38 protein-coding genes, 2 pseudogenes and 1 other annotated feature (1 of these 41 running past the window's edge) are annotated in these 57671 nt (G+C 45.5%); of the genes and pseudogenes, 5 read left to right on the top strand and 35 right to left on the bottom strand.

All coding sequences use genetic code 11. From position 1 onward, the window contains the following. Window positions 1-127: 127 nt before the first annotated feature. Window positions 128-1012, bottom strand: a sequence feature (16S ribosomal RNA rRNA prediction is too short). Between the two features lie 610 nt (window positions 1013-1622). The 19 genes and pseudogenes from BFJ94_RS16615 to BFJ94_RS16710 form a co-directional block, all read right to left on the bottom strand. Continuing rightward, on the bottom strand, window positions 1623-3056 hold the full coding sequence (locus BFJ94_RS16615) for an ABC transporter substrate-binding protein (protein ID WP_120463655.1): 1434 nt from the start codon (window positions 3054-3056) through the stop codon (window positions 1623-1625). Between the two features lie 202 nt (window positions 3057-3258). Then, entirely contained in the window at window positions 3259-4725 is a 1467-nt protein-coding gene (locus BFJ94_RS16620; RefSeq protein WP_120463656.1) for an ABC transporter substrate-binding protein, read from the bottom strand. A 72-nt stretch (window positions 4726-4797) separates the two neighbouring features. Beyond that, window positions 4798-6243, bottom strand: a complete 1446-nt coding sequence (locus BFJ94_RS16625; RefSeq protein ID WP_120463657.1) for an ABC transporter substrate-binding protein — start codon at window positions 6241-6243, stop codon at window positions 4798-4800. Window positions 6244-6412: 169 nt separating this feature from the next. Continuing rightward, complete coding sequence (locus BFJ94_RS16630) at window positions 6413-7789, bottom strand: ABC transporter substrate-binding protein (protein WP_120463658.1); 1377 nt, start codon at window positions 7787-7789, stop codon at window positions 6413-6415. A 127-nt stretch (window positions 7790-7916) separates the two neighbouring features. Further along, on the bottom strand, window positions 7917-9944 hold the full coding sequence (gene ligA, locus BFJ94_RS16635; protein WP_120463659.1) for an NAD-dependent DNA ligase LigA: 2028 nt from the start codon (window positions 9942-9944) through the stop codon (window positions 7917-7919). 1442 nt (window positions 9945-11386) lie between these two features. Continuing rightward, window positions 11387-13750 (bottom strand): DNA helicase PcrA, encoded by a 2364-nt coding sequence (pcrA, locus tag BFJ94_RS16645; protein ID WP_120463661.1) that lies wholly within the window; start codon window positions 13748-13750, stop codon window positions 11387-11389. Window positions 13751-13820: 70 nt separating this feature from the next. Then, a complete protein-coding gene (gene pcrB, locus BFJ94_RS16650; RefSeq protein ID WP_120463662.1) occupies window positions 13821-14522 on the bottom strand; it encodes a heptaprenylglyceryl phosphate synthase in 702 nt (233 codons plus the stop codon). Between the two features lie 298 nt (window positions 14523-14820). Continuing rightward, the gene (locus tag BFJ94_RS16655; RefSeq protein WP_120463663.1) at window positions 14821-15714 is read right to left on the bottom strand and encodes a phosphatidylinositol-specific phospholipase C/glycerophosphodiester phosphodiesterase family protein; all 894 of its coding nucleotides are present in this window, start codon (window positions 15712-15714) and stop codon (window positions 14821-14823) included. Window positions 15715-15735: 21 nt separating this feature from the next. Then, the gene (locus BFJ94_RS16660) at window positions 15736-17142 is read right to left on the bottom strand and encodes an undecaprenyl-phosphate glucose phosphotransferase (protein WP_120463664.1); all 1407 of its coding nucleotides are present in this window, start codon (window positions 17140-17142) and stop codon (window positions 15736-15738) included. Next, window positions 17139-18083, bottom strand: a complete 945-nt coding sequence (locus tag BFJ94_RS16665; protein ID WP_120463665.1) for a glycosyltransferase family 2 protein — start codon at window positions 18081-18083, stop codon at window positions 17139-17141. The genes BFJ94_RS16660 and BFJ94_RS16665 overlap by 4 nt, the downstream gene beginning before the upstream one ends. A gap of 147 nt (window positions 18084-18230) precedes the next feature. Further along, window positions 18231-19160 carry a glycosyltransferase family 2 protein gene (locus tag BFJ94_RS16670; RefSeq protein ID WP_120463666.1) on the bottom strand — a complete coding sequence of 310 codons (930 nt, stop codon included), beginning with the start codon at window positions 19158-19160 and terminating at the stop codon, window positions 18231-18233. A 127-nt stretch (window positions 19161-19287) separates the two neighbouring features. Next, window positions 19288-20160 (bottom strand): annotated as a pseudogene (gene rfbD / locus BFJ94_RS16675) (dTDP-4-dehydrorhamnose reductase). After that, window positions 20157-21179 (bottom strand): dTDP-glucose 4,6-dehydratase, encoded by a 1023-nt coding sequence (gene rfbB / locus BFJ94_RS16680; protein ID WP_120463667.1) that lies wholly within the window; start codon window positions 21177-21179, stop codon window positions 20157-20159. The pseudogene rfbD and the gene rfbB overlap by 4 nt, the downstream one beginning before the upstream one ends. Before the next feature lie 12 nt (window positions 21180-21191). Next, window positions 21192-21740 carry a dTDP-4-dehydrorhamnose 3,5-epimerase gene (rfbC, locus tag BFJ94_RS16685; RefSeq protein ID WP_120463668.1) on the bottom strand — a complete coding sequence of 183 codons (549 nt, stop codon included), beginning with the start codon at window positions 21738-21740 and terminating at the stop codon, window positions 21192-21194. A 20-nt stretch (window positions 21741-21760) separates the two neighbouring features. After that, window positions 21761-22504: a sugar phosphate nucleotidyltransferase gene (locus tag BFJ94_RS16690; protein ID WP_120463669.1), complete on the bottom strand. Its 744-nt coding sequence runs from the start codon at window positions 22502-22504 to the stop codon at window positions 21761-21763. 67 nt (window positions 22505-22571) lie between these two features. After that, window positions 22572-23009, bottom strand: a complete 438-nt coding sequence (locus BFJ94_RS16695) for a GtrA family protein (protein WP_229717230.1) — start codon at window positions 23007-23009, stop codon at window positions 22572-22574. Continuing rightward, window positions 22957-23334 (bottom strand): DUF2304 domain-containing protein, encoded by a 378-nt coding sequence (locus BFJ94_RS26220; protein ID WP_120463671.1) that lies wholly within the window; start codon window positions 23332-23334, stop codon window positions 22957-22959. The genes BFJ94_RS16695 and BFJ94_RS26220 overlap by 53 nt, the downstream gene beginning before the upstream one ends. Further along, the gene (locus BFJ94_RS16705; protein WP_120463672.1) at window positions 23331-24041 is read right to left on the bottom strand and encodes a glycosyltransferase family 2 protein; all 711 of its coding nucleotides are present in this window, start codon (window positions 24039-24041) and stop codon (window positions 23331-23333) included. The genes BFJ94_RS26220 and BFJ94_RS16705 overlap by 4 nt, the downstream gene beginning before the upstream one ends. A gap of 47 nt (window positions 24042-24088) precedes the next feature. Beyond that, window positions 24089-25333, bottom strand: coding sequence for a DUF7657 domain-containing protein (locus BFJ94_RS16710; protein ID WP_439116394.1), 1245 nt, complete (start codon window positions 25331-25333; stop codon window positions 24089-24091). A gap of 62 nt (window positions 25334-25395) precedes the next feature. Here BFJ94_RS16710 and BFJ94_RS16715 point away from each other — a divergent pair, with 62 nt between their 5' ends. Further along, window positions 25396-26589, top strand: a complete 1194-nt coding sequence (locus tag BFJ94_RS16715; protein ID WP_016311143.1) for a transposase — start codon at window positions 25396-25398, stop codon at window positions 26587-26589. Between the two features lie 93 nt (window positions 26590-26682). Here the strand turns inward: BFJ94_RS16715 and BFJ94_RS16720 are convergent, their stop codons facing one another. The 6 genes and pseudogenes from BFJ94_RS16720 to BFJ94_RS16750 all read right to left on the bottom strand — a co-directional run bounded on the left by BFJ94_RS16720 (window position 26683) and on the right by BFJ94_RS16750 (window position 35859). Beyond that, window positions 26683-27573: a DUF7657 domain-containing protein gene (locus BFJ94_RS16720; protein ID WP_120463674.1), complete on the bottom strand. Its 891-nt coding sequence runs from the start codon at window positions 27571-27573 to the stop codon at window positions 26683-26685. A 764-nt stretch (window positions 27574-28337) separates the two neighbouring features. Then, window positions 28338-28902 (bottom strand): annotated as a pseudogene (locus BFJ94_RS16730) (IS256 family transposase); the annotation flags it as partial. Window positions 28903-29310: 408 nt separating this feature from the next. Beyond that, window positions 29311-31578 (bottom strand): glycosyltransferase family 2 protein, encoded by a 2268-nt coding sequence (locus BFJ94_RS16735; RefSeq protein ID WP_229717106.1) that lies wholly within the window; start codon window positions 31576-31578, stop codon window positions 29311-29313. 34 nt (window positions 31579-31612) lie between these two features. After that, on the bottom strand, window positions 31613-33256 hold the full coding sequence (locus tag BFJ94_RS16740) for a class I SAM-dependent methyltransferase (RefSeq protein ID WP_162944310.1): 1644 nt from the start codon (window positions 33254-33256) through the stop codon (window positions 31613-31615). Continuing rightward, window positions 33253-34473, bottom strand: coding sequence for an ABC transporter ATP-binding protein (locus tag BFJ94_RS16745; protein ID WP_120463679.1), 1221 nt, complete (start codon window positions 34471-34473; stop codon window positions 33253-33255). Before BFJ94_RS16745 ends, BFJ94_RS16740 begins: the two co-directional genes overlap by 4 nt. 21 nt (window positions 34474-34494) lie before the next feature. Then, the gene (locus BFJ94_RS16750; RefSeq protein WP_120463680.1) at window positions 34495-35859 is read right to left on the bottom strand and encodes an ABC transporter permease; all 1365 of its coding nucleotides are present in this window, start codon (window positions 35857-35859) and stop codon (window positions 34495-34497) included. A 150-nt stretch (window positions 35860-36009) separates the two neighbouring features. Between BFJ94_RS16750 and BFJ94_RS16755 the strand changes: the two genes are divergently transcribed. Next, complete coding sequence (locus tag BFJ94_RS16755; RefSeq protein ID WP_120463681.1) at window positions 36010-38469, top strand: O-antigen ligase family protein; 2460 nt, start codon at window positions 36010-36012, stop codon at window positions 38467-38469. Window positions 38470-38500: 31 nt separating this feature from the next. On the opposite strand, the gene galU is transcribed toward BFJ94_RS16755, so the two are convergent. From galU to uvrB, 6 genes are all read right to left on the bottom strand, one after another. After that, entirely contained in the window at window positions 38501-39385 is an 885-nt protein-coding gene (gene galU, locus BFJ94_RS16760) for a UTP--glucose-1-phosphate uridylyltransferase GalU (protein WP_120463682.1), read from the bottom strand. Between the two features lie 152 nt (window positions 39386-39537). Continuing rightward, window positions 39538-39732 (bottom strand): hypothetical protein, encoded by a 195-nt coding sequence (locus tag BFJ94_RS16765; RefSeq protein ID WP_229717109.1) that lies wholly within the window; start codon window positions 39730-39732, stop codon window positions 39538-39540. Window positions 39733-40608: 876 nt separating this feature from the next. Then, window positions 40609-43197, bottom strand: coding sequence for a U32 family peptidase (locus BFJ94_RS16770; RefSeq protein WP_120463684.1), 2589 nt, complete (start codon window positions 43195-43197; stop codon window positions 40609-40611). Between the two features lie 290 nt (window positions 43198-43487). After that, window positions 43488-43697, bottom strand: a complete 210-nt coding sequence (locus tag BFJ94_RS16775; RefSeq protein ID WP_120463685.1) for a DUF2759 family protein — start codon at window positions 43695-43697, stop codon at window positions 43488-43490. Between the two features lie 556 nt (window positions 43698-44253). Next, window positions 44254-47118 (bottom strand): excinuclease ABC subunit UvrA, encoded by a 2865-nt coding sequence (gene uvrA / locus BFJ94_RS16780; protein ID WP_120463686.1) that lies wholly within the window; start codon window positions 47116-47118, stop codon window positions 44254-44256. Window positions 47119-47158: 40 nt separating this feature from the next. Next, window positions 47159-49150, bottom strand: a complete 1992-nt coding sequence (gene uvrB / locus BFJ94_RS16785; RefSeq protein WP_120463687.1) for an excinuclease ABC subunit UvrB — start codon at window positions 49148-49150, stop codon at window positions 47159-47161. Between the two features lie 244 nt (window positions 49151-49394). On the opposite strand from uvrB, the gene BFJ94_RS16790 reads away from it, so the two are divergent. From BFJ94_RS16790 to BFJ94_RS16800, 3 genes are all read left to right on the top strand, one after another. Beyond that, window positions 49395-50186, top strand: a complete 792-nt coding sequence (locus tag BFJ94_RS16790; RefSeq protein ID WP_120463688.1) for a flagellar motor protein — start codon at window positions 49395-49397, stop codon at window positions 50184-50186. Then, complete coding sequence (locus tag BFJ94_RS16795; RefSeq protein ID WP_120463689.1) at window positions 50183-51034, top strand: flagellar motor protein MotB; 852 nt, start codon at window positions 50183-50185, stop codon at window positions 51032-51034. Before BFJ94_RS16790 ends, BFJ94_RS16795 begins: the two co-directional genes overlap by 4 nt. Window positions 51035-51611: 577 nt before the next feature. Beyond that, window positions 51612-52475, top strand: a complete 864-nt coding sequence (locus tag BFJ94_RS16800; protein ID WP_205571032.1) for a patatin-like phospholipase family protein — start codon at window positions 51612-51614, stop codon at window positions 52473-52475. 195 nt (window positions 52476-52670) lie between these two features. Here BFJ94_RS16800 and BFJ94_RS16805 read toward each other — a convergent pair whose 3' ends face one another. The 4 genes from BFJ94_RS16805 to ftsX form a co-directional block, all read right to left on the bottom strand. Then, entirely contained in the window at window positions 52671-53999 is a 1329-nt protein-coding gene (locus tag BFJ94_RS16805) for a PDZ domain-containing protein (RefSeq protein ID WP_120465269.1), read from the bottom strand. Window positions 54000-54153: 154 nt separating this feature from the next. Then, entirely contained in the window at window positions 54154-55623 is a 1470-nt protein-coding gene (locus BFJ94_RS16810; protein ID WP_120463691.1) for a S41 family peptidase, read from the bottom strand. Between the two features lie 190 nt (window positions 55624-55813). Continuing rightward, window positions 55814-57049, bottom strand: coding sequence for a murein hydrolase activator EnvC family protein (locus BFJ94_RS16815; protein WP_120465270.1), 1236 nt, complete (start codon window positions 57047-57049; stop codon window positions 55814-55816). Between the two features lie 34 nt (window positions 57050-57083). Further along, window positions 57084-57671: the 3' portion of a permease-like cell division protein FtsX gene (ftsX, locus tag BFJ94_RS16820; protein ID WP_120463692.1), read on the bottom strand. Its footprint extends 327 nt past the window's final position; the window shows 588 of its 915 coding nt (coding positions 328-915); its start codon lies beyond the right edge, outside the window; the stop codon is at window positions 57084-57086.

A 57671-nucleotide genomic window follows, 5' to 3' on the forward strand; every position in this document is an offset into this window, starting at 1 on the left:
ACCGGTCATTCAGATGTCAAGACCTGGTAAGGTTCTTCGCGTTGCTTCGAATTAAACCACATACTCCACTGCTTGTGCGGGTCCCCGTCAATTCCTTTGAGTTTCAGTCTTGCGACCGTACTCCCCAGGCGGAATGCTTAATGTGTTTACTTCGGCACCAAGGGTATCGAAACCCCTAACACCTAGCATTCATCGTTTACGGCGTGGACTACCAGGGTATCTAATCCTGTTTGCTCCCCACGCTTTCGCGCCTCAGCGTCAGTTACAGCCCAGAGAGTCGCCTTCGCCACTGGTGTTCCTCCACATCTCTACGCATTTCACCGCTACACGTGGAATTCCACTCTCCTCTTCTGCACTCAAGCTACCCAGTTTCCAATGCGACCCAAGGTTGAGCCTTGGAATTAAACACCAGACTTAAATAGCCGCCTGCGCGCGCTTTACGCCCAATAATTCCGGACAACGCTTGCCCCCTACGTATTACCGCGGCTGCTGGCACGTAGTTAGCCGGGGCTTTCTTCTCAGGTACCGTCACTCCGTTAGCAGTTACTCTAACGGACGTTCTTCCCTGGCAACAGAGCTTTACGATCCGAAAACCTTCATCACTCACGCGGCGTTGCTCCGTCAGACTTTCGTCCATTGCGGAAGATTCCCTACTGCTGCCTCCCGTAGGAGTCTGGGCCGTGTCTCAGTCCCAGTGTGGCCGTTCACCCTCTCAGGTCGGCTACGCATCGTCGCCTTGGTGAGCCATTACCCCACCAACTAGCTAATGCGCCGCAGGCCCATCCGTAAGTGACAGATTGCTCCGTCTTTCATTATCTCCTCATGCGAGAATATAAATTATCCGGTATTAGCTAACGTTTCCGCTAGTTATCCCAGTCTTACAGGCAGGTTGCCTACGTGTTACTCACCCGTCCGCCGCTAACTCTCTGGAGAGCAAGCTCTCCATCAAGTCCGCTCGACTTGCATGTATTAGGCACGCCGCCAGCGTTCGTCCTGAGCCAGGATCAAACTCTCCAATAAAGTTGTTACTCATTGAAAAGAGCGATTAGCTCATTTTGAATCTGACGATTATAATAATCGTTGATAAATTGACGCGTTCCATTTGTTCAGTTTTCAAAGAACTTATCCGTTCGTTTCAACCCATCAGGTTTTGTCGAACGCTTATCTATATTATCAAATCGTCCGATGCATGTCAACAACTTTTTTCGACATCATCGCGGCCGCTTCGACAATCACTTGTAAAAGCGACAAGAAATAATTTATCACGTTCACGAAAGAATTGCAAGACTTTTTTTCGTTTCTTTTTTTCAGTCCCCTATACTCTTGAAATAAGTCTTTATTGTAAAACACCGCATTTCCCATAAAAAGCTGGGGAGAGTCCGGATAATTCACCTCCACCGACCTCTTTTAGCATTTCGATCAACCCGGGATAAATTATCTCTAGATCACACTTATCCTTCTCCATTAATTCATCAAATGTCTCATAATGTTTCCTATTCGACATGCCGACTTACATATAAAAAAAGAGACCTCCCAGTCTCTCTATGTAAAATAGAATGCAAAGCAAACATTTTACCAGAGAGAACAAGGAGTGCCTCCTCAACATCATCTATTCACCAGAATTAATCTGTAACTACAACGCCGGAGTCAGTATCATTCGTACCAGCTCCCTCTTTCCCTTTGTTAGCCTCTTTCTCCTTCAAGCCTTTGTCCAAAGCTGTCTGGGCTTCCGACTGAATCACCTTGAGCGCCTCATCTAAAGTCTTCTTATTGTCCTTAACCAATTCAAGCTCTCGATTCAAAATCGTATTGTATTCACCCATGAAGTTATCCGGAAGCTTATCCATGTTCCGATAACGCTTGTTCATTTTCGGTTTTAGCGCATAGAACGGGTCCAGACTTTGTCCTTCAATCTCTTTTTTGAAGCCCATTCTAGTCATCAGATCTCCGCCGGATCTAGATTTCACGCGAGCGTAATCCTCGCCGTTAACGAATTTAATGAAATCCCAGGCCGCATCTTTATTCGGTGAAGCCGAATTAATCGCAAAAATATCGTTCAGATTCGAATTGTACGTCGATGTAGGGTCGGCCGGGTCAATGGGACCCGAGACAATGCCTAGCTCAAATGACTTATAATCCTTCAATCTTTCCTTCGCTTCCTTCAAGTTCTGAAGCATATATGGATAACCTACTGTAATTGCAGCTCTTCCCATCAGGAATGGCTGACTTTGATAGTAGTCCTCCATCGATCCGCCAGTGAAGCCCTCATCCCCCTTTGGATTGAAGACAACCCCGGCTTTATCTGTATCGATCGCCAGCTGGAATACCCGCTTCCACGAGTCAGTATCTACGGTTACCTTCATCGTCTCCGTATTTACATTCATCAGACCTTCTGAATTGGCAATATTACTGATCAGATTATCGATCGTAAGTGGGTAGTTGTCGCCATAGCCATAAACACGAGTCTTCTCATCGCCATCCGTCGGGAAGCGGCGAGCCAGATCGAGAATATCCTGCCAGCTCATTCCTTCATGTGGTGCTTCTACGCCATATTTATCGAACAAGTCTTTATTATAGAACACAGCATTCCCGTAAAAAGATGGAGTAAGACCATACAGCTTGCTGCCTCCTATCTCTTTCAACATGTCTATCAGGCCCGGATAAATCCCTTCCAGATTATATTTCTCCTTCTCGATATACGGATCCAGCTCGACCAGCTTGCCATCGTTAATGTAACGCTCGAAGTTATCGCTGCCAAGCATTAGTACATCCGGCTTCTCCTTCTCGATTAGATCGTCAAATGCCTCATCATAGCTCTTGCCTTCATCATTGCTATACAAGCCTTGGGTTGAAACGACCTGGAACTCAATATTCTCTCCATTCTTCATGGTGAACAGATCGCCATATTGTTGATAGAACCAGCTTTCATCATAAAAGACTACCTTTAACGTCGATTTCGTATTTTCCACCTTTTTGCCCGCTCCGCTTGAACAACCTGCCACGAGTACACAGCTGATGGCGAGCAAAGCGATCTTATGAAATATTTTCCCCCGCATGTTCTCCTCCTAGATACTATGAATTTTTTTTAATGTGACATTGATAAAACGTATTTGTGAGTTACAAAGTTACATTTCTTACTTAACCTTCGAGATTTTATGTAAATAAAAGAGACATCCTCGTCCACTTCAGGCAGAGTAGAAGGGCTAACCCCTACACTACACAAAGAAGAACAAAGGATGCCTTATTCATATCAATGACCTATTCAGTCGTCTCAGCGTCTGTAGCAGATTCTGAGGTTCCACCACCCGACGCATTGTCAGAGCTTGCTCCTTCTTCCCCAGCCTTGTCCTTCTTCGCTTCTTTCTCCTTTAAGCCTTTATCCAGAGCTGCCTGGGCTTCGGATTGAATCGTCTTGAGCGCCTCATCTAAAGTCTTCTTGTTCTCTTTAACCAGCCCGATCTCTCTCGTCATAATCATATTGTACTCACCGTAGAAATTATCAGGCATTTTATCCCAGTTGCGATAGTTCTTGCTCATCTTCGGTTTCAATGCATAGAATGGGTCCAGACTCTGACCATCGATATCCTTATTGAAGCCCATTCTAGTCATCATATTGTTTCCGGATCTAGACTTAACTCGGGCAAAATCCTCGCCATTAACGAACTTAATGAAATCCCAGGCCGCGTCTTTATTCGGCGAGTCCGCATTGATCGCAAAAATTTGTCCCAAGCTAGTGTTATATGTCGACGTAGGGTCCGCCGGATCAACCGGACCAGAGACAATGCCTAGCTCGAACGGCTTAAAATCCTTAAGTCTATCCTTCACATCCTTCAGGTTGCTAATCATATAAGGGCTGCTGACCATCAAAGCCACTCGTCCCATCAAGAATGGCTGGCTTTGGTAGTATTCCTCCATCGTTCCACCAGTGAAGCCCTCATCATCCTGCGGATTATAGACAACCCCGGATTTGTCGGCATCGATCGCTAGCTGGAATACTCGCTTCCAAGAATCGGTGTCCACTGTCACCTTCATCGTATCTGTATTAACATTCATCAAGCCTTCTGCACTGGAAATCATGCTTAGCAGCTGATCCATCGAAACCGGGTAATTATCACCGTACCCATAGATGCGAGTCTTCTCATCGCCATCCGTCGGGAAGCGGCGAGCCAGATCGAGAATATCCTGCCAGCTCATTCCTTCATGCGGCATTTCTACGCCGTATTTATTGAATAAATCTTTATTATAGAACACGGCATTCCCGTAAAAAGATGGGGAAAGACCGTATATTTTACTACCGCCAATCTCCTTCAGCATTTCAATTAGACCTGGATAAATGCCTTCAAGATTATATTTCTCCTTCTCAATATACGTATCCAGTTCCACCAGCTTGCCATCGCTAATATATTGTTCGTAACTATTGAGATCCAGCATCAATACATCCGGCTTTTCCTTATCAATCAGTTCATTGAAGGCTTCCTCGTACGTCTTATTTTCCAAATCATTGTACAAGCCTTGCGTAGATACTACCTCAAACTCAATATTCTCCCCGTTCTTCATGGTGAACAGATCACCATACTCTTGATAGAACCAGCTCTCATCACCAAATACTACCTTTAGCGTCGATTTAGTCTCTTCTTTCTTCTTACCTGCGCCACTCGAACAGCCAGCCACAAGCACACAGCTCATGAGTAGTAGCGCAACCTTTGACCATATTTTCCCCCGCATCTTTGCCCTCCCGAATTAAATTAAATTTTTTTAATTGTCTCCTTAACTTATACGTCTTTACCCATTTGAAAGTTACACCCCTTGATCTTCACTGCTGTCCGCCGAGGCTTCTTCCTTATCTTTTGGCGCCCCGTCCTTGGCTTCCTTTTCCTTGATAGCTTGGTCAAGCGCTGCCTGTCCTTCCTCTTCTATCACCTGCAGAGCCTCTTCAATCGTCTTCTTCTTACTCTCCACTAGGCCAATTTCGCGCGAGGAAATATCGTAAAATTTACTGTAAAATTCATAGGGAATCTTGTCTTCTACAGCACTGGAACTATCATCTATAGCAGGTTTTAATTTATAAAAGGCTTCCATATTAATTCCGTCAGAATCCTTAGTCATTCCCATACGCGACAAAATGCCGTCATTCATCGACCTTGATTTAATCTTGGCATACTGCTCTCCATTAATGAACTTGACCAACTCCCAAGCTGCATCTGTATTCGGAGAATTGGCCCGAATGGCCGTCACATTATTCAAATAGACATCCCGGGATATCTCAGGATTAGCAGGATCGACCGGACCAGCCACGATTCCCACCTGGAACGGCTTATAATCCTGTACTCTATTCTTAATTTCCTTCAGTTCGCGCAGATAATAGGGACCATTCACCGTCATGGCCATACGTCCCATCAGGAATAACTGACTCTCATAATAATTCCGCATCCCACCATTCTCAAAAGGATCCTCCTGAAGATTATAAAGGGCATCCGATTCGAGAGCTTCTTGGGCGAGCTTATAGACCTGCTTCCAAGCTTCTGTGTTAACCGTAACCTTCTTGGTCTCTGGATTCACGGTCTTTAATCCTAAAGGAGATGCGATGGTGTTAGCCAGGATATCCAGCGTCATACCACGGTAGTGTTCTCTACCAAATCCATATATTCGGGTATCCTTTTCCCCGTCTGTCGGGAAACGGCGAGCAGTATCGATAATATCCTGCCAGGTCATGCCATCCTGAGGCAATTCAACCCCATGTTCAGCAAACAAATCTGCATTATAGTAAATCACATTTCTGTAAAAGGTAGGCGTCAACCCATACAGCTTGCCCTCGCCCTTTTCCTTCAAAATATCAAGCAAAGCCGGATAGATTGACTCGGTATTATACTTATCGCGCTCGATAAGCGAATCTAGCTCCGTTAATTTCCCCTCTGACACCATCTGGCTATATCTTCCCACGTCCACCATCAAGACATCCGGCTGCTCCGTATCGATGAAATCCTGCAGTGCTTTATCATAGTCCTCGATTTCGCCGTCTCTGTACATTTTGTCTGTGCTTATAACTTCAATTTTGATGTCATCATTCTGAATCGTGAACAGATCACCATAAGTTTGATGGAAAGAATCCTCATTGTAATACATCACTCTTACAGTCGATGTTGTCTTCACATCTTTCTTAGCCGGACCGTTGGTACAGCCCGCCAATAACAAACCTGCCATCACCAAAAGCATAAACTTGTGAATCCATTTACTCCTCATCATAACCTCCCAATTCTATGAACCTACTATACTGAATCCATGCAAATCCCCAGAAAAGTTATATATTAGGTCTTCGCTTCCAATCATTATTACATAGGATGGCAGAATAATCTACCATAATCAGGTAAATAGGAGCCTGGATATCGTAGTTTAAGTCGAATATTGCCGATAATTATTGGTGCCTCGCTAGGTTGAGAGCCTGCTGCCCCTCCGTCTGCATTTCTTCTAATGCCTCGTCTATCGATTTTTGACCATCTAATATGAATTTGATCTCACGATCTTGGATACTCTGAAATTCTGCGAAAAATCCCTTCGGAATCTGGCTCAGTGCAGAACCTCCGTTAGGATCCAGCTTCATCCGCAAAGTATAGAAAGCACTCAGGTCTATTCCATGGTACTGCCGATTCGTCTCCATCCTTGTCTTCAGGCTGCGCGGGTTAGAGTAGCGAACTCGGGCAAACTCGGTGCTATTCACAAATTTAACAAACTCCCAGGCGGCATCTTTATTCTTCGCATTCGCATTTATCGCAAAGATCTCACCTAGCGTATTTTCTCGAGTCGTTCCCGGATCAGCGGGGTCGGCTGGACCAGCGGCCAAGCCAAGCTCAAAAGGAGTGAAATCTTTCAAGTCTGCCCTGGCCTCTACAAGCTCCGGTATAAATGCCCCTGTCTCAACGATCATGGCTGCGCGCCCCATCATAAAGGGATGAGATGTATAGTAATCGCGCTTAGTATATGACATACGTACATCCTGCTCTGCTTCCTCCAGACTGTGGATAGTGCCAGATTGGACTGTCTCCAGCGCTAGTTCGTATACCTTTTTCCAGGATTCTGTATGGACGGTGACTTGCATCGTACTCGGATCGACTATCGACAAACCTGCGGCTGCAGAATAAATCATAACCTGATACTTAAAGTTCGGCGGATACTGAGAAGCCAGACCATAAATCCGCGATTCTTCATCTCCATCCACAGGAAAGCGCTGGGCCAGATGAATGATTTCCTCCCAGGTGATGCCATCATAAGGAGGCTCCACTCCATGCTTGATGAACAAATCCTGGTTATAATACACCGCGGTTCCATAGAATTGAAAAGCAAGCCCATATAGCTTGTCCCCGCCGAACTGTCTTAGCTCATCCACAAGGCCAGGAAGAAAGGTGTCGATATCATATTTATCCCTCGCAATGAATGGATCTAGCTCAGCCAGCTTCCCATCTGCTATATATCTGTGGAATTCTGACGTATCCAGGATAAGAATATCCGGTCTTTCCCGTTCGACTACTTCGTCGTAAGCCTCTTCATAGGTCATGCCGTCACTACCTGCAAGCTGATTCACCTCTCGCGTGCTGACGATCTCAAATTCAACCTTGTCGTTCTTCATTTCATATAAATTTCCGTACAGCCGGTAAAAGGAGTCTGCGTCTGAGTGCAGTAGCTTGATTTTGAGCTGTTGCTTCTCTGTTGAAGGGGCCGGGCTGCCTGCACATCCCGCTATCAAGGAGCAAATCAGGAGTACGGAGAGCGTTCTGGAGTAGAGCCTTATTCCCATTCCAACCTCCTATATTTTGAATTATTATAACTTTCAGCCTAATATCTCAAATAACAAAAAAATCCCCAGGCAGCCCGCACACGGATTAGGAAGTAGCTAGCTGCTTGGGGATAGGTTATTGAGTTGGTTAGGAGAAGAAATTGCCTCCTTCTAGCAGACGTATGAATTCATCCTCGTCTTCGATGACAGTAATTCCTAGCGCCTGGGCTTTGGCCAGCTTGCTGCCGGCTTTCTCGCCGGCAACGACCACATCAGTCTTCTTCGACACACTGCCGGTCACTTTGGCGCCAAGAGCCTCAAGGCGAGCACCGGCTTCATCGCGGGTCAACTTATGCAGCGTCCCGGTCAGAACGACGGTTTTGCCGTTAAAGAAGGAGTCTGCAGGCGGGGCCACCTGCTCTTCAGGAGCTTTGGCTTCCACGCCGAGATCAAGCATCTTCTGTATGCCAGCCTGATTGAGCGGATCGGCAAAAAACGACACGATGCTGTCCGCCACGATATCGCCGATATCCGGTAGAGCCGTTAATTCCTCAGCACTGGCGTTCATCACAGCTTGTAAACTGCGGAAATGATCTGCTAGCACCTTGGTCGTTGATTTGCCGGTATTAGGAATGCCCAAAGCGAACAAGAAGGCTGCCAAATCACGTCCCTTGCTCTGCTCGATCGCTTCCAGCAAATTATTCGCCTTCTTCTCGCCGAAGCGTTCCAGCTTGATCAGATCTTCAAAGGATAAAGTATAGAGATCCGCCGGTTCATGAATATGCACTTCCTCATATAATTGCTCAGCCGTCTTCTCGCTAAAAGTCTCGATATCCATCGCATCCCGGGATGCAAAATGCGTGATCCTGCTTACAATTTGCGGCTTGCAATCGAGTCGGTTATTACAGAACAGATGCGCGCCGCGCTGCTCCAGCGTTGAGCCACAGGCTGGACATTCGGTCGGGAATATGATCTCTTCGCCATCCTGTTCATCGGTTACTTTGCCGAGAATTTCCGGAATGACGTCGTTAGAACGGCGGATAAAGACACGAGTGCCGAGGGCGAACTTCAAATTTTTGCGTTCAATGTCACCGATATTGTTCAGTGTGCAATTCTGCACGGTTACTCCGGCCAGTTCAACCGGCTCCACCTTGGCAATCGGGGTCACCTTCCCGGTGCGCCCGACATTCCAGCTGACCGATTCCAGTATCGTCGTCGTCTCCTCAGCCTCGAATTTGAAGGCGACAGCCCAGCGCGGGAATTTATCCGTATAACCAAGCGCTTCGCGGATACGCATATCTGTGATTTTAATGACAGCTCCATCAATTAGGTAATCCAGCGTAGACCGCCGTTCTACGATCTGATGCAGTTCCTCCATGACTTGGGCAAAATCATTATGATAGGTAATATAGGGATTGACCTTGAAGCGATTTTCCTTGAGAAAATCCATCATTTCGCGGTGATCCGCAAACTGAATGTTGTCCGAATAACCGACATTGTAGAAGAACGCGCTCAGCTTGCGCTCCGCCGTCGTCTTCGGATTCAGGTTACGCAATGCTCCTGCAGCGGCGTTACGGGCATTTTTTAACGGCTCTGCCGCCGTCTCATTGTATTTGCTCAGTACGGACAGATTCATAATCCCTTCGCCCTGAACCTCAATCGTCCCCTCACGATATGGAATCGTCAGCGGCACCGACTTGATCGTCTTCACCTGGGCCAGAATTCCCTCGCCAACGGCTCCATTGCCTCGCGTGGACGCCTGCACCAGCTTGCCGTCACTATAAGTCAAATTGAGGGTCAACCCATCGAACTTCAGCTCGACCACATAGGTCGGGTCCGGAAGCGGATGATCGGGATTCTTGCTGTTGTAGTCCGCGATCAAGCGCTGTACCCGCCCATTCCAGTTCAGAAGCTGCTCTTCATTCTGCGCCTTGTCCAAGCTCCATAACGGAGCCAGATGACGATGCGGCTTGAAGCCCTCAAGCAATTCCCCACCGACACGAATGGTCGGGGAATCCGGCAAGGTCACGCCAGTCTCCGCCTCAAGTGCCGTCAGTTCATCATATAGCGCATCATACTCCTTGTCACTGATCAACGGCTGATCCAACGTGTAATAATGATAACTGTAGTGATTCAATTGCTCCACGAGCTGTTCCATTCTTTGCCTAGCGTCCATGCAGGGACAACCCTCCTTATATAGTTCAAAGTATATATGTCAATTCACATAACCGAATTGATGTATGGTGATGATGGTGCCCACTCTATAGCTCTAACGAAACTCTATATCGTTAACGCCCTAAAAACAAGAGCAATTCGAACCTAACGAAACACCATATCGTTATTCTGGCAAAATACAGCCTTTAGCCCCCTAATTCCCCCCAATAGCGATGCCCAGTTTCGTTACAATATGGAACAGCCCTTTTCTGCGCAAATAGCGATACCAGGTTTCGTTAGAGTTTTAGCCGCCTCCCATCCTTACAGGATAGTCCAATTTAAGGAGCTTCTATAACCTCTGTCATGTCGATTCGAGGGTACTCTAGTATTCCGGAACCCGATACACATATTGGTATACATATTTAGACATGCGATGGTATGCATGGTATTGCACACGATCACGCACACGACAACGAGCATTCTAGAAACATATTTACGCATATACCAGAACACATACTTAGATACATAAATTGATATACCTAATAACAACCGTACTAGCGCATACACTTGGCGCAAATATAAATATATACTATATACACATACTAACACTGGCTAGCGCTGAAACTGATGTATTTACTGGTTGAAAATTGATACATACACTTATACACGTGAGGTTGAGGTGGTAATGCACATACTGATAAACATACTGTCATACATATCAATGCAACTTTGATGCGTGTACCGACATAAGTTTGTACCTCGTTGGTGGACATGCGAATACTTGTGCTAATGAACATACTGTTGATATGGGCGCTGATATAGATGGTGATTTGCATGATGGTATATACACCGACTTAGAACTCAACACATATACAAGTACACATATTGATACACTTGTTGATACTCTTTAGTACGAACATTCTAATGCGTGCATTGCTACATTTATCCATATACACTCTGATACACACTAACCTATATATGGTATCGCGACTAATTCACCCATCTATACGCCATAACTAAATCAATCGAGATCCTTCGCCAACTGAGGTTATGGATCTCGATTGATGTTTGTAACTAGAATGGAAAATATAAGATATAAAGTTACTTCATACCCGTGTTGCTAGTGTAAAATCCTCATTCAAGTTCCATGTAGAGGTTCTCCATGCACGCGGAGTCTCGAAACCTGCAAATATGCAGGTTTTTGGATCCAAAACCACCTGTTCGGAGGAAAAGCCTGCATATTTGCAGGCTTTTTCGCTTTTTTCTTCGAAATCAGGCTGATGTGGAGAAAATACCTGCATTTTCGCAGGAATTCTCTCTTACGGGGTGGAACTTTGGCGAAATACCTGCATATTTGCAGGCTTTTCTGGGGTATGGGTAAAAACTTGCTATTATGGGAACTTCGTGCGAATATCACTTGCTTGCCAGAATGATAGCAAGTGCATTGCGGCGCTGCGAGCCCGCTTACTCGATCACCTTGGTGATCGGAGCGAAGCTGGCGAGCAGGCGCTTCACGCCGACCGGCGCCGGAAAGGCGATCTGCAGCTCCGTGTCATTACCGGAGCCCTTGATCGACACGACGGTGCCGATGCCCCATTTGCCGTGCGATACCTTGTCGCCGGCATTGAAGCCGCCCGGGGCTGCGCCTGTGGCAGCCCCGGCGCCCGCCGCACCGGCTCCGCCCGGTGCGGGGCGCATTCCGCCAGCGGCCCCTGGCACGCTGACGGTCACCCCGCTGCGGCCGCCAGGCGCCGCAGCGCTTCTTCCTTCGGCCCCACGGTGGCCGAAGTTGCCCCCGCCGCTGCCGCCGAAACCGCGGCCGCTGTAGGCGCCCCCGATACCTGCCCCACGGCGGTATCGGTCGCGGGCGATGACGGTGTCCTCCTTCAAGTCATCCGGAATCTCGTCCAGGAAGCGGGACGGCGGATTGGACGTCGTCCGCCCGTACAAGGTCCGCATCTGCGCACAGGAGAGGAACAGCTTCTGCTCCGCGCGCGTAATGCCTACATAGGCAAGACGGCGCTCCTCCTCCAGCTCTTCCTCGTCCTGGAATGCCCGGCTATGCGGGAACACCCCTTCCTCCATCCCGACAATGAACACGATCGGGAACTCCAGTCCCTTGGCGCTGTGCATCGTCATCAAGACGACCGCGTCATCCAGCGGACGCTCCTCTTCGTCATCATTCATGGAATCGATGTCCGCAATCAGCGCCAGATCCGTCAAGAATGCAACCAGCGTCTTTTCCTCGTTGTTCTTCTCGAATTCCATCGTCACCGACAGGAACTCATCGATATTTTCCAGACGCGAACGCGACTCGATCGTATTTTCAGATTGCAGTTCCATACGGTAACCGGTGGCCTCGAGTATTTTCTCCGTCAATTCTGTTACAGACAGATATTCCAGCATCCGGTGCAGACCGTCGATCATATCGAAGAACTCAACTAGCGCATTGCGCGTCCGTCCAGCGAAGCCCAGATCATCCACGGTCTCCAGCACCCGGTAAATCGACACACCTCGTTCAGCAGCAGCTGCCGCCAGCTTCGCAACGGTCGTATCACCGATCCCCCGCTTGGGAACATTGATAATCCTCGTCAGACTGATATCATCATCCGGATTGGATAAAAGACGCAGATAAGCGAGCAGATCCTTGATCTCTTTACGATCATAGAACTTAATTCCGCCTACGATCTGGTACGGGATATCCGACTTGATCAGCACTTCCTCTATGACCCGGGATTGGGCGTTAGTCCGATATAGAATCGCATGGTCGCGGTATGACTTGCCTGTTTTAATATTTTTCTGGATTTCCGAAGTAACAAAATACCCCTCATCATGCTCCGAATCAGCCCGATAGACCTTAATCTTGTCGCCTTCGCCTTTATCGGTCCACAGCTTCTTCGGTTTACGTCCTGTATTGTTGGCGATCACACCATTGGCTGCGTTCAGGATATTCGAGGTGGAGCGGTAATTCTGCTCCAGCAGAATAGTCCTCGCTTCGGGATAATCCTGTTCAAAATTAAGGATATTGCTAATATCCGCCCCGCGCCAGCGGTAGATCGACTGGTCGCTATCGCCGACGACGCAGATGCGGTGATGTTGATCCGCCAGCATCCGGCACAGCATGTACTGCGCCCGGTTAGTATCCTGATATTCATCGACATGGACGTATTTGAATTTATTCTGATAGAAATCAAGCACCTCTGGCGCTTCCTTGAACAGTTGAATTGTCTTCATGATCAGATCGTCGAAATCCAGCGAATTGTTGCTGCGCAATCTTTTTTGATACATCGCATAGACCTTGGCAACAATGCCTTCAAAATAATCGCCGATCTTCTGCTCATACTGCTGCGGTGTAACCAGTTCATTCTTCGCCGTGCTGATCATGCTTAGTACAGCCTTCGGTTCGAATTTCTTCGTGTCCAGATTCAGCTCTTTCATGCAATTGCGAATGACCGAGAGCTGATCTGTCGTATCCAAAATGGAAAAATTCGAGTTGAAACCGATCCGTTCGATATCTCGCCGCAAAATACGCACGCACATGGAGTGAAAGGTAGAGACCCAAATGTCACGTCCTTCCGAGCCGCCAACGAGCCGGGAAACCCGCTCCTGCATCTCGCGGGCCGCTTTGTTCGTAAACGTAATCGCCAGGATAGACCAAGGCGCGGCCTTGCGGGTGGCAATTAAATAAGCGATGCGGTGCGTTAGCACACGCGTCTTGCCGCTGCCTGCGCCGGCCATTATGAGCAGCGGTCCTTCTGTCGTCTCCACAGCCCTACGCTGCTCCGGGTTCAGACGGGCTACCGCCTCTTGTATGTTAACAGGTTGCATTTTGTAAATCATGCTCCTTTCCAAAAGCTAAGCATTTTCCAATTCGAATTATCTTACCTCTAACTATCTATCAGCGGACGTTGCTATCTTTTATCGCTGCTACGGTCTCCAAAGCTTGATCCAGATTGCTGTATATGATGTTGCCCACGACGATCGTATCGCTGACCGCTGCAGCCTGCCGTGCCGACTCGCCATCGCTAATCCCACCACCATAGAACAGACGGGATGCTTCCAATGAACGGCGCACCTCTGCGACCAACTCCAAATCACCGAAGGTTCCACTGTACTCCACATAGACAATCGGCAGTTGGAACATCCTGTCGGCAATTTGTGCATATGCAGCCGCTTCTGGCCCTGTTAAGGAGGTTCTGGCACGCGTCAGCCTGGCTACCGTGGAATCTGGATTCAACACGATATAGCCTTCCGGGACCAGCATGTCCCAAGGGATCATATGACCATATTTCTCTGCGGCCTGTGCCTGGTACCCAATCAGCCATTGCGGGTCGCTACTATTCAGCACCGTCGGGATCAGGAACAGATCAAAGCCCGGCACAATCGCCTCCAGATCGGAAACCTCAAGCACACACGGTATCTCGAACTGGCGAATTCGCGCCAACAGCTCCGCCGTATTATCAAAGGTCACCCCACTGGAGCCGCCAACCATGATGGCATCCGTCCCTGAACAGCAGACTGCTTCCAGCGCTTGATCATCTATAGGGCGATCGGGGTCTAATTTGAACACATGTCGCCAAGTCTGCACCATTTGCTTCAACACAGCTTCCTCCAGTTTACTCGTCTGATTTGACGGGCTTCCCCTCCACGAAAAAAGGGGCTTGTCCCTCGCCCCGCCTGTCATTTAAACCTTCAATGCTGGATCATTCAATCCTATTAGAGGTAGATCAAAATTTGTGCTGTTCATCCGAACTTTGGCTTGGAGAAATGCAGGGCTTGCCCCTCCCATTCCTCTCGCACTTATTAGTCTAGTTTACCATAGAAAAGCTGTCAATGTTCGCATAAAAGGGGAACAAAAAGATGCCCCCCCAGCTAATTGGAAAGGCATCCTGTACAGACTATAGGCCCAGATAATTACGCCACCAGGAACGTGTGCCATCAGCCTCAGTCAGAAAATCCGTGTAAAAGCCGTAAACCCCCATATTTTTAAAGTTCTGCACTTTCTTTACATCATTAATGGTGTGCACATACGAAAGAATTCCCAGCTTATTCAGCTCCGACACCAGCTTCTTGTTCGCCCGGGCCTCTGACATGGTGATCGCCGCGAGCCCTTTCTCCTTAGCAAAGTTAATCACTTCTTCATCGGATTCATGCGTCTGATACAAGGTAAAAATCATGGATTCAAACGGATAGATCGCCTGGATCTGATCCCACATCGGATGATTATAGATTTGCGGGACGATCCGCTCCAATATCTCCGGGTTACGCTGCTTGGCGCCGTCCACGATTTTGGTGAAAATACGGTCGATTTCCTCCGGGGTAATCTGCTTCGTATCCGTCACCAGGTACATATCGGGATAATCCTCCATCAGATCAAGGACATCATCCCAATTCATCGGCTCATACCGCCCCATAATCTTGGCAGCCTTGAACTCCGCAGATTTCAGTACAGCCCCATAGCGCTCCGGCTGCAAGCCGTCCTCTTGCCCCATCATTTTGGTGAAGCTCTCTCCCCACTCATGGCGAGCGATCAGATCATCATCCGTACTCAGCAAAAAATCCGCCTCGAACACACGAGTCCCCTTCTCATAATTAGCGATAAAAGCTTCATAGCTATTCGTATACGGCTGCCCGCTAATCCCGCCCATAGCATGAGCGATCATATGGTGGGCCTTGAATCCCTCCGTCTGCTGCGGCAGACTATTAGACTTATTGTGGTAGAAGATTAATCCTATGAATATAGCGAGAATCAAAATTATTAACAATATGAAATAAGGCCATTTTTTTCGCATGAAAGTAATCCATCCTAGTTTTTAATAAGCATTTTTATTCACGAAGCCGTTAACGATGGTCTTGCAGATAATCTTAATATCCAACAGTATAGACCAATTCTCAATATAGAAAATATCATGCTCGATCCGATCCTCAATCGAGGTATCCCCACGCAAGCCATTAGCCTGAGCGTATCCGGTAATTCCGGGACGAACATGGTGCTTCACCATGTATTTCGGGATTTCCTCGCGGAACTGCTCGACATAGTACGGGCGCTCTGGCCTTGGGCCGACCACGCTCATCTGCCCGGCAAGTACATTGAAGAATTGTGGCAGCTCATCAAGACTCGTCTTGCGCAGAAATGAACCGAACTTCGTACGTCTGGGGTCATTTTCCGTCGTCCAGCCAGTATCCGCAACGCCCTCAGGTAGAGCTCTCATCGAACGGAACTTATACATAGAGAATTTACGACGATTCAGACCTACCCGCTCTTGCTTAAAAATAATTGGTCCCTTGGACGTCAGCTTGATCCCAATTGCGATCAGCAGCATCATCGGCGAAGTAACGATAATCGCGAACGAGGAAAATACGATATCAAACATCCGCTTCACCAGACGGTTTCCGGTCAGATCGAGCGGAATATCACGCACGTTAATCATCGGCATGCCAGCAAAATTGTCGAAATACGGCCTAGCTGGCAAGAAATCAAAGAAATCAGGGATGATCAAAGCTCGGACCCCGGCCTTCTCACAAATCGATATGATCCGTGCATATTTGGGATGGGCGTAGAGCGGCAAGGCCAGTACAACCTCATCAATCAACTTTTTCTGGAGAATTTTCTCTAGTTCATCCACCGCACCCAGGACTGGTTTATAGCGTTTAAGCTCCTCTGGTGTAAAGGTACGATGATCATCCAGAAATCCAATCACTTCGTATCCAAGCTCTGGATACAACCTTAAGTTATCGTAGAACTTGCAACCGAGCGAGCCCGCCCCAACGATGAGTACGAACTGCTTGTTGAAGCCTTTTTTGCGGAAATGCTTAAGGGATTGCTTGAGAAAGTAGCGGTAAAGCATAATGAGCAGCAGATTGAATCCCATATAGAGCGCCAAATAATCACGGGAAATGTCGACCTGCTTCACGAAGAACATGACACTGAGCAGGACGAACAGGCTTGTTAGATGGACCTGAATCAGCTTAAGCACTTCGTCGGCAAAGCGTTTCTTACGCTTGGGAGTATAGAGTGATATCAAAACCCCGGTTAGAACCGCAATCGCCCCATAAACCAGACTCCAGAACGCATAGATCTCTACGGGGAGGGCGCCTTCAAAATCCATCCAGCCACTCTTGAACTTCAGCCACCAGGCAAGAACGAAAGATACCTGGATGCAGAAAAAATCGACTAAACTATAGAGTTGTGACAGAAAACGCTGGTTTTTACGGATCATGACCTCACCTCCAGACTGGAATCCTTAGCAGGCGGCTGACTGCCTGTCGTCGGAGTCGTTCCTTTCCCACGAGGAATTAATTTATTCTTCATTAATGATAACGTAAATGATAACGTAAATTTCAGTGCGATGCCGCTATATACAGCCATATTCGTAAACCAGGAATATCGTTGTACATAATGCTTGCGATGAAATATCCACATGGAATGGTGGAATTCATATATAATCTTAAACGGCTTACGCCGGCTGCTCGCTCCCTTATAGTGAACAATGTATGTCGCTGGATGGTACCAAATGTCCCAGCCCGCTTGCTTGATCCGGTAGCACCAGTCCACATCCTCCCCATACATGAAGAACGTCTCATCCAAACCGCCTACCTGCTGCAGCGTCTCCCGCCTTACCAGCATGAAAGCTCCCACCAAACAATCGATGGCATAGCTCTCATCCGGATCCAGATAACCTAGTTGATACTGATTAAATCGCGGTTTATCCGGAAATAGCTTCGCGAAACCAAAGGCATAGTAGAAGGAAGCTGACGGCGTCGGAAATCCACGTCGGCATGCTTTGTCCAGTGAACCATCCGGCAGGATGACCTTGCAGCCTGAAGCGCCGATCTTCGGTTGCTCATCCATAAAAGCCACCATCGTCTGCAGCGTTTCCGGCTGCACGATCGTATCCGAATTAAGCAGTAATATGTAACGGCCTGCAGCCACTTCCATCGCTTGGTTGTTAGCCTTGGCAAAGCCCGTATTCTCTTGATTGGCAATCATCCGCACCTGCGGGAATTGCTCTGTAATCCTCTGTACGGAATCGTCTCTAGAGGCGTTATCCACTACAATGACCTCAAACGAATAATCCGTCTCGGAATCAAACACCGATCGCAGACAATCCAGCGTCAGCCGGCAGGTATTATAATTCACGATCAACACACTTAAATCCATGTACTACGCGCCCCTGACAAATATAGTAATCTATCGACTATCGTCAACATTATAGCATAATGTAGGGGGAGAAGCTGAGAGGTAAGGAATTCTTAAGGTTTTGATTTTAGATTATGCAGCAGAGATCTTCATTGAGTAATATTAACTTTATTTCTTCAATTTCCCCTTAATCTCGTTTCTCTTTTCTTTTAACAGCGGCAGTTCTTTAACGAATTCCCTCCATGCGCCCAAAACTTTAGGCTCCCGTACTAAAAAATAACCATTCGCAGCAATTTCATAAGCCAGAAATTTAGGTAAGTTCTTCAGCCATAATGTCCCTGCTACATTTTTATAGATCATTTTATAGCGGTTAATATATGATTTTCTGCGAATAAATAGTGGCTGTGAGTTTCTGCCGCCCTTTTTCCAACCGCGTTTATGATAGCCTATTGCCTCCGCACAATAATAAGATTTCCAGCCTAATAATTGAGCGCGCCAGGCCACATCCACATCTTCTTTATAGGCAAAGAAGTTCTCATCAAAAAACTGCCCTTGAACCGAGATATTCTCAATCATAGTACGTCTGTACATTGCAGCAGCGCCTGAAGGACCAAACACTGCACCTGACTGCTTCCACTCTTCTACTGGCTCTCCTGCCCCACGATCAAAGGCGCGCCAGATACTGTTCATTACTAACCCCGTGCTATCCACAATTTCAGTTGCAGACTGACGCAGTAAAAGCCCAGTAGCACTACCCACTTGGGGATGTTCCTCCAAATACGAAATAATCCGCTCTATATAATCAGGCTGAAGACGGACATCCGGATTTAACACTAAGGCATAGTCACTGCTAGATAAAGAAAGCGCTTGGTTATGTGCAGGTGCAAAACCTGTGTTCACAGAATTTTCGACTAACTCAATAGAAGCCTGCTGCTGCCTGATAAAGGAAAGAATCTCTTCTACCGTATCATCAGCAGAAGCATTATCAACAATAATGATCTGTTCAGGTTCAAAATTTTGATTCAATATGCATTTCAGGCAATCTATTATATCCACTGAGCTATTATATGTAACGATTTGTACACTTACAGTTGGCATTTGGGAAAATCCCTTTCTGATAGTATTCCAAAGAAAAAGAACACCATTTAACATAGTGTTCTTAATTAACTAGCTACATTATAGCAAAGCTCGTATAGTCATACTATAAAAAGGTACGCCTCAGCGATCATTCTGAGCCATTAACAAGATATTCTTGTAAAAATCCTTTAAGTCCCTCTCGCCAATGCCTTATATCCTGAAAACCGTTTGTCCTTATGCTCAAATGCTCCATTACTGAATTCGCAGGACGCGGCGCAGGACGTGGAAACTCCTCAGTAGTGCACGGGTTTACCTGAACACTATAAGCTCCGCCCAGTGAATTAGCCTCTTCGAAGATCGCCTGCGCAAATTCATACCAGGTACACTCTCCTGAGTTAGAAGCGTGTTAAATTCCGTACTGCGCCGTTTGTACGAGATCAAGGGGGAAGGCTGCTAAGTCCACCGTATAGGTCGGGGAGCCTTTCTGATCATTCACCACCTGAAGTACAGGTTTATCCTTCCCTAACTTCAGCATTGTTTTCACAAAATTATTGCCATGAAGGCCGTAAACCCACGAGGTCCGTACAATAAAGTAGGCCGAAGAAAGGCTTTGAACAAGTACCTCACCAGCACGTTTCGATTTTCCATAGATGCTCTGAGGGTTCGTATTGTCATATTCGTGATAGCCTGTAGTGGACTGTCCGTCAAAGACATAATCCGTGCTAATATAACAGAACTTCGCGCTGATCTTCTCGGCAGCGACGACCAGATTTCTCGTACCCACAGCATTCACTTGATAAGCCTGATCTATATCCGTTTCCGCTTGATCTACGGCCGTGTAAGCCGCGCAATGAATAATGACATCAGGAGTAAACTCTTGAATTCGTCTCAGACAGGCTTCGGAATCTGTAATATCCAAGGAATCGCGATCACAAGGAAGTACCTCCATAGATTGCTGTTCAAACAGCGCAACTACATCCCGTCCTAATTGCCCCACCGCTCCGGTAACCAGAATCTTCATGCTCGATCCCCTAGCCTTGTTCCATACTGCTTGGCATAGTAATCTTGATACGCACCAGATTGAATACGTGTCCACCATTCTTTGTTGTCCAAATACCACCTAATGGTCTCTTGAATCCCCGTTTCAAAGGAATGCGCTGGCTTCCAGCCTAGCTCAGTCATCGTCTTCGTAGGATCGATACCATATCGACGATCATGACCAGGGCGATCCTGTACATAAGTCATCAACGATTCAGACTTATCCAATTGCTCCAAAATCGTTTTAACGATGTGCAAGTTCGTTCGTTCATTATTTCCGCCAATATTGTACACCTCACCATTGCGTCCCTTGTGAATGACAAGATCAATCGCACTACAGTGATCCTCAACATACAGCCAGTCACGAATATTCAGGCCATCCCCGTAAATCGGAAGCTGCTCGTCTGCCAAAGCTTTTGAAATCATAAGTGGAATCAGCTTCTCCGGGAATTGGTAAGGTCCATAGTTATTGGAGCAACGAGTAATGTTCACTGGCAAGCCGAAGGTTTCGTGATAAGCGCGAACTAACAAGTCACCGCCTGCCTTGCTGGCCGAGTAAGGACTATTAGGTGCAAGTGGCGTAGTCTCACTGAACAACCCTGTATCTCCTAATGTACCGTATACTTCATCCGTTGAAACTTGAACGAATTTGCTAATATTATGTTTTTGGGCTGCATCCAGCAAAACCTGTGTACCTAGAACATTCGTCTTCACGAATACATCCGGCTCCATAATACTGCGATCAACATGGGACTCTGCTGCAAAATTGACAACCACATCAATTCCTTGACCCATCAACTCATCCATCTTCGCAGCATCACGAATATCTGCTTTGACGAATACATGGTTGGGATTGTTCTCTATCGATTTCAGATTTTCCAGATTCCCCGCATAAGTCAGTGCATCGACATTCACGATTTGATAATCCGGATGCTTCTTCAGCATATATAAAACAAAGTTGCTGCCGATAAATCCGGCCCCGCCGGTCACAAGCAGTTTCATTGGTGTAACCTCCTAATCAAAGTTCAGTTCTGCATTAGCCAGGGTTGGATGCTTCCGATCCTTGTCCGAGAGTAATGGCTCACTGACGGGCCAATCAATGCCAAGTGCCGGATCATTCCATAATATGCCGCGATCATTCTCTGGCGAATAATATTCGTCCACTTTATATAAAACTTGGGTATTCGGTGTCAATGTACAAAACCCATGCGCAAAGCCCTTGGGAACAAGCAGCTGTCTTTTATTGTATTCAGTAAGAATAACCCCAACCCACTGCCCGAAAGTAGGCGAACTCTTTCTAATATCCAGGATCAAATCATATATTGCTCCGGTTAACACGCGAATTAACTTCGTCTGAGCCTTTGGATTCAATTGATAGTGAAGCCCTCTCAGAACCCCCGGCTCAGCGGATAGAGATTGATTGTCTTGAATAAAATCATACTTCACACCTAACTGTTCCATAACCTGCTCATTATAGCTTTCCATAAAAAAGCCCCGGTGATCGCCGTGGACGATAGGTTCTATAATACGTGCGCCATCCAACTTAAGAGGAGTGACTTTCATAAGCATAATTCCTCCTATATCTAAATTTTCAATTTTCCAAACTCTTCTCCAAAGTTTAGGTTACTCGCTAACTCGTTTGCTCGTGCTAATGAGGCATGTGTCCCAGCGTCTGTCCACCAACCATTAAGTATATCATATGTCAGCTCATTACGATTAATATATGCGTTGTTTACGTCTGTGATTTCTAATTCGCCCCGGTCAGAAGGCTTTAATGTTTTGACAATATCAAACACCTTATGATCAAACATATAAATTCCAGTTACCGCGTAATTAGATTTAGGCTGCGATGGCTTTTCTTCAATAGATACAATACGATCCCCATCAAGCTCAGGCACTCCAAATCTCTTAGGGTCTTTCACTTCTTGAATTAGTATCTTTGCACCATTTTTTTGTTCCTTAAAGTTATTAACATAAGGGGATATATCATCCTCAAAAACATTATCACCAAGAATTACAACCATTTGATCATCACCAACAAACTGTTCGGCTAGATCAAGTGCTTGTGCAATCCCCCCAGCTTCATCTTGTACTTTGTAAGTAAAGCAAACTCCCATGTCAGATCCACTGCCTAAAAGATTAACCACGTCTCCCATATGTTCTTTGCCAGTAACAATTAGAATATCGTTAATTCCAGCTTCCTTAAGTTTATAGACAGAGTGAAAGATCATGGGGTATTTCCCTACTGGGAGAAGATGTTTGTTAGTAACTTTGGTTAGAGGATAAAGGCGTGAGCCTGTACCACCTGCTAGAATTATACCCTTCATAATTAATGTCTCCTTACCAATTATATTTGATTACTATAAGATGATAGCTCTGAATCTGTGCTTTGGTTTAGCCGTCTTTAAATACCCAGTACTTTGACAAAGTAAAGTTAAATATAGGAACTATAATAATTGCAATAAACTGAGCTAATAAATACCAACCTTCAAAAATATCAACTACTAAATACATTATGGCTACATTTATTAGTAATCCCACAGAACAAGTTAAAGTATATTTAACAAAATTAAGATTACTACCTGCACTTTTCGTAAAGGTCCAAACAGTGTTTAACCTAAAGGACGCAATCAGTGACAACGCAAAGCCTATAATGGTCGCCAAAACCGCAGGAAAAACAAAAAGTTCAACGCACAATGTTAACACCACAGTGTGTATTAATGTTCCTATTATACCAACTAAACCATACCTAATAAATTTACTAATTGTCGTATCCTTTTTAAGGACTTTCATTAATATTCTGATTTTTTTCATCTCTCTGCTTAATTTCATTTTTTAACAACCCTATTTCTTGAGATAACCTCTTCGTCTGATTAGTCAATTTAGAAATCAAAACAGTAAAATTATAAAGGATTATAAATACAATAATAAAAGAAATTAAATAAAGAGCATTCACTGGTGTTTCTATAAATATATTATTCGAGATGTAGTATAGAAGCTTTGGATAAATCGCAAGTACAAGTGTTACTATAACCATAATGAGCCAAAGCAATGCATACTTCAATTCCAGTTTATATTTCCTGATATTATCAACAAGGAAATATAGCAATCCTAAAATTATAACAATCAGTAAAATTTGCAAATTTAATGGAATCATATTTTTTGAATGATCTCCTTGTTGTTATCCCTCATATAATCAATCAGTATGGCTAGTGAAACTTTAATCATATAATATACAGCTTTTATTTTATTAATAGAAGAGACGCCACTTTCTCTGCTGTTCATAATAACAGGCACTTCAACAACCTTCAATTCGTTTCTCAATAACGTAACTATAGTCTCTGGCTCTGGATAGTCTGAGGGATATTTACCAGAGAAAAATTCGATCACTCTTCTATTACATGCGCGAAATCCTGAGGTAGGGTCTGTAATTCTTTTTTTAAGCAATAATTTAATAAGTCTCGTAAAGTATTTGATTCCTACTCTACGAATAAAGGTAGATTGAAAACCCTCTTTTGCAATGTATCTTGACCCAATAACCATATCCGCTTGTTCATTTATAATAGGGGATACTAAATCATTAATATAATGTGGATTATGTTGCCCATCCCCATCAATCTGTATAGCTATGTCGTAATTATTACTAGCAGCGTATTTGTATCCAGTTTGAACTGCACCACCGATCCCTAAATTACAAGGTAAATCAATATATTTAACACCATATTTCTTACAAATATCTATCGTTTTATCAGTCGAACAATCATTGATTACTAATATATCTATATCAATGTCTTTAAACTTTTCGATTAATACTCCTAAGTTCCCCTCCTCATTAAAAGCAGGGATAATAGCTAACTTTTTCAAGATTTTCCACTTCCTTAAACATTAGAGTGCTCTGTAATTTAGATAGCTTAGTATAGTTGATAGATCAATAAACCAGAATTTAAATCCTTGTATATAGGCTCGATGTTCATTTCTATCGGGATTTCCACATTAGATAGCAAATATTTTACATTTAGTTTTGATACATCCCTATAATGTATATTTAATGTAAATACATCTGGATTATCTAAAACAAAATTAGTTTCTTCATTTACAATATTCACCATCACATGTGCATATCGATTATATATATCTCTATATTTTCCTTGGGTATCTACTTTTTCCCATAAACTTATGTCAGGTGTGAAGTGAACACCATTTAGCACTTTCATTCCTAATGATACTAATAATTGCCCGTTATAAATACTATTATTCGCCATCCAAGTCTGTCCAGGTGATCTCGATTCGATATTAATAATTTCCTTACTAATTTCAAGATTTTTTATTGCTCCAGTACCTCGAGATATCGGATTAATCAACATGCCCGTTATTACAATTGGCAACATAACCACTGCAAACAATTTGAATTTTCCATTACAAATGAAATAATTGATAGTTAAAAACCATATCAAAGTAACAATTGTTAAAACAATCCCCAAATAACTCATCATTGGTGTGTTGATTAATGATGAAGCATAAATGATCGCCACAACTATACAACTACATACTTTCTCAAACTTCGAAAATGGTTTGTGTTCTATTATTATACCGATCATCCAAATACTAAGAAGTACACTTAAAAAACCTAATGCTATGTGCGCTAACCTACCTTCTTGTACATATGAGAACAAAGAAATTTTGGCTATAAAACTAGGATACTTGACAAATAGCCAACTTAATTGAAATAACATAAACAAGTATAGACTATAAAAAGTATATTTCCTCTTCTCGTATCTTATTAAAGCAACAAACGTCAACAAAAGTAATGGTATGAAATTATAATAAGAAGAAACTTCGCTATTATTACTAAAGTTTACATCTTTAAATGGTAAAAGCCAATTCACAAGATAATTTTGCAACTCTAGCAGAGAGAACCCTCCACCTTGAACGAATCTATTTCCTGGATAATCTGTCCCAAGCATAAGCTTTAAATCATCTAAAGCATAGTAGAGATAAAATAAAACAGAACCTAACGCAAATAGCACCGAAAAAAATAATGTAATAATTTCTTTTCTATTTATTTTAAATAATGATCTATTATCTAATATGAGCGTTTTGCAGTAATCTGAGGCCTTGAGCCGTAAGGATTTTCGGACATAAAAAAGGGACTTCACCCCAACTTGGAGAAGTTTTCAAGTGACCAAACCCAAAAACCTCAAGGATGGAGGAAGTCACTTTGTATATTCTCCAAGAATGTCTGTTTTCCTTCGAAGAACTTTTAAAAATTCAACCCAAGGAGAGATTGCCGATCTTCTTCAGTTCTCTCGATCTGAGACCGTATGCCAAGGAACTGAGAAGCCGTTCACCCCGAGGCGCTGAGGGATACTGCAGACAAGGTATTCTACGAGCACTCTTGGCTGCGCCGCTTGAAGGAATAAGTACCTTTTCAGGGTTGCATAAGCGTTTGGATACGGATCTCCGGTTTCGTTATCAGTGTGGTCTTCCGCTGGATCGAGAAGCTCCTTCCATATCCACATTAAGCCGAGTTTTCTCAGAACTGACGAGAAAGGACTTGGCAAAACGGCTTTTTGAGGATTTGGTCACACGCTGTCAGCAGGAAGGTATCATAGAAGGCAGTAACGTCGCCATAGACAGCGCCGCTCTCCGCGCTTACGAGAAAAAGCAGCCCAAACGCAAAAGCGAGCAAACGGGTAATGCGAACTGGGGCGCAAAAATTGATTCCTTCGGCAATAAAATCACATGGTTTGGTTACAAAATTCATCTGGCGGTCGATACGAAAAGTGAATTGCCGATCGCCTTGGAAGTAACGCCGGCGCATGTCAATGATGGAGAAATGGCGCCGGGCCTGATCGAGAAAACAGCGTCCAGGACGAGCACACGATTTTTCATACTCGATGCGGGCTACGACCAAATGAAAGTTTATGAGGCCGCCCGCAACGTCAAGGCACAAGCCATCATTCCCCTTAATCTGCGGGGGGAGAAGGAACCGCCTGCTGGCATGACCTCGAACGGAACACCGTGCTGTTCCATGGGTTATGCGATGACATACTGGGGAGTTGACGGCGATATGCATAAATTTCGCTGCCCGCATGCCACGGGTAAAGTCGACTGTCCGCTTGGCATGGCTGCCTGCTCGTCTTCAAACTATGGAATGGTCGTCAAAGTAAATGCGAAGGATGATCTCCGGCGATACAGCATCCCTCATCGGGATACAAAGCGTTGGAAGGAACTTTACAATGAACGAACCAGCGTAGAACGCTGCAACTCCCGATTGAAAACCTATTTGACGGCAGACGCCGCACATGTCCGGGGCATTCAGAAAGTCACAACTCACCAGTATTTGAATGCCATTGTTCTGCTTGCATCTGCGCTCGCCGTTTCTCATCATTCAAAACGGGCTGCCGCTTAAAAAACGAGCTGTTCTAAAATTCTGCAAGTCTGCCCTTTTCTTCACCCATATAATACCATTTTCGAAAATTACCCCTTAACGACAGTGAATATGCTATCGCTTCTTCTCTGAAACGGAATTATGCAAAACACTCAATATACTTGAAATTAAAAATATAATTATCAAGTACGCCATTGGGACTTGGACTGGAGGATACAATATAGTAACAAATCCTGTTCCAGCTAGTATAAATGCAATTATTAGTAATTGCCTCTTTATAACTTGATCTTTATACTTCATAAATGTAATAATGCAAACAATCATAGCTTCAGATAATAAAATCACTTCGGTCACAGCTGCCGATGTATCAAACCACCACTGTATACTAGGTGATAATGTAATCCAAAGGGCCCCGAGTAAAGATAATTTTTTGTTTTTTGTAATAAATACGCATATTTCAAAACTCAATAAAAATATGGAAATCAATTTAAAAGACCAATACCATGATAGTCCGTAATCGCCACCGAAAAGCAAAAATCCCCAAAAATAAGGTTTACCTAATATATCTGGACTCCACGTTGGAGTATTTAGCATTGTTGCATTTATGCCCTCTGATTTAATATTTTTATTGATTATTTCAAAACTATTCTCAACTTGTGACATTAACCACGGTGTATGGACCAAAAACTCATCTGATCTTATGTTTCTCTCTACACCAACTAAAGTCGTCTGGGTCGCACTTGAAGAATGATTGGGTTCAATTATTCCAGCCCAAAGCCCTATAGATGAACTATGTATTCTAAAAAACACCATAAGTGCGAATATCACTAGTGCTATTACATACCTTTTACGAACTATGAATTCTAGATTTGACAATATAAATAACATTAAAATATACGCTATAATAACAAATAGATTAACAATAAAAAGATTATATGGATCCAGAATAAAGTTCATATCGTTAATTAGGATTTTATCAACTACCACTTCTTGGTTTTGAATCATACTCAAGTCAATTCTTAATGCAGATATATTTTGATGATCTGTAAATGGTATTACATATTCAGTTTGATTAGTCGATGTATTGACGACATACGAATCTGATTCGTTAAATGAGTATTCATCTGGAGCAAAAAAAACCTGAAGGCGGTCATTATTAATTTTATAATTTAAAATTAATTTAATTTGAGTAATATCAACATTTATATTTTTGAATTCTAGCTGGGGATCATTATTTAACGAAACAAACGTGGATGGGCCAATCTTTTTTTAAGTTAGTACCCTCCCCTTTCTCTACATCTAACGTGAGATTAGTTGTTTCATTATATAGTGACTTAATGAATCCCATATTTGTAACTCCTAAATAGATTAACGTAATACTAATACATGCTATAATGATTCCGATAACGGCTTTCCTTCCAAACGGTAATTTCACCTTTATTCTCTCCCCTAATCGCTACTCTTCTAATTGATTATTGATTAAATATCTCTGGTCTTTAAAGCATTATTCATAAATGAGTATTTTCCATAATTCCAAATTCGCATCATTCAATCATTTTTTTAAATATAAATATAGATAAAGCGGTTGATTTTTTGAGCTACATTTTACAACATAATTACGATAAGATATTTTACCAACAAATGTTTGCAAACATTTATCGGGTAGCGTCAGGATTTTGTGTAAATAAAAATATCCTAGTCTTGTAGAAGATGGTGCTAGTACTTGGAGGAGAACTTAGCTAGTAAATCGGAACGAGCTTTAAAGTAAATTTCCACTTACCACAGAAGGTTTTTAGAGCTTCTTTACCAGCTTGCTCATCATCTGTTCGGTACACCGATTTAAAGTCTTCATAAATCTTGGCACGATCAGATAAACAGACTTTATGGGGCAATGCTTCGTGCTAAATGAATACAAAACGTTTGGTACTTTGCCTTCGGATAGACTTCTCCAATAGCGTCTAAAATGCCTACCAGTCCATCTGAGATTAAAGAGAAGGACTTCCTCTGTACCACTTTCCTGCACGTCTTGCAGAAGTTCCTCCCTTACATAGGCCGATACAGTTGGCGTAATGGCACAGGTTAAGACTTCTTTGGATCCATCCTCACAAATGCCAACCGCCAGATATATGGCTTCCTTTGACACGGTTTCACGCTTAACAGCAATGTAAGATGCATCTAAATAGACGCAAACATAATGTTTCGTTAAGGCTCGTTTCATAAAAGCTTCTTCGTGTTCGACCATAACCTTAGTCATGTTAGATACGGTTTGGGGTGTGTAATGTCCGTACATTTTTCGATCAGGTCCGAAATCTCGGTCATGGTCACATCCTTCTGGTTTACGTATCTCAATTTTTTTAGATTTATCATCTTAAAACTGTTTACTCCGTATGTCAAAATTATACTTGTGAAACTTAGACATAGAACACCTAAAACGGTACTTGTTACAGAATTGCCTCACCAATTGAAAAAGTAATCTTAATATTGATATTGCAAATTGTCCTTACATACCCTAACAGATATAGCATCTTCCGCTTGTCGATACACAGCATATTCTTCAGCAATTGATAGTGTAAAATGCGTTAATAGAAAACTGTAAGCAAGCAAAGCTATAATAATAATCCCACATAATAACTTATTATTTTTCAAGTAATGTAGAAACGACTGGAATTCAATTTTTTCTACTAAGTCATTTCTGACCGATTTTGTTCTTACCACCTATTTATATAGTAGGCATCAATTCCCCTAAAAAGATACTTTCAAATAAAAAGCCCTATCACTCTCTAATGAAAGATTAATATTATAAAATGGATCTCTCTCGATAATGCCAGGCCATTTTGATAACATATAATTAATCTCTTTCGTAAATCTCTCCCTTTTCTCAGGAGTATCCTCAGCGCCTCTAGTTTTCGACTCATGATGGTATAAACTTATACTATTTAGGCACACATTATAATATCCTTGATTCATTAGCTTAAGGCAAAAATCAACATCATTAAATGCAACAGATAGTTCCTCCTCTAGCCCACCAACCTCGTAAAACACTTCTTTCCTAACCATCATACACGCAGCAGTGACTACTGAGTAATTACGATTTGAAAGTAACATTCCAAAATAACCAGGATCAAATTCATTACATGTTCTAAATGCATGTCCAGCTACCCCGCCTAACCCCATAATTACGCCAGAATGTTGTATGGTGCGATCTGGATAATAAAGTTTTGCTCCGACTGCACCAGTATTACTGCGTAATGAGTAACCAACCATTTCATGTAGCCAATTTGGACTTATAACCTCTATATCGTTATTTAGCAGTAGTATTAAAGAGCCTTTAGACTCTTGGACAGCAAGATTATTAATCTTTGAATAATTAAAAGGAATATCCAATGTCAAAATATGAAGTTTCTTGCCCAGTACTCCCTTCCACTTTTGGAATATATCAAATGTTTGTTTTTCCTCACTGCCATTATCAGCAATAATTATTTCATAATTACTATAAGTTGTTTTGTTAATAATAGATTCTATACATTTATCTAAAATTAACCCCATGTCCCTTGTAGGTATTATAATTGAAACCATTGGTTCTTCTTTCAAGTAATAATGCAGACGATAGATATTTGAGTATCCTTCTATTTCTTGAACTTCCCCTTCGATATTTCTTCTACGCAGTGTATCTTCTAATGCTTTAATTCCAGCAAAATGGGTATAGTTTTTTGCCCCAGAACCGGAAGCAGTTGATTCCGGGATCGTTCTCCAATGATATAATATTTTGGGAATGTGATAGATTTTTGTTGTTAATTCCGTAAGTCTTAAAACCAAATCAAAATCCTGGCTACCTTCGAATCCTTTTCTAAATCCTCCTATTTTATCAACAAGACTCTTGCGATATACTCCCAAGTGGCAAGTGTACATATTAGAAAGTATGAGATCTGGAGACCAGTCTGGTTTGAAATAAGGAGAATGTCTCTCTCCATTTATTCCTATCTTATCTTCATCAGAATAAATCATATCCGCATCGGTATATGTATTTAGAAGCTTAACAACCTCATACAAAGCATTGGTCGCCAATTCATCATCGTGATCTAATAATGCAATAAATCCACCAGTTGCTATTTCGAGTGCAGAGTTAGAACTTTCTGATATATGTCCATTTTTTTCTCTATAAACAACCTTTATTCGTTCATCCTTCTTTTCATATTCGGTTAAAACCATTTTTACATGTGGTTTAGTAGATGCATCATCAGATATGCACAATTCCCAATTGCCATAAATCTGATTTATTACCGAATCAATACACTTTCTTAACCATACCTCATCAACATTATAAACAGGAAGAATTATTGATATTAATGGACGATATTCTAAAAATTTTATTTCTTTTATCATTTCATCAATATTATTATTTTCGTTATAAGAAATCCATTTCCCATAATTATCACTATTATTTTGATTTCTATTCTGAAATGCTCTTATTTTTTGTTTCATACCAACTAAACCTTCAGATTTATATGTGGTTAAAAACTTATTTGTCATGGTTTTAAATGTATAACGATAGCCTTGCTGATTACATAGTTTTATGACACTCGCTATAAAAATGTAATATTTTATAGTTTTCCTAATTTTTATTTTTTCAATATTAAATCGACTTTCTTGTTCCCCTGGATCTAGCCTTAATCTTTTAGTACCAAGAGGAACATGAAATATCGTTTTATAATGATTTGTTCCAATTTTAATAGAATCTAGCATTAAACTTTTTTCTTCGGAAAATCCCGTTCCTTCATCCAAATATAACTTAACAGGAATAATTTCATCACTAATGGAATTAAACGTTAATATATTCCAACCACAAAAAAATCTACCTTCTAGCAGAAATGCAGGGTCTATTCCAGTGGATATCCATGTACCATCGGCATTTTCTAAATCAGAAATTGGGGATAATTTCATTCGTGATCTTAATTGAAGTGCCCCTGCTAGAGCTGTTAACCCCCTATTAATTATAGACTTAATCTTCAATGTTATCCTCCTCATGTAAATCGCAACAAAAACCTTACTTACCCAAAATTTTTCTTAACTTAACAATTAAAGCCCACGCCTTTGATTCGTATATTCCTTTTAGTTCCTCTTCCATCGCACATATTCTATTGTTTAATTCGATATTTTCATTTCTGACTTTATCAGTAGAGATTTGTAAGTGATTTTCTTTCGAAAGACTTTCAATAAGCTCTTTTTCCTTAAGTGTTAGCTTTTTATTCAATTCATTATTTTCATTTTTAATATTATAAATCACCTCATTAAGCTCTTTCTCTTTAGACAATAACTTATCAATTAGTTCTTGCCTTTCTGTTTCTAGGTTCTCTGTTAAAAGTCTATTATTTTCTATTTCATTCTTTATTGAAATATTTTCCGCAAGTTGTTCACTATATTTGGTGTTTATCGAATTAATCTCATTCTCTTTATTTGACAATATATTTACAAAACGATAAGCAATTTCACTCATAGATAATTTAGAAACTGTTATCTCAAGCTCTGATACGTTAACCTTCCCATTTATACTTAATACAATGTTCGGGTCATTCTTCTCAAACATAAAAATGCTGGAGTCTTCAAAACTATAATTACCAGATATCTGATATTGGGTTACTTTTTCCTTATTAACATTATTTAATTTTAAAATTTCAATTTTGTATAACCCATGATAATTTGAAGGATCAATTCTAATCGCCTGGACATTCTCATAATTTACAAGACTCGTTGCAATATGCATGGACGATTCTTCATCATTATACTGATAGCTTTCACTCTGTGGCTCATTAAATCCTCTTCCTGTATCAACAAAAATTTGGACTTTATCATTACCGTTTTCTTTATCGTTCCTGTTTACCATAGAAAGTAAATTGTAAAATATTTTTTCCAATATATTGAGCTTTTCAAGTACACTTTCAGATATTTTACTATCCGATATTTCTAATCTAGGGCATTTTCTTGACTTTTCAATAATAACAATTTGTCGATAAGAATCTTCCGTATAATCATTATCAAATAATTGAGAATTATAGAACTTATCGATTTCTTGGCGATACGATGCCAATCCAGGATTCTTCGCTGCAAAAAAATGAATAGACATTAACCTTTCCCATATGCTAATGTCTCCATGACCAAATATCTTATATTTTATATTTTTTGAGGAAAGGTAAGACTTCAGAATATCTTTATTTGGAAGGCCATTATCCATATGTTCCTCAAGCCAGATAAAGTTCTTATTAAATAAACTTTTGTAAACTGTATTTACTCTTGATTCCGCAGCCACTGTTTGTGAAGAGTAAAATGGCGCAGTAATCACACAAAGTTGAGAACTGACGCGGTATAACTCATCTATAAATTGATTTCTTTTTTGTTCGGGAATATGCTCAAAGACATCCAGCGCAACAATTACGTCGTAATAATTATCTGGAAAATCCATTTTTGTAGCGTCACCAAGAATATACTTCGGGTCATTAAGTAATTCCTCTGGCAGTTGAATATCTAGATAGGTTATGTTATCAAGAGGTAAGAATTTTTCTAAATTACGGTGTTCATTCGCCCCTACCTCCAATATATGGAACGTTTCATTCCCCATACGTAAATTATCGATAATTCTTTTTACATTGTTATATCTTTGAAATTGATCGAAAGAAGCATCTATCTTGGTCATTGTATCACTTCCCATCTATGTTTCATGTATACCAGTCCTTCTGAAATATATTTATTAGTGATAACAAACTCTTTAGCACTCTCTTTATAACTTAGGCATACTATCCCTTCATTATTAAATATTCCTACATCGATACAAAACGTACCACCTAGTAAGGGCAGACTAGGTATTATATATTGTACTTTATGTCTCCCAAGTGTATTTGGAATATCAATTTTCTCTAAATGTGTGTTAGGGCCAAAAATATATTCCCGATCAGGAGTGTAAATTGCTACACCTAATAACAAATCATCTATAATATCTTCATAGACTTCGTATTCAACTTCAACTATTAACTCATCAAATGTTTTAAACCTCTCCTTGTTTAGTTTTACATTTGTAATCGAAGCTAGAATAGTAGGGTCATCTGGTTTCACAAAATCAATCTGCGGGCTTTCAAGCACACTTTGCTCTAGTTGAGTCTCTTTGCCTGATTTATATTCCGTACTGTATTTCATGAAGTCCTCGTACAAATCAACTATTTCAGATGATTCTCCTGTCGCTTGTATTACCCCATCTTTAAGCCATATGGCATTATTACAGAATCTCTTCACTTGCTCAGTTGCGTGCGATACAAAAAGAATCGTAGTTCCCTGACTTTTTAATTCTTTCATTTTATCTATACATTTTGTTTGAAATCTAACATCACCTACAGCTAAAGCTTCATCAACTATTAATATATCGGGCTCAACATTGATAGAAACTGCAAATGCTAGTCTAGCAAACATTCCGCTTGAATAAATCTTAACTGGCTGCTCAATAAAGTCACCAATATCAGCAAATGAAATGATATCGTTCATTCTCTGATCTATTTCTTCTCGTGTATAACCCATCATCAGACCATTTAAATAAATATTCTCTTTACCACTATATTCGGGATTAAAACCAGCACCAAGTTCTAATATTGCAGATATCTTCCCTCGAACCTCTATTGTTCCACTTGTAGGAGACAAGACGCCAGTTATAAGCTTTAATAATGTCGATTTTCCCGATCCGTTTTTTCCTAAAATACCAATTGCATCGCCTTTGTTTACCTTGAGGGAAATCCCATTTAAAGCTTTAAATTCCTTATGGTATATTTTATGAGTAAAAGACAGTGCTTCTTTTAATCGCTCCAAAGGTTTATCGTACAATTTGTAAGTTTTCACAACATTTTTAATTTCAATTATTCCATCCAAATTCTACTCCACCTTTACTACTTATATCACATCCGCAAAATGTGGTTTCAGCTTTTTAAAGCTATTAACCCCGATAACAAAGGCAGTTACACAAAATAGCCAAAAATAAATTGTATAATAGGGGTGATCTATAAAAGGTACATTTCTAATAAATGTATCTCTATAACCCTCTACAATATAAAACATAGGATTCAGCTTAAAAATTTTAACCCAAGAATTAGATAACATAGTAGGTGGCCAACCTATTGGAGTAAACCAAAAGCCTATTTGAAGCACTATTATAATAATCTGGTTTAAGTCTTTGAAAAATAATACAAAGGTTGATGTCAATAACGATACCGAAAAAGCCAGTGCAATGGTACAAAGCAAATAATAAATTAACTGAACATTATAGAAATCAGGATAATATCCATATCCAATATACATAGCAAAAATAAATATAATGAAAAATAGATGTACAAATAAAGCAGAAACTATTTTCACTACTGGCAGCAATTCAATTTTAAACACTACCTTTTTTACAAGATAGCTGTACTCTGAATATACATTTGTTGCTCCAGTTAACGCCTCTGAAAAGAAAAACCACGGAATTATTGCTACAATAAACCATAGAATAAATGGAACATCTGATACATTTCCACTTCTTAACCCAACCTGAAAAACAAACCAATAAGTTACTATTGTAAGTAAGGGTTGTATAAACCCCCATACTATCCCCAAATAAGAAGAAGCATATTTGGTCTTGAAATCATTCCTCGCTAAATTGAAAATTATACTTCTCCCTCTATAAATTTCTCTCATATACTTGCATATATCTTTAGTTGAATTAACAATATATAAGCATACCAATGTGGTTAACAAGCTTAATAAGGCAGCCTTAACTTTACTGGTGATATCTGAACTATTTATAGCTGTATCAAGAAGTGACTTAATGTCTAATGTTAAAAACGGGTCTTTATCTAAAGCTTTTATAGTAAGATTATTATCCTGCTGTTCTATAATCTCCAATTGATTTTTTAGATTAATAGCATCTCCAAGAGAAACATCTACATTAGAAGTTCCGATTAAACGAACATTTTTAACACCAATTATTGCCTCGTGGTTACCCAAATCCGTTCTTATGGAATATATATTCTTAGGAACTACATATTTTATAGTTTGCCAAATCCCAGGTTTATCATAGGTCTGATGAATCGAGTTTTCCTCTGACCACTCTTCATCCTCTTTAGTAGAATAAAAAAGTTGATAGTCATCTAAAAGATCAGATTTAACTTCAAACTGAAAAACCAACACTGAATTTTCTCGTTGATATACAGTAAACATGTTAAAAGTAAGAAATAATAAAATTAATCCTAAAACGATAAGAATTACTTTTTTAAAGTTCATTTAGATACCCCTTATTGAATCCAACATTCACCAATTTATTTCAAATCTACTTGTGAATTTAAATTAAATATAAAAAATGTAGTAGATTATACTTACATCCCCATCATATGCTAAAATACTAACGTATCTACTAGCAAAGGAGATAAATACGTGTCGAATCCAGTATACGGGAAAAAGGCCTCGCAGTCGAGAAAAGGGGGAAATTTGTCTGCGGCGGTTTGGGTGTTGTTGGTTGGTTTGATTCTGTTTCTGGTGTGGTCCCCTTTCCAGGCCGGATTGTTTAATGGACTTGTGCTTAATTTTGAGAAACCGATTCTTTGGGCCGTTCTGATCGGCAGCTTGCTGATGATCGTAGGGGTCTGTTCCTATTTTAAAACGATGAAGTTAGAGGATCAGAGGGATTGGACGGCGGCCTTGGTGCTGCTCATCCCGATTACGTATATGCTTGCGCTGATCTCGGCGGCTTCTCAGTATTTTGCGATAAATGCGGTACTGATTCAATGTCTCTATGCATTCATGTTCGTTATCGCGCTGTATTTATTGCAAAACAAACAGGCGAATGCGACGATCGAGACTTCGATCATCACTGTCGCTTACATCATTGTTATGTTCGGTCTGTTCAACTGGCTCGGTCAAGGCAGAACGGTGTCTGCAATTGTCGGCTGGTTCACGCCAACCGTGATTGATGGTCAGTACAATCAGGCGATCTGGATCGATGCCAACGGTCCACGGCTGGCCTCGGTGTTCCAGTATCCGAATACATACGCTGCGTTCCTGATGGCTTTTCTGTTCGTTGCTATATTCGCCATTACGCGGTCGAAGAGATGGTGGGTTCAGGCCATTCACGCTTTCATGCTCGTGCCGATGGCTCTGTCGATTCTGCTCACCCTGTCACGCGGGGGGCTCGTCTTCCTGCCGGTCGTATTCGTCATACTGCTTCTGTTCCTGAAGCCGGCCAAGCAGCTCTTGTGGATTCTGTACTGCATCATCGCCGGGTTGGGAACCCTGCTGATCGCTAAGCCGGTGACTGATCTGGGGCAGCAGTTCCATAACGGTCAGATCAATGACCCAGCCAAAGGATGGCTCTACGTCCTTGCAGCCTCCGTCATCATCGCCGTTGTAGCCTGCTTGATCCAGCGTTTTGTCGCGCCATCTCTGGAGAGAGCAACTGACAAATGGGCTGCGAAAAAGCTCGGCAACCTATGGCTGCCTGTCGGCTCAGTCGTAGCCGTTGCGATTATCGCCGCTCTATTCCTGGGAACGAATCTCAAGCATGTTCTCCCGGGCAATATTGGCGAACGTCTGGAAAATATCAACTTGCAGCAGCACAGTGTATTGGAACGCTTCACCTTCTACAAAGATGCTGTCAAGGTGCTCAAGGATTATCCAGTGATCGGAGCAGGCGGCGGTTCTTGGGCTTCCATTTACGAGAAGTACCAGAATAACCCGTACACCAGCCGTCAAGCTCACAGCTTCATCATGCAGTATTTAGTAGAAGTCGGAATCCTGGGCTTCATCATTATGCTAGGGTTTTTGTGCTTTATTTTCTATAAATATATCCGTGGGTATATTCGCTCGGAAGAGCAGAATCGTGATTCGTACTTCATTTATTTTATTATAGTATTCTCGATTCTGATTCACAGTCTGATGGACTTCAATATGAGCTATGTGTTCATCGGTATGCTCGTATTCATCGGTCTGGGTGGTATGGCCGCAGCCATGGATACCCACTCTGCAACACGGGTGAAGGTGAAGGCCTCGGCGTGGCGCGGGGTATACAGCACCGTCTTGGTGCTTGGCTCTATCGTTCTGATCTTTATGTCCATTCGCTATATCCAGGCTAACAATGCCATCGTCAAAGGGCAGACTTTAATGTCCAGCAGCAATGATTATCAAGAGATCAAGGCACCGCTTGACGACGCTTTGAAGAAGCGTAGCGGTCATCCGAATGCCGTTCTTAGCATGAGTACCCTGCTTCAGGCCGGATACGAGCAGACGACGGATGAAACCTTCTATAATGAAGAGTACAATCTTCTTACCAATGCTCTGCACAAAGAGCCTTTCGACAAAAATATGTACGCCAAACTCATTACCCTCTACAAGCTGAAGGGCGAGACGGATAAAGCCTATGGCGTGCTCAAGGACAATGCAGATCGTTATGCTTGGGATATGAGCTGGTATGAGGAGTTGATTGCTCAATCCTTTGAATTGGGTTACCAGGCCTTAGGTGAGCAGAACATCGCTCTTAAGGATAAATACTTCCATAATGGGGTCAGCGCATACCAGCATGTAGTGGATGGAGTGGAGCATCTTAAGACATTGCCTGAAGGGCAAATGCAAGGGAATCCATTCGAGGTCACGCAGACGATGGCGCTCAATGCCGGGAAAATGCAGTTCATGCTCGGGCAGCCTGAGGCAGCGGCTCAAATTCTCAAAGCAGGTATCAAGGAAGATCTCACCGAGCCGACCAATCAGGAAATAGCCCGTTGGTATCTGGCTGCATTGCAGCAATCAGGGCAGAACGATCAGGCGGTCTATGATCAATTAATTCAGATCGACCCTTCTCTAAAGGAGCAAATCGATCAATTAGCCACACTGAACTTCAAATAAACCAATATGATAATAAGAAAATCGGTCTCTCCTAAGAGAGGCCGATTTTCTTATCTTCTAATACACTCTGCATATAAGCTAGTAAATCCTCGCGCAGCTCCTGATTCTCCAGAGCATAATGCAAGGTCGTCTTGATAAAGCCGAGCTTCTCACCGACATCATGGCGGGTTCCTTCGAAATCATAGGCAACGATCCGCTCAAGCTCGCCCAGCCGGGAGATCGCATCCGTCAACTGAATTTCTCCGTTCACCCCGACCTGCTGCTCGCCGAGAATATCAAAGATCTTCGGAGTTAATATGTATCTCCCCATGATCGCCAGATTGGAAGGCGCCAGATCTGCAGCCGGCTTCTCCACTAATTGCTTCGCCAGATAGACACGGTCTCGTAACGCCGAAGCATCCACAACCCCATATCTCGATACTTCCTCCCAAGGAACCGGCTGAACGCCGACTACAGAGGCACGCTCATAATTGTATACGTCCATCATCTGCTTCAAGCATGGAACCTCAGATTCAACGATGTCATCACCGAGTAGCACAGCGAACGGCTCATCGCCGATAAATTTACGGGCGCACCAGATCGCATGTCCCAGTCCCTTCGGCTCTTTTTGCCGAATATAGTGGATATCCGCCATTTCCGAGGACTTGCGCACTTCCTCAAGCAGATCCCATTTCTTCTTCTCGCTTAAGTTATATTCCAGTTCGAAGGAATTATCGAAGTGATCCTCGATAGCCCGTTTGCCCTTACCGGTAACAATGATAATATCCTCAATCCCGGACGCTACCGCTTCTTCCACAATATACTGGATCGTAGGCTTGTCCACAATCGGCAGCATTTCCTTCGGCATCGCTTTGGTGACCGGGAGGAATCTCGTTCCCAGACCCGCTGCAGGTATGATCGCTTTCCGAATCTTCATCTATCCCTATCTTCCTTTCCTCTAACTTCTACATGTTGCCATTATATCACAGATAACCACAAATACAGATAAAAAAAGCCACCCCCAATGACATATTTTCCTGTCACTGGAAGCAGCGGTTTGAATGTAACTGGCCAACGTATTATCACTGATTAGATCCAGAATTTGCGAATCGTGAAGCGCTGAGAATCTTCCTCATGTCGGACGCCGCGGCTCCACGGTTCCGGAGTATGAAGATGGCGCTCGACCCCGTACTCAATCTTGTGGTACTGCTGATCGCCGTCGGCCTCAATACGTCCATTAGCCTTTGTCACCAACGTTTGCATCTCGAGGAATCCTTCCAACATCACATTCACCCTCCTACAAAAATAGGCTAGCCGATGAAGAAAGCTACTAGTTTGGCTACGCTTTCATTATATCACATAAATTTTACCTTGATGACTGATAGACAACGATTATCGCAGGTTTTAGCCTTGTTTTCACACAGTGTACATAATTGATATTTGTCTGTCCACGGCGGAAAAACAACCGTCTTCCTGCCAAATACTTCATGCCATAAAAGAAACCAAGCAGGGGCTGTCTTTCAAGTCGATCTTCCTACTTGAAAGACGCCTCTTTTGCGTGCCCCAAATGGGAACATCCCCCTGTTCTGTCCGGATCACTTTAGACACGGACATAAATGTCCGTTAGCGTTGATTCTGTGGCACCCCGCCCTTGTAACGGACATAAATGTCCACTACAAAGGAAATAGCCGCCAAAAATGGCATTTTATGATCCTAAGGGTCAAAAGTGTCCGTTAGAGGAGCGTAGTGGTTGTTTTCAGGCTCTAACGGACATTTTTGACCGCTAGATCAGTAGAGAGCCCTGACCGACCATGTCTCTCGCGCCACGCAAGCTTAATAGACGTTACGAAGATCGAAGCCGACGCGAATAAGTCTGCAACATGGGTCCTGTTCAAATCTCTCGATCAGAATCACCAGCTCCCGACAGGTCGGATCTGTCGCATTCCATAGATAAACGACCGAGGGCCCGCCATGATTCAGAATCTGATTCTCATTGCTGCAGAGAAAGGAACCAAATTACTACAGAGGCAGGAATGATCACGAAGGAATGCTTCGCTCAGATCTGTAATCTATATGAGGATATGGTCGCGGAAATCGAAATGCTTCAAATGAAATACCCCCACTGAGATCCCAGTGGGGGGGATTGAGCCTGTACGGCCTTTATTTAACTAGTTGTCCGCGGGTTACGCCGAGCTGATTCGTTGCTTTTAGCGTGCGCCATACTTGCGTACCGCTGATCTCGCCGCGAAGCGCACGGGTGTACAGATCGATCACCTCATGTACTTCCTCCGGTGTCTCTTCCAGGAACTCGACGCGATATCTGGACACACCCAGCTCAAGGAAATGGCTCAAATATTCCGCACCGGATTGCTCGATCGCATTATAGACTGTATTGCGGCAGCCCTCATCGACACGGACAGGGTGAGACATGCCGATCCGGTCCTGCAGTGAAGCGCGATGCTCCTCGCAAGGACGACCGCAGTTCGTATAGTTCGTGCCTTCACTAAGGAAGGTGCAGTATACGCAGTGCTCCGTATGGTACATCGGCAAATGCTGATGAATGACGATCTCCAGCTGATCGGTCCTGCACGCGCCGAGCAGATCAACCATCTGCTGGATATTCAAGTCATAGGATGGCGTTACTAGGTCACAGCCTGCTTCGAGGAACAGCTCCACCGCTTTGTGATTGGCGATATTGAGCGAGAAATCGCCGATTAGCTGCGGGTGAAACGCAGCCGGGTTCTCCTGCCGGTGGCGCAAGTAATAATAGAGCGCACCGGTGTTGCGTACGAGAACTGCGTCCGGCTGCAGACGCAGGATGTTGTTATGATAGCCGTTCTCGCCTGGCATATGGATGCGCGGCGTCGCCAGCGCAATGCGCTTGCCCGCGGCCCGAACGGCATCCACCGCTGCCGGGAACTGCTTGATGAACTCGAAGTCGGCGTAGATCATATCGACGCCGGCCTCGAGCGCAGCCTGCACCTGTGGCAGGCTGCGGCACAACGCGGTGAGCTCCGCTTCACCGCGAGCCACCGCGCGGCGCTGCGGCCTAGCCGCAGCCGCAGCGCCCGCGCCATGCGGCCCCTCGCCGTGCGCGGGGCCGCGATAGCCGCCGCCAGCGCCACGCTGGGCGGCGTCCGCCCCGGCCGCCCGTGTCACGTACACGGGCGGCTTCGGCCGTTCGCCGGCTAGCAGCTCCGCTGCGCGCCGGCGAACGCTGTTCAGCTCGCGGATCGGCAGGATGACGTCGCCTTGCAGCTCCGTCTCCAGCCGCTCGAGCTGGAACAGCGTGCCGCCGAGTCGGCCCAGTTGCTCCTCCAGGAGCGCCTGGTCCATCGGCCGTTTCTGGGCGACTTCGAGCAGCAGCTCGGAGTCGACCTGCACCGTCACTCCCTTCTGTACATCTGTCCAGAAGGTCTTGAGCGGCTCGCCAGCTACGCCTACGACACGGACATGAACCGGGAATACCCGGTAAGGCTTGTCCGTCTCGAACGTCTGGCGTAGCCGCTTGTCCAGCGCCGGATCATTCGTCTTCCAGATCCGGTCTCCGACATGGACGCGGCGCAGATCGATATCATGCCGCCCCGGCACAATATCGACGATCCAGCTCTCCCCGGCTTCGCCCTCGATCTTCACGCCCTTCCGGCGCAAATCATAGACACGTCCGCCCTCTTCCTTCTTCGTCGGGTCGCCCGCATCAAAGACAATACCGTCCCCCCGCTTCAGCGGAGCCTCCAGTCGGCAGACTACCCCGTCGCGCAGGATCTGCTCGACGCGTCCCAGATACACCCCGCGGCTTTTCGGAAAAGTCCCGTCTACTAGCTTCTTATTATTCGTCCCCTCCAGGAAGCCATGCGTGAAGCCCCGCGAGAAGCTCTGCTGCAGCTCGCGCATCTCTTCCTTGGACGGAGCGCTGTTATCCCCGTCAAAATACCGATCAATCGCCTTCCGATACTTGCTCACCACATTCGCTACATATTCAGGACTCTTCATACGCCCCTCAATTTTAAAGGAAGTGACCCCCGCTTCGATCAGCTCTGGCATCAAATCGATGGCCGCCAAATCTTTAGGCGAGAGCAAATAAGCGACATCCCCCATCGGCTTCTGAACCCCATCTACAATCAGGTCGTAAGGCAGACGGCAAGCCTGCGCACACTCCCCGCGGTTCGCCGAGCGCCCACCCCACATCTCCGAGGTTAGACACTGTCCGGAATACGAGACACAGAGCGCCCCGTGAACGAACACCTCCATCGGCAGCTTCGCCTGCTCGCCGATTTTCTGAATCTGCTTCAGATTGTTCTCCCGGCCGAGCACGACCCGCTCCATATCCCAAGGCTTCGTGAACTCCACCGCTTCCGGCGATGTCATCGTCATCTGCGTCGAGCCATGAATCGGAAAATCCGGCGACAGCTCGCGAATCATTTTGACCAAGCCCAAATCCTGGACAATGACCGCATCTACCCCGGCTTCGATACACGCCTCAATCAGTTCATGAGCATCCGCCAACTCGTCCTCGAACACCAGAATATTAAAGGTTAAGAACCCCTTCACTCCATAGCTATGCAGAAACGCCATAATCTCCGGCAGCTCGTCCATCCGGAAATTATTCGCCCGAGCGCGGGCATTGAACTTCTCTACTCCAAAATAAACCGCATCCGCCCCGTTCGCCACCGCTGACCGCATACAATCCCAGTCACCAGCCGGCGCCAGCAGCTCCACATCCTGTCTTGTGATCCCTAGCTTGCTCATATATATCCTCCCGCATGAATCCTGCTGATTCATCGCATTATTTATACTTCGATGATGTTCTTTAAATTTGAGATTCCTATAACCTTATTATTTTAACAGACATTGTCGCCAGACTCTAGCAACAATCCATGCCAGTTTACCTGTTCAACACCATAATAGCATCATCATCGTCAGATTCCCCGCGACATATCCACAACTCCAACACCACTCCAAAAAAAGAAGCAAGAGCCCCTTTCCGGTCCCCTGCTTCTTCTCACTTTATAGTCATCATGTTCTGCCTTGTATGTAAGTTAACTGAACCAAGCCTTGATCATAATCGCATCAGATGCCAGGAAGACAAGCAAGCTGATGATGCCAAACCCAATCGCGAATTTGTTCTTCTTCGGACGCTCCCTTAACACGCGGATTACCCCGATCAGAATAATAACCGTAAACAATATCATGAAAATATCAAAACCGTTAAAGGTCGATGTTGTCTCCCCCGCAGCAGCGAGTAACATAGCGTACCCCCCTCTGATCTTAATTCGCTTTTTTCCATCTTCTTATATGTTATCTTCCTCCCCCGCCGGATGCAAGAGAAAAGTCAAAAAAATGTTAAATTTTCCTGCGAAACAGGCTTGTAAACCTCCACTTCCATCCTTGTATTGTGCAAAATCTAATTGACATCTGCTCTTCGGGCAAAAATCCCTGCTAAAATGCAGGCTTTTATCCAGAAAATAAGCCGAAATTGAAAATTCCTGCGATTATGCAGGCTTTCCCCTGGAATTAGCCCGATTTGACGATATTTAGCGGAAAAGCCTGCATTTCTGCAGGAATCTTCCCAAAACAGGCCATTTACTTTGTTAAAGCCTGCATATTTGCAGGCTTTTTAGAGATCTCGTGTCGCAGAACATAGCGATTCCAAACAACTGCCCGGTTTTTTCACCATTCCTCCCCCAAAGACTCGTACTTCCCCAGCTTGATATACCTCTCCATGACTGACGGCCCTATCTATCCACAGCAAAAAGCCTGCCGAGAGCTCTTCCTCCTCTCAGCAGGCTTCAAATCACCAAAACTCTATTCAGCGGTAGCTGCAATCAATTCCTTGGTTCGCTCGGTATCGCGTTTAAGTACCGGGCCAAGATATCGGCCAGTATAGGATTCCTCTACCTTGACGATATCCTCCGGCGCGCCGGTAGCAATGACGGTACCACCGCCATCGCCGCCTTCTGGGCCAAGATCGATCAGATAGTCGGCGGTCTTGATCACATCGAGATTATGCTCGATGACCAGAACCGTCTCGCCAGAATCCACCAGACGATGCAGCACCTTGAGCAAGCGATCGATATCATCGACATGAAGCCCTGTCGTCGGCTCATCGAGGATATAGATCGTTTTGCCCGTACTACGGCGATACAACTCGGACGCCAGCTTCACCCGCTGCGCTTCCCCACCGGACAAAGTCGTCGCTGGCTGTCCCAGATTGATATAGCCCAATCCCACATCCATCAGTGTCTGCAGCTTGCGATGAATCTTCGGAATGTTCTGGAAGAACTCCGTCGCATCCTCGACGGTCATTTCCAGTACATCGGCAATACTCTTGTTCTTATATTTCACTTCCAGCGTCTCCCGGTTATAACGCTTGCCCTTGCAGATTTCACAAGGTACGTAGACATCAGGCAGGAAGTGCATCTCAATCTTAATGATCCCGTCGCCACGGCAAGCCTCACAGCGGCCGCCCTTGATATTGAAGCTGAAGCGCCCCTTCTTATAGCCGCGGATCTTCGCCTCATTCGTCTGCGCATACAGATCGCGAATATCGTCGAATACCCCCGTATAGGTTGCCGGGTTGGAGCGCGGCGTACGACCGATTGGCGACTGGTCGATATCCACGACCTTATCGACATGCTCAAGGCCTTTGATCTCACGATATTCGCCTGGTCTCACCCTCGCCCTGTTCAGATCACGGGCCAAGGTTTTATACAGGATCTCATTGACCAAGGTCGATTTGCCTGAGCCGGATACACCTGTCACCACCGTGAAGACACCGATCGGGAACTTCACATTGATATTTTTGAGATTATTCTCCTTCGCACCCTTCACTTCAAGCCAGCGCCCATTCGGCTTGCGTCTCTCGGCCGGAACAGCAATGAACCTCTTACCGCTCAAATATTGCCCGGTCAGCGATTTCGGATCATTCATCACTTCCTCCGGCGTGCCTTGCGAGATCACCTCTCCGCCATGAATCCCTGCGCCCGGTCCGATATCAATAATATAATCCGCCGCCAGCATCGTATCCTCATCATGCTCGACAACGATCAGCGTATTCCCGATATCACGCATATGGGCCAGTGTGGAAATCAAACGGTCATTATCCCGCTGATGCAAGCCGATACTCGGTTCATCGAGAATATAGAGCACACCCATCAGGCTTGACCCGATCTGAGTGGCTAGCCGAATCCGCTGTGCCTCCCCACCGGATAGCGTGCCTGCGGCGCGGCTCATCGTCAAGTAATCCAGCCCCACATTGACCAGGAAGCCTAGACGGCTGTTGATCTCCTTGAGGATCAGACGGGCGATAGCGAACTCCTTCTCGCTCAATTGCAGGCCATCGAAGAATTTTCTCGCCTCGCCAATCGACAATGAAGTCACATAGGCCATATTCTGATCATTGATCGTTACAGCCAGACTCTCTTTCTTCAAGCGATGTCCCTTACAGGTTCCGCATGGCTTCGAGCCCATGAAGCCCTCGATAAATTCGCGGATGCCCTCCGAGGCCGTATCACGGTAACGCCGTTCCAGATTCGGAATAATCCCTTCGAAGGTCACCATCGCGTCCTTGCTCATGCCAAAATCATTCTCATAACGGAAGCGAACCTTAATATCGCCTGTCCCATAGAGCAGCTTGTCCATCTGATCCTTCGTCAGCTCCGACACCGGCACATCCATCGGAATATCGAAATGCTCACATACCGAACGCAGAAACTGCGGGTAATAGTTCGAAGTTCCGCCAGCCCAGGCCTCAAAGGCCCCATCTTCGATACTCTTGGAACGATCCGGGACCAGCAAATCCGGGTCGATGATCATCTTCATCCCGAGGCCATCGCATTCCGGACAAGCCCCGAACGGACTGTTAAAAGAGAACATCCGCGGTGACAGCTCTTCCATACTAAAGCCACAAATCGGGCAGGCAAAAGTAGAGCTGAAGCGCAGCTCCTCCTGACCGATAATATCGACGAGGATTTGTCCGCCTGACATTTTGAGCGCCGTCTCGATCGAATCGGCAAGCCTGCTCCGCACATCCTCCTTGACTACAATCCGGTCCACGATGACCTCAATCGAGTGCTTCTTGTTCTTCTCTAGCTCAATCGTCTCGGATAAGTCGCGCTGTTCGCCGTCAACACGGACACGGACGAAGCCCTGCTTGGAAATCTCGTTGAACAGACTCTTATGCTCACCCTTCTTGCCCGACACCACCGGAGCAAGAATCTGCAAGCGGGTCCGCTCTGGATACTGCATAATCCGATCGACCATCTGTTCGACAGTCTGCGAAGTAATCTCAATCCCATGCTCTGGACAATGCGGATGTCCAACGCGGGCAAATAGCAGACGCAGGTAGTCATAAATCTCCGTCACCGTTCCGACTGTGGAACGCGGGTTACGGCTGGTTGTCTTCTGATCGATCGAGATGGCTGGCGACAGCCCCTCGATGGAATCCACATCCGGCTTCTCCATCTGTCCGAGGAACTGCCGGGCATAGGCGGACAGCGATTCAACATAACGGCGCTGTCCTTCGGCATAGATCGTGTCGAATGCCAGAGAAGACTTGCCTGAACCGCTAAGTCCGGTCAGCACAACGAAGCGATCGCGCGGAATCGTAATATCGATATTCTTCAGATTATGTGCCCGTGCGCCTTTGATTACAATGTTCTCAATAGCCAATAGGTTTCATCTCCTTGAACCTTCTGTATATTCACTGCTTTTATTCCGCCTTAAGCTCCAGAATCACATCGCGCAGTTCAGCAGCCCGTTCAAATTGCAAATTCTTGGCTGCTTCCTTCATTTCAACCTCAAGCCGCTTGATGACCGACTCGCGGTCGCGCTTGGACATCTTGCCCTTGGCATCGGCCAGATAATCCGTCTTGCTCTCCGCTACCTTGGTCGCTTCAATTACATCTCTGACCTTCTTGCGAATGGTCTGCGGCGTAATGCCATGCTTCTCATTATATGCGATCTGGATCATGCGCCGGCGCTCGGTTTCCTTAATCGCACGGTCCATTGAGTCCGTAATATGATCGCCGTACATCAGTACGCGGCCATCCGAGTTCCGCGCCGCCCGGCCGATCGTCTGAATCAGCGAACGCTCGGAACGCAGGAAGCCTTCCTTATCCGCATCGAGGATCGCCACCAGCGAAACCTCCGGCAGGTCAAGACCTTCCCGCAGCAGATTGATCCCGATCAATACATGGAAGGTACCGAGCCGCAGATCACGTAGGATGCTCATCCGCTCCAATGTCTTAATATCAGAATGGAGATAGCGCACCTTGATTCCGACCTCTTTTAGATAATCCGTAAGGTCCTCAGACATCTTCTTGGTCAAGGTCGTCACCAGCACCCGCTCATCCTTATCGATCCGGTCGTGGATCTCACCGATCAGATCATCGATCTGCCCCTTGGTCGGACGCACCTCGATCACTGGATCAAGCAGGCCTGTCGGACGGATAATCTGCTCTGTCATCCTATTGCAATGCTCCAGCTCATAGGGCCCCGGCGTTGCCGAGACAAAGATCATCTGCCCCGCCTTCTCCTCGAATTCCTCGAACCTGAGCGGTCGGTTATCCAGCGCTGATGGCAAGCGGAAGCCGTGATCCACCAGCACATTCTTGCGCGCCTGGTCCCCGTTGTACATCGCCCGAATCTGCGGGAGAGTCACGTGGGACTCGTCGATCACGATCAGCATATCATCAGGAAAATAATCCATCAGCGTATAAGGAGTTGCCCCCCGTTCACGGAAGGTCAGCGGTCCAGAATAGTTCTCAATCCCCGAACAGAAGCCAACCTCCTTCATCATCTCGATGTCATAACGGGTCCGCTGCTCCAGCCGCTGAGCTTCCAGCAGCTTGCCCTCGGAACGGAAATGCTCCAGCCGCTCCTCCAGTTCACGCTCGATATTTACGAGCGCCGCCTTCATCGTCTCCTCTTGCGTAACGAAGTGAGAAGCCGGAAAAATCGCAACATGATCCCGTTCCCCGACCAATTCACCGGTCAGTACATCGATTTCAGTAATCCGGTCGATCTCATCCCCGAAGAACTCTACCCGGATCGCATGCTCCCCTTTGGAAGCCGGGAAGATCTCAAGCACATCTCCACGCACACGAAAAGTCCCGCGTACGAAGTTAATATCATTCCGCTGGTACTGGATATCGACAAGCCGGCCCAGAATCTGGTTGCGCGGTCTATCCATCCCGACCCGAAGCGATAGCACCAGATCCCGATATTCCATCGGCGAACCGAGGCCGTAGATGCAGGATACGCTCGCCACGATCACAACATCCCGCCGTTCGAACAAGGAGCTGGTCGCCGAGTGTCTCAGCTTATCGATTTCTTCATTAATGCTGGAGTCTTTTTCAATATAGGTATCTGAGGAAGGAATGTACGCTTCCGGCTGATAATAGTCGTAATAGCTGACGAAGTAATCAACAGAGTTGTGAGGAAAAAATTCTTTGAACTCGCTCGCAAGCTGCGCAGCCAGTGTCTTGTTATGGGCGATCACCAAAGTTGGCCGATTCAGCCTGGCAATGGTATTAGCGATGGTGAAGGTTTTACCCGTGCCCGTCGCCCCTAGCAGCGTCTGGTACTTCTTGCCCGCTTCGACGCCTTCGACCAATTCGTCCACAGCCTTCGGTTGATCCCCCTGCAGCTTATATTCGGAGACGACTTCAAATTTATTGTTACTAAAGACAATATCGCTCATTGTCCAACATCACCTTTATCGTTAAAATGAAATACTAGAGGTCATCATTAGACAGCTTGTGACAAATTTCCATCAGAGGTTATTCAAAAAACCCCCTTTGAATCCGAAGTAAATCATGAAGCGATTCACTTATAAACAACCCATCCCTAAAAATGTAAAATAGGAATGGATGTTCCCGTACATTATATCTTTTTTATGAGATAGATGCAAACGATAAAGTAGGAATAGGAGTGGTTAACAAACAATGGATATCACAACGGTTATAGGTATTATTGTTGGCCTTGCCGCATTAGTCGGCGGGTTCATCTGGGAAGGGGGAGAATTAAGTGGTCTGATGCAGCTTACAGCTGCTTGCATCGTGTTCGGTGGGACGTTAGCCGCCGTATTGGTCAGCTTCCCGCTCGCCAAGCTAAAGACGGTTCCGCGCGCACTGGCTCTTGCTTTTACATATAAGAATCCAAATTTATCCGGACTCATCGATGATATTGTCAGTATGTCCCATACGGCGAGACGCGAGGGGGTACTGGCGCTGGAGAAGAAGGCAGCGGAATACCATGATCCCTTCCTCCGCGAAGGGATTCAGCTTGTCGTCGACGGTACTGATCGGGCAATGGTGGAACAGATTATGGAGTATGATCTTCAGGCTACAAATGCGAAATACGAAGACTATGCCAAAATATTCGAGTCCGCCGGTGGCTACGCACCTACAATGGGTATCATCGGTACTGTAATGGGGTTAATCCATGTTCTCGGCAGCCTTACCGAGCCCACTGCATTAGGACCTTCAATCGCACTTGCTTTTACAGCTACATTATATGGCGTGGCAAGCGCTAACCTGCTCTTTCTGCCGATCGCTTCGAAGATCAAATCACGGGGCGAGGACGAAATCCGCCGGATGGAAATGATGCTCGAAGGGATTGTATCCATTCAAAACGGAGATCATCCGATTCTGGTGCGCCGGAAGCTGGAATCCTTCGCTGCAGGAACTGTAGCTCCAAGTCAGCCGGTAGTGGAGTTCAAGGAGATCGAGCTATGAGACAAAGGCAGCATGAACGGGGCCGTAGCTGGAAGAAGACTCCGCAAAATGGCGATTCCAAGGATCGCTGGATGATTACATACGCCGACCTGATCACCTTGCTGCTGATCTTTTTTGTAATCATGTATGGCATGAGCCGTCTGGATGTGGAAAAATATGAGCAAGTCACTCAATCCCTCCAGCATACGTTCAGCAGTGGAAATTCGATCATGAGCGGCGGAAGCGGCATTCTCGATGGATCGCAGGGCTTGAATTCGGGTAAAGATCCGTCCGCACCGGATACTGGCTCCGCTGGATCGGCAGACAAGGCTGGGCAGAAGAACCCGGATGACTCAGATGACTCGAAGCCGTTAAGCGAGCGGGAATTAGCCTTTCGCAAGCAGGAAGAAGAGCTTCAGGATCTGATGGCGCGAATTGAAGACTATGTGAAGGATAACCAGCTGCAGGATCAAATCCATGTCTCCGATCTGCCCAAAGGCATCTCGATTACCTTGAGCGACAGATTTCTGTTCGATACCGGCAAAGCAGATCTGAAGGAAGGCTCCGCCAAGACGATGGCCAAGCTGGCCAGCCTGTTCAAGCAACTGGACACGGTGATCAGCATCGAGGGGCATACCGATAATCAGCCGATTGTCCGCGTCTCCAAGTTCAAGGATAACTGGGAGCTATCCGGCGCCAGGGCCTTGTCCGTGCTGCGTTTCTTCCTGGATAAGGAGAAGCTCGATCCGCAGCATTTTCAATACGCTGGCTATGCCGACACCCGCCCTGCCGCCGACAACACAACCGCCGATGGCAGGCAGAAGAACCGCCGCGTCGAGATCACCGTGCTCAGACAGCTACAGCAATGAAACGAGTGGCTCGAAGTTTGCGTGGTTTGCTAGGTTAGTGGCCATAAATAGCTGCAGAAGTACAATTATTCTCGCAAAATCCTCTTGAAATCAGAAAATAGCTGCGCATATACAACTATTTCCTGGATGAAGCCCCGTTTGGAGCAGAATTCAGCAAAATAGATGTATAAAAGCAGCTATTTCCGTTATGGAGGCCATGCGAGAGCAACATAGTTGCATTTAAGCACTTATTGTCCGCACCCGACGGTCCCCGTCCCCGCTCATGCGATTCAGCGCACTTATGCGTCTATGTAACTCAAATGCTCATACGCCCTATACAGTAGCAAACCCAAGTAACCAAATTACTCAAGTGACTCATAAAACTCAACCAGCTCAGGTCATCCAACCAATCCAAGTAACTCGCCCCATCCAGTCGCTCCCCCTACTAATGAGATAAATCCAATCGAGCTAATTCCCCAATCAGTGACCATTAATCCCGCAGTTAAGATAGGCAGAATAATGCACAGAAGCATTTTTGTGGTTATGATATAAGAGAGTAAAACAAGCTTCTATCAACTTGAAGATGGCAGGTGAGAAAGTGAACGAGAGTCATGAAACTGAAAGCAAGGGGAGAACCGCCCTGGTCGTGGAAGGCGGCGGAATGCGGGGTGTGTTTTCGACAGGAATTCTAGATGCGTTCATCAAGCAGGACTTCAACCCATTCGATCTATGTATCGGAGTTTCTGCAGGTGCTTCAAACTTGGCAGCCTATCTCGGCAAAATGTATCAGCGTAATTTCAAAGTTTTCACAGACTATTCGCTGCGGCCTGAATTCATCAGCATGAAGAAATTCGTCCGCGGCGGGCATCTGATGGATATCGACTGGCTATGGGATATTACCCTGCGAGAAATGCCTGTGGACGTAGACACCTTGTTCTCAACCCTATCCGAGTTCATTATCGGAGCGACCGAAGTGAACACAGGGAAATCAGTCTATCTAAACCCGACCCGGCAAAATTTCGACCAATTGATGAAGGCCTCCAGCGCCATTCCGGTCATTTATCGTGGTTTTGTCGAGGTCGACGGGGTGAAGTATGTCGATGGCGGAGTCACGGATTCCATTCCGGTCATCGAAGCCTACCGCCGTGGCGCAAGCAAGATTATGGTACTGCGATCCAGGCCTCATTCTTATATCATGCAGAGCAGCAAAAATAATGTTCTAACCAAATGGCATCTGCGCAGATACCCGGATCTGCTGCAAGCCCTCGAGAACCGTGTGCATACATATCAGGCAGCGATCGAGTTCATGCGCAATCCCCCTGCTGGCGTCGAGGTCATTGAAGTGAATCCGCCGGATTCCTTCCAGACAGAGCGGCTTACCAAGGAACTGTCTATCCTGAAGCAGGACTACCAGCTCGGCTATGATAGAGGTGTGCAGCTGATGGAAGACTGGGGAAAATAGCATTACTTGCGGCTTTTAGGAACTGCAACATTGCGATATTACGGCATCCAGCTTTTTTTGCCTTAAACCCTGGATTTCATCAAAATAGCGATATGGTGTTTCGTTAGAGCCTGCATATTTGCAGTTTCGAGCTGCGGCGCGGGGAGGAGCACAGCAAAGGCTGCGACACCAAAGCGGTCGCAGCCCCTGTATGTCTCAGCCCGCCGAAGGCGGTTGAGACGCCGTATCGCCGCCCCGCCCAGCTGGGCGGCGCTTCCCCCCGCGCGCGCCAGCTTCGCTGCGCCGCGGCTTCAACAGCTGCAGCAGCGACAACGGCTGCAGCCGCACTGCCACTGGCGCCTTCTCGTCAGGCGCCAGGATCACGCCGAGCTGATGATGCTCGCCGGCGTAAATCGCGCGCTGGAGGAACTTGAGCTCACCCTTAAGGTTGAGCACCTCCAGCTTGCAAAAAGCCGGATTCATCCGCAGCGCCGCATGCATCTCTTCCTTCGTCGGAACAGGCACGCCATTGACCTTGCTGATGGTCTCCCCGGCCTGAATGCCCATTTCCTGTGCCGGACTGCCCGGCAGGATCGCGAGCACCTTCAATCCCCCTGCCGGATTGACGAACAGCGGGCTCGCCTCCTGCTCCTCGAAGCGGCTGAACCAGACCAATCCTTCATGCGCGAGGAAGGATACCAGCGCCGCCGGCAGCAGCAGCCAGCCCCACCAATGGGACAGCAGCGCCAACGCGAGCACAGCTAGTCCGTATACCATCAAGCGGTTCGAGGTCAGACGCGCTTTGACCTTGGGGAGCATCCCGCTCGTCATTTCCGAGAACCCGATAATGATCGGCAGCGCGACGAGACCGAAACCCTCCTGCCAAGCATCCCCGCCAAATAGCGGCGTCCAGGGCAATACCCCTCCGGTCGTGTGCGCAGGGATCAGCAGCAAGAGCGGAACAGGCCACAGACTCTGCATCTGATAACCACCCACCAGCCTGCCCCGCTTGCCTTCGAAGAACAGCGGTCCTGCGAACGAGGCCCCCTGCCAGCGGACCAACAGTCCTTCCGCCAAATGCAGCAGACCGACAAGACATAATAGCGCCGGGATGTTCAGCTCCCGTACAGCGCGAATCACCTCGGCTCCCCAGCCACTACCTACAAAAGAAGGGAAGCGATCCAGTACAAACTGGATAACTCCTAACAAACCGACCGAATAAGCGAGGCATAGATACCTTACACGGATGAGCAGCAGAACGATCGCTACCGCCCAGATGCAGAGGATCCCTTCCACCGTCAATGTCATGCCGATGAACGCACCGATGAGCGAGACGCAGATCCCGGCCAGTAATCCACCCAGCACCGTCCGCCACGTCTGAGTAAGCCAGTTGTTCAGACGTACGTGGAACAGCCTGCGCTCCAATATCACCTGTCTGCGATAGAGCAGCAGCACCATAATTATCGAAATATAATAGAACGGCTGCAGAAACAATTGTCCTACGGCCCCGGCCAAATTCCATAATCCTTCAAGCACAAGATCCAATCGATCATCAACCCCTATTCCTTCGAGCATCAATCCCACTTCACGATCCTTAACGATCCACCATAACAGCTTGTCTACTCTTAACATCAGCTCTCGCTGATTATATTTCCACTTCTAACTATAACAGAAAAAAAGAAGGCTGAACTCAGCCTTCTTACTCATTCGACACCATAGAAGAAATTTCCTTCTGGGCCTCTTTAACTGCTTGATTCAATTGATTATCATTCTTCGGATCGCGAATTTTCTCAATGACACTATTTTCAAGGACTTCCGCCGTTGTCGCATCCAGCACGCCGTTAACTTTTAAACCCTTAGCCGCCTGGAACTTCTCAAGCGCAGCTTCCGTTTTCTTGTCAAAATACCCGTCCTTGCGGCCCGGATCAAACCCTACTCCGTCCAACATCGTCTGAGCACTCTTGATGTCCTCGCCCAGCATATCGAACTTGTATGTTCCCTTCTTATTGATCGGAGCCACCGAGAAATAATCCGGCTGCGACACCTGGATATCCGGCTCGACCCCTTTCTTGTGAATCCATTTCCCGTCAGGAGTCAGCCATTTGGCGATCGTGATCTTCACCAGACTTCCATCGCCCATCTCCTCGGGGAAGCTGGACTGTACCGTCCCTTTGCCATAGGTCGTCTCTCCGAGCAATTTGGCGCCTGCCGATTCCTTGAGCGCACCTGCCAAAATTTCCGAAGCACTGGCGCTTCCCTTATTCGTAATGACGATCACCGGATAAGCCTTGCCCTTCCCTTTAGAAGAGAGCATCTTCTGGCGATTTTTATTTTTATCTTCGATTTGCAAGATCGCTTTCCCTTTTGGCACAAATTGCTCGGCCATCTTCTCAACGACCTGAAGCACGCCGCCGGGGTTATTCCGGACATCGATCACCAACGCCTTCATTCCCTGCTTCTCTAACGCAGCGATTTCCTGCTCGAAGCGATCCGCCGTATTCATCGAGAATTCGGTAACTTCAATCACGCCGATATTCCCCTGCTTCATACTGGAATAGACCGTCTCCAGCGGGATTTCATCACGTACAATTGTAAATTCAAGCTCATTCGCCGCACCCGGGCGTCTGACCTTCACCTTCGCTTTGGTTCCCTTAGGACCACGGATCTTGGCCACCGCTTCGTTCAAGCTCAGCCCTTCGAACGACTCTCCATTCACCGAGAGCAGAATATCCTTCGGCTTGATGCCGGCCTGTTCCGCCGGTGATCCCTTGATCGGGGAGACGACGACGACCTTGCCGTCCTCTGTCGATACCTCCGCACCAATACCGGTAAAAGATCCCTCGATCTGCTCCGAAAACTGTTTAGCTGTCCTAGGAGCCATATAGGAGGTGAACGGATCACCCAGCGCGTTCAGCATCCCGTCGATCGCCCCGTCCACCAGCTTGCTCTGATCTACATCTTCCACATAATTTTTCTGAACGAGATTCATAGTCGTCTCAATCTTCTTGATCCCACTCTTGCTATTCACGCCAAAAGCATCGGCAAAAATTCCATTGCCTACCGCACCCGTCCCGGCAAAGGTCCACTGACCTGTTAACGTCAAAGTCAGAACGCTGCTGAGCAGCATCGCAACCACTACCATTAGAGCTACTGTACGTCCTTTGAACATTTTCTCTTCTTCACCGCCTATGTATCTCAAATGAAATTAGGTAATACCATCATTCCTTCAGCAGCAGTCCCTGCAAAACCACCGTCTTCCTATTATATGCCCGGCTTGTACAGATTATTTACTTCAACTTGTCCGCGAGAAGGAAAAACGGATACGCAAAGGTATCCGTGTCTTTGATATAACTATTTTATTACAAATAAGGCATGGGGTCTACCGGATCACCATTGATACGTACCTCGAAGTGACAGTGCGGACCTGTTGCTACTCCCGTCTGGCCAACTTCAGCAATCTTCTGTCCCTTCTTCACCGTCTGCCCGTTCTCTACCTTAATTCCGCCAGCGCGGATATGACCATAAAGCGTCCATACATTATTGCCATGATCGATAATTACCGTATATCCATAGCCGCTCCACCATTCTGCGACGATGACGACTCCGGCCTCAGCTGCATGGATATCCGTGCCTTCCGAAGCCGCGAGATCCACCCCGGTATGCTTCTTCACTTTGCCTGTTACCGGATGTACGCGCGTCCCGTACCCGGAAGATAAGCGAGCGCCATTTACCGGAAGCGACATGGAGCCGCCATTACCTGTGAAGCCACCTGAGCCTGAAGAGGACGAATAAGAAAGCTTCTTCTTCGTACTTTTCTTAATTTGCGCGGCTTTAATCTTCTTCTTCTCATTCTCTAGCGCGGAACGCTTGTTAGCCAACTCGACGAGCAATCTGTTCTGTTCTTCGCTGATTTCATCCGATTCGTCCATCTGATCGCTATACTTGGCAATCAATTGCTGCTTCTCTTGCTCTTTCTCCTCAAGGATGCCTCTGCGCTCCTCCGCTTGGGCATAGAGCTGCTTCACTTTGGCATAATCCTGCTTCAGCTTCTGTTCCTGATCCTGCAGCAAATCTTTATCATGCTTATGCTCGTCCAGCAGGACCTTGTCCTGATTGATGATCGCCTGCAAGGAATCAGCCCGTTGCAGGAAATCCGTAAAACTGGTGGAGGACAGCAATACATCTAAATAGGAAACGGCGCCATCCGTATACATAATGCGAACCCGAGTGTCCAGGAATCCAGAACGTTCCTCGATGCGCTGCTTCGTCTCATCCAGCTTATGTGCGGTATCCCGCAAATCCGCCTTCGTATTCTCAATATCCAGGGCGATTCGAGACAGCTCATTGCTGACGGTATCGATTTGGGTCAGGACCTGCTTCAAATAAGCTCTGTTCTTGTTCACATAATGCTGAGCTTCCTGCTTCTTATCTGCTGCCTTCTCCTGCTGCTTCTTCGCTTGCCTCGCTTGTTCCTGAAGCTGCTTAAGCTCAGCGTCGATCTGGCTGATCGTCTTGGATTTGGCATAACCCTCAGATGGATTGAAAATCGTCGCGGCTATGGTGATAACGGCAATCACGGATATCCATTTCTTCAACTTCATTTCCCCTCTTCCCCAGGTTTTACTGCATCTACACCTTCAAAAATTTACGAATTGACATCGTACTGCCCCAGATTCCAATCAGCAGCCCGAGTCCCAATAACAGACCTCCGACTTTTAATGCAACCTGCTTCATCGGAACGAGCTGGAAGGCCAGCGTCATATCCGCTGCTACCACCTGCTCCAGCTCTTGATATCCGAAGAACAGAACAGCCACAGTGACTACGGAGCCGATCAACCCGATCAGTGCCCCTTCAATAAAGAACGGCCAACGGATAAAAGCATTGGTCGCCCCCACCAGCTTCATAATTCCGATCTCACGACGGCGGGCCAGAATGGTTACCCGGATCGTATTGGAGATCAGGAACATAGCCATCAGCGCCAGTCCGGCTACGAAGATGAGGCCAATATTACGAACCGTCCGCGTAACCTTGAACAGCTTCTCGATCGTCCCTTTGCCATAGTTCACTTTGTAGATCGGCTTGTCGGGATGGGTATCATTGAGCGCCGATATTTTGCTGGCCACGAACGGAGCCGTTGTCGGCTCGATCAATTTGATCTTGAACGTATCCGGGATCGGATTCGTCTCCTCGGTGTAGCCTTCGAGCAAATCCTTACC

Origin of the sequence: Paenibacillus aceti (assembly GCF_003614185.1) — a bacterium.
GTDB lineage: Bacteria > Bacillota > Bacilli > Paenibacillales > Paenibacillaceae > Fontibacillus > Fontibacillus aceti.

Excerpts from the sequence above, each read along its gene's own strand:
- BFJ94_RS16615 (WP_120463655.1), bottom strand. The coding sequence starts at position 3,056 with ATGCGGGGGAAAATATTTCATAAGATCGCTTTGCTCGCCATCAGCTGT.
- BFJ94_RS16620 (WP_120463656.1), bottom strand. The coding sequence starts at position 4,725 with ATGCGGGGGAAAATATGGTCAAAGGTTGCGCTACTACTCATGAGCTGT.
- BFJ94_RS16625 (WP_120463657.1), bottom strand. The coding sequence starts at position 6,243 with ATGATGAGGAGTAAATGGATTCACAAGTTTATGCTTTTGGTGATGGCA.
- BFJ94_RS16630 (WP_120463658.1), bottom strand. The coding sequence starts at position 7,789 with ATGGGAATAAGGCTCTACTCCAGAACGCTCTCCGTACTCCTGATTTGC.
- ligA (WP_120463659.1), bottom strand. The coding sequence starts at position 9,944 with ATGGACGCTAGGCAAAGAATGGAACAGCTCGTGGAGCAATTGAATCAC.
- pcrA (WP_120463661.1), bottom strand. The coding sequence starts at position 13,750 with ATGCAACCTGTTAACATACAAGAGGCGGTAGCCCGTCTGAACCCGGAG.
- BFJ94_RS16655 (WP_120463663.1), bottom strand. The coding sequence starts at position 15,714 with ATGCGAAAAAAATGGCCTTATTTCATATTGTTAATAATTTTGATTCTC.
- BFJ94_RS16660 (WP_120463664.1), bottom strand. The coding sequence starts at position 17,142 with ATGATCCGTAAAAACCAGCGTTTTCTGTCACAACTCTATAGTTTAGTC.
- BFJ94_RS16665 (WP_120463665.1), bottom strand. The coding sequence starts at position 18,083 with ATGGATTTAAGTGTGTTGATCGTGAATTATAATACCTGCCGGCTGACG.
- BFJ94_RS16670 (WP_120463666.1), bottom strand. The coding sequence starts at position 19,160 with ATGCCAACTGTAAGTGTACAAATCGTTACATATAATAGCTCAGTGGAT.
- rfbB (WP_120463667.1), bottom strand. The coding sequence starts at position 21,179 with ATGAAACTGCTTGTGACCGGCGGGGCCGGATTTATCGGCAGCAACTTT.
- rfbC (WP_120463668.1), bottom strand. The coding sequence starts at position 21,740 with ATGAAAGTCACTCCTCTTAAGTTGGATGGCGCACGTATTATAGAACCT.
- BFJ94_RS16690 (WP_120463669.1), bottom strand. The coding sequence starts at position 22,504 with ATGAAGGGTATAATTCTAGCAGGTGGTACAGGCTCACGCCTTTATCCT.
- BFJ94_RS16695 (WP_229717230.1), bottom strand. The coding sequence starts at position 23,009 with ATGAAATTAAGCAGAGAGATGAAAAAAATCAGAATATTAATGAAAGTC.
- BFJ94_RS26220 (WP_120463671.1), bottom strand. The coding sequence starts at position 23,334 with ATGATTCCATTAAATTTGCAAATTTTACTGATTGTTATAATTTTAGGA.
- BFJ94_RS16720 (WP_120463674.1), bottom strand. The coding sequence starts at position 27,573 with ATGATTCAAAACCAAGAAGTGGTAGTTGATAAAATCCTAATTAACGAT.
- BFJ94_RS16740 (WP_162944310.1), bottom strand. The coding sequence starts at position 33,256 with ATGACCAAGATAGATGCTTCTTTCGATCAATTTCAAAGATATAACAAT.
- BFJ94_RS16750 (WP_120463680.1), bottom strand. The coding sequence starts at position 35,859 with ATGAACTTTAAAAAAGTAATTCTTATCGTTTTAGGATTAATTTTATTA.
- galU (WP_120463682.1), bottom strand. The coding sequence starts at position 39,385 with ATGAAGATTCGGAAAGCGATCATACCTGCAGCGGGTCTGGGAACGAGA.
- BFJ94_RS16765 (WP_229717109.1), bottom strand. The coding sequence starts at position 39,732 with ATGTTGGAAGGATTCCTCGAGATGCAAACGTTGGTGACAAAGGCTAAT.
- BFJ94_RS16770 (WP_120463684.1), bottom strand. The coding sequence starts at position 43,197 with ATGAGCAAGCTAGGGATCACAAGACAGGATGTGGAGCTGCTGGCGCCG.
- BFJ94_RS16775 (WP_120463685.1), bottom strand. The coding sequence starts at position 43,697 with ATGTTACTCGCTGCTGCGGGGGAGACAACATCGACCTTTAACGGTTTT.
- uvrB (WP_120463687.1), bottom strand. The coding sequence starts at position 49,150 with ATGAGCGATATTGTCTTTAGTAACAATAAATTTGAAGTCGTCTCCGAA.
- BFJ94_RS16790 (WP_120463688.1), top strand. The coding sequence starts at position 49,395 with ATGGATATCACAACGGTTATAGGTATTATTGTTGGCCTTGCCGCATTA.
- BFJ94_RS16795 (WP_120463689.1), top strand. The coding sequence starts at position 50,183 with ATGAGACAAAGGCAGCATGAACGGGGCCGTAGCTGGAAGAAGACTCCG.
- BFJ94_RS16810 (WP_120463691.1), bottom strand. The coding sequence starts at position 55,623 with ATGTTCAAAGGACGTACAGTAGCTCTAATGGTAGTGGTTGCGATGCTG.